Genomic DNA, 57083 nt, shown 5'->3' with positions numbered 1-57083 from the left:
CCAGGTGACCATTTCGGGATAGAGCGCCAATGCCACCAGCCCGAGCACCTGAATCACGATGAACGGGACCGCCCCCCGATAGATCTGGGTGGTGTCGACCTCATCGGGCGCTACCCCACGGAGGTAGAAGAGCGCGAACCCGAAGGGCGGCGTCAGAAACGAGGTCTGCAGGTTCATCCCCACCATTACGCCAAACCAGACGAGCGCGGCGTCCGCCGTCGCCCCAAACTCCGGCGGCAGCAGCCGGGCGGCCGGCGCCTGTAGCAGCGGAATGATGATGAACGCAATCTCGAAGAAGTCGATAAAGAACCCGAGCAGAAAGATAACCAGGTTGGCCACAATCAGGAAGCCGATCACCCCACCCGGGAGGTTCGTCAGCAGCCCCTCCACCCAGAAGTCGCCCCCCAGCCCCCGAAACACGAGCGAGAAGGCTGTGGAGCCCACGAGCAAAAACATGACCATGGAGGTCAGCCGCATGGTCTCGTCCATGGTCTCATGGAGGGCGTCCATCGACAGGCGCCCGTTGGCCGCGGCGAGGGCCATGGCCCCCACCGCCCCGAGCGCTCCGGCCTCGGTAGGGGTCGCCACCCCGGCGAAGATACTGCCCAGAACGAGCAGAATGAGGACGAGCGGCGGCAGCATCACGAGAAGCACGCGTTTGGCGAGCCGTCCCGGTGAAATGTCACGGGTGTCCGCAGGCAGGGCCGGCGCCACGTCGGGCCAGAGGAGCGCCACCCCGCCCGCGTACAGGGCGTAGAGGCTCGCCAGGGCGACGCCCGGCACGAGCGCCCCGATGAAGAGGTCCCCCACGCTGATGCCGAGCTGATCGGCCAGCACGATCAGCACAATGCTCGGCGGGATGATCTGGCCGAGGGTTCCCGCCGCCGTGATGACGCCGGAGGACAGCTCTTTGGAGTATCCGTACCGCAGCATGACGGGCATCGAGATAAGCCCCATCGCCACCACCGACGCCCCCACCACGCCCGTGGCCGCGGCCAGCAACGCCCCCACGAACACGACGGCGATCGCGAGGCCGCCGCGTACCACCCCGAACAGCTGCCCGATCGTCGTAAGCAGGTCCTCGGCTAGGCGCGATTTCTCCAACATGGTACCCATGAAGATGAAGAAGGGCACCGCCAGGAGGATGAAGTTCGACATCACCCCGAAGATCCGGGACGGCATCGCCTGGAGAAGGCCCCAGCTGAGAAGCCCCGCCTGCTCGCCGATGAACATGAAGGCGAGCGCCGTGCCCCCGAGGGAAAACGCAACGGGGTACCCGGAGAAGATCAGCAAGAGGGCCCCCGCAAACATCAGCGGGGCGAGAAGATCGGCACCCATGGAAACTTGCGTCGTGTCAGCGTCTCAGAACGGTGTGTCGGATCGGGGATCGGCCCGTCGCCGCGAGGCGAAATTCGGAAAACGGCCTCCACAACGTAGACGGCCCGTCGACGGTCGCCTCGTCCCAGTCCGTAGGCATCACGTCTCGTTCGCGACTCTCTTTCAGGAGCAGTAGACGAAACCGGGAAACAGTGTCCGGCTTGCGTTTGAGAGCCGTGGGGTCCCTCACCCTGCGCGGGGCTGAGACTCGCGGTCCACCGGGTTCGTGACCTCGTATCCACGGAGCACGGCCACCTTCCGGATCACGAGGGCCACGCCCTGCGCCATCACCAGCAGGAGCGCCAGCGGGATGACGGTTTTGATCGGGTAGCGGGGCAGGCCGCCAGGATCGGGCGACCCCTCCAGGATGGCCCAGGAATTGCTCACGAACGGGATCGACATCCACAGCACCAGCCCACAGAACGGCAGGAGAAAACACAGCGTGCCCAAGATGTCGACCCACGCCCGGCCCCTGCGTGAGAGCCGACTGTACAGCACGTCGACCCGCACGTGGTCGTCGTACTCCAGCGTGTAGGCCGCCCCCAGCAGAAAGACGAGGCTGAAGAGGTACCACTGCATCTCAATCCACATGTTGGAGCTCAGCCCGAGCCCCGTGTACTTGTCGAGGTAGCGGGCCAAAGCGTTGAACGCGCCGACCCCCACCATCGCCAGGGTCAGCCAGTAGAGCAGGCGGCCGATCCGGTCGTTCAGGCGATCGATGCGGCGGGCCCACCGGAGCCAGCGGTCCATAAGCCGGGTGGCGTTGGTCGTTCGTGGAGTGCGTTGGGCACAGCAAGGGTACCGGTTGGGCGCCGCATCCTCAAGCGGGAGGCCTCCTTTCTGCCCCCAACACAAAAAGGCCGCCCCGATCCTCCACGGATCGGAGCGGCCCACAGCGGTTCTCAGAAAAGGGACGCAGGCGTCCTACGCCGCCACAGGGTCGGCCCCTGTCTCGATGGGCACGCCCACGAGGCTGCCCCACTCGGTCCACGAGCCGTCGTAGTTCCGGACGCGCGGGTGCCCGAGCAGCTGCGAGAGAACGAACCAGCTATGGCTCGACCGCTCGCCGATGCGGCAGTAGGCGATGGTCTCCTTGTCGGGCGTGATGCCGCGCTCTTCGTAGATCTCCCTGAGCTCCTCGGCGCTCTTGAAGGTGCCGTCCTCGTTCACGGCCTCGCTCCAGCTGATGTTGTGGGCGCCGGGAATGTGACCGCCGCGCTGCGCACCCTCGTTCAGGCCGTCTGGGCCCAGCTTTTCGCCGCTAAACTCTTCTGGAGAGCGGACGTCGACCAACTCCACGTCGTCGCGGTCGAGCGTCTGCTGAACGTACCCGGAGAAGGCGCGAATGGAATTGTCGGGGGCCGAGGCGGTCCAGTTGCCGTCCTCATAGTCCGGCGCCTCGGTGCTCAGGGGGTAGTCCTCGGCGAGCCACTTTTTGCGGCCGCCGTCCAAGACTTTCGTGTCCTCGTGGCCGTAGTACGTGAGCTCCCAGAAGGCCCAGGCGGCAAACCAGTTGTCGTTGTCGCCATAGAGAACAATCGTCGTGTCGTCGTCGATGCCCGAACTGCGCAGGAGCGACTGGAAGTCTTCTTTCGACGCCAGATCGCGCGTCTGCGTGTCGGCCAACTGTGTTTCCCAGTTCCATCCGACGGCGCCGGGGACGTGGCCCTCCTCGTAGGCGGAGGTGTCGACGTCCACCTCGACAAACTGCACGTCGGGGTCATCGAGGCGATCGGCAGCCCAGTCGGTGGAGACGAGAACATCGGGATTCGCGTAGGTACTCATGGTTAGGGGGAGTGTTGGGTTGTTGAGCAAAAACAAAGGGGTGTTCGGAAGCCGGGATAAACACGGGGCCGCGGAGACGCACAGGGCACTTCGTCCCTTGGGACACAACCGTGGGGGGCCATGGGCAATCTCCCTGCCCAGGTGGGACGCAGGAGCACTGCACTCTCTCTGCCTCAACCTCACAGGTCAGTCCACGTGAGACACAGCCCAGCTCTCCTAAAAAGGGGATGCCCGGTGCGAAGCACTCGCATCAGGACCGGAAAAAGGGTCTCCGGCGAGCCGGCGTTATCCGCGACAGGACGCAATCATGCCACACAAACACGAACAGAGACACACCGGCGCAGTGAGGGTCCAGACAGAGGACGAGAGATGAGAACTGCGCACGTCGGCGTGACGCATGTGCATGAGCGCGGGTGGTTCAAAAGACGACCAGCACCGCCGCTCTGGGCGACTGGCTACTGGTTTCAGGTCCCATAATTCAAATCTGCATGATGGGTTCCCACCATCTCCGACCCGCTCAGGGCGTTCCCGTCGGCTCCACGAAGACGTTACGCTTCGTCGTCGGCGTACTGGTGCGCTCGTTTCACCACGTCCTCGTCGAAGTCCCGCTCCCGCCACTGCTCCAGCCGTTCAGCGATGGCCTCCTCGTAGCCCTGCTCGCTGGGATCGTAGAAGTAAGTCCCCTGCATCTCATTGGGGAGATACTGCTGTGGGGTGTAGTGCTCGCGGTAGGCGTGGGGGTACTTGTAGCCCTCGCCGTGCCCCAGGCCGTCTTTGTCGCGGCTCGGGTCCTTCAGGTGCTGCGGGATGTCGTCGGTCTGCTCCTCGCGGACATGATCGAGCGCGTCGAAGTAGGCGAACGTGCTGTTGCTTTTCGGCGCGGTGGCGAGGTAGAGGCAGCACTCCGCCAGGAGAAACTGTCCCTCCGGCATGCCCACGTACTCGAACCCCTCGGCGGCACTCTGGGCAACCTGCAAGGCCCGCGGGTCGGCCAGGCCCACGTCTTCAGCGGCGAAAATGACCAGGCGGCGGAGGATGAAGCGGGGCCCCTCCCCAGCGTAGAGCATGCGGGCGAGCCAGTAGAGCGCCGCGTCCGGGTCCGAGCCGCGCAGGCTTTTGATGAAGGCACTGATGGTGTCGAAGTGGGCATCGCCCTCCTTGTCGTACAGCACCGCCCGCTGCTGAATCGAGTCCTCCGCCACGTCGAGGTCAATGTAGACGGTCCCTTCAGCGTCCGGCGCGGTGGTTTCGACGGCCAGTTCCAGGGCGTTGAGAACCGAGCGGGCGTCGCCGTTGGCCGTGCCGATCAGGTGATCGAGTGCCGCCTCCGTGACCTCCACGTCGCGGCCGCCGTAGCCGCGCTCCTCGTCGGTGAGCGTCATGGCCGCCACCTGCCGCAGGTGCTCTTCCGCCAGCGGCTCCAGCTCAAAGACGCGTGAGCGGCTCACCAGCGCGTCGTTCACCTCGAAGTACGGATTCTCGGTCGTAGCGCCGATCAGGGTCACCGTGCCGTTCTCCACGTGCGGCAGAAGCGCGTCCTGCTGCGCTGTGTTAAAGCGATGGACCTCGTCGACGAAGAGAATGGTCCGCGTCTGGTGGTGCTTCAGGCGGTTTTTGGCCTTCTGAATGGCCTCGCGGAGGTCGTTGACACCACTCAGCACCGCGTTGAGGGAGGTGAAGTGCGCCTCGGTCGTGCGGGCGACGATGCGGGCGAGGGTCGTCTTGCCCGTGCCGGGGGGGCCACAAAAGAGGACGGACGTCACCCGATCCGCCTCGATGGCACGACGCAGCAGCTTGCCCTCGCCAATGAAGTGCTCCTGGCCCACGAACTCATCGAGCGTGCGGGGGCGCATGCGGTCGGCCAAGGGGGCACGCTCCTGGCGGGCCTTCTCCGCCTGCTCGTCGAAAAGATCAGGCATGGGCGATCGACGGGGGTACGTTCTGACACGAGCAACGCAGGGACATGCTCAACCCACTGAGCCGGACTGAGTTTTCCAGTGGCTCACTGGTAGTCCTCCCGGACGGGGCTGAACACATCGATGATCCTGCAAGCGGTGACGGCCCGACCCGAGTGGGGCATGTCAGGCGGAATGACAGCAACGCGCCCCGGCGTCAAAGTTTCGGGCGTGCCGTCGATCGTGAGCTCGAACTCGCCCTCCACGACGATCGAGATCTGCTCGTGTGGGTGGTCGTGCTCGGGAAACGACGCCCCCGCCTCCACCTCCCAGTTCGTGACGGTCATGTTGTCCCCGTGCAGAAACGCCCCCAGGTATCCGGGCATCTTTTCGGAGCGGTCGAGGGCATCAAACGAATGGACAGGCATGGAGAGGCGGCAAGAATGAGCAGCATGAGTTGGACTTTCCTTCAACCCGCCGCCTGCTCAATCGTTGCGCGCGATCGGCACGTTGAGGACTGGACGGTGCCTAAATCGATCTCAGCCGCTTTAGAGACCGCCTCTCGGAGGACATCTGGGCACCATTGGCTGCGGTAAAAGCCCCTCCGGACGGCTCCTCCCCCGACGGATTTCTGCAGCTACTGCCCCCTGGGGAAGGCACCCTGCCCTGAAGAAATTTTGGGCACGACCTCAGGAGAAGACCGTGGACACTGCCGCTTCGTGCAGGCGACCAGTGGAGACGTGTCCCCGAAGCCGTTTGCCGAGTGGGTGGTCGGGATTGTGCTCCTCATCGCGAAGAGATGGTTTTAGTTCGACGTGTATCGACGTTTCCACTGTCCCCCGATCCGAAGACTACTCTTTTCAACTCGCTTCGTCCTTTGTCTTTGAGACTCCGGGTTCAGTGAGGAGCCCCCCACCGAAAGAGCTACGCTCCACATGTTTATTCCGGCACGTTACAGCGAGAGGGATGGCGTCGCCGGACGAGGAATGGTACCACGATTTTCCGCTCGCGCCCCGATCACACGTTCCTGGACGATCCAACGCGAAATATTGCTCGCGGTCATCATCTCGGTGGTGACGAAAGGAGAGAGGCACATGGCTCAGACAATCCCCGTGCTGTCATTGCGACGCACACCCGGCCATCTGCTCGCCCCCTCTTCCATGACACCGCATAGCGACGCAAAAACCCGTCGAAACGCCGTATCTGTTATTTCGGAGCACCCGCTGGTTCCATAGGTTGGATTGTGTCATTGAGATTTCTCAGCCACCCCGCTCTCATGAAGGATTACCTCCGAACGCAGATCCGCCATGTGCTCGACGCCCTGGGCGACGTGCCGGACGACTTCGACATTGAGCTTGAGGAACCGGACCGCCCGGAGCACGGCGACCTTGCCACGAACACGGCCCTCCGCCTCGCGAGTGTGCTTGGGGACAGCCCTCGGTCCATCGCCGAGACCCTGGCCGAACGGCTGCGAGGGCGCGTCGACCCGGATCGCATCAAGGGTGTGGAGGTGGCCGGGCCCGGCTTCGTCAATTTCCGATTCGCCCAAGACTACCTCTTCGACGGGCTCGCCGATCTCTTGGCGCAGGGCGACACGTTCGGCCAGACGGACGTGGGGGCTGGACAGCGCGCACTGGTCGAGTACGTGAGCGCCAATCCCACCGGTCCCCTCAACGTGGGACACGGCCGCAATGCCGTGCTCGGGGACACGATCGCTAACCTGTTGACCTGGACTGGATACGACGTCGCGCGCGAGTATTACTACAACGACGCCGGGCGCCAGATGCGCGTGCTCGCCCAGTCGGTGCGGGCCCGCTACGAGGAGCTGACGGGAGACGTCCCCACCACGACCCTCACGCTCGACGACGACACGACCGTGGAGGTGCCTGAGACCTTCCCCGAGGACGGCTACCTGGGGGCCTACATCGTAGAGATCGCTCGGGCCCTGTACGACGAGCACGGGGACGCCCTCCGCTCTAACGACGACCTAGCGCCGTTCCGGGCGGCCGCGGAGGACGCTATTTTCGGCGACATCGAGGCCACCCTCCGTGACCTCAACATTGACATGGACGGCTACGCCAACGAGCAGGCCCTCCACGACGAGGGGCGGGTGGAAACGGTGCTCGACGGCCTCGCCGACGCCGGCTACACCTACGAGGAGGAAGGGGCGCTCTGGTTCAAAACCACCGAGTTCGGCAAGGAGGACGACACGGTGCTCGTAAAGCAGACCGGTGAGCCTACGTACCGCACCCCCGACATCGCCTACCACGCCGCCAAGTTCGAGCGCGGCTTCGACCTCATGGTCGACGTTTTCGGGGCCGACCACCACGCCGCCTACCCAGACGTGCTGAGCGCCCTGGACGTGCTCGGGTACGAGACGGACCGGGTCGACGTGGTTCTCTATCAGTTCGTCACGCTCGTGCGGGGCGACGAGCCCGTCAAGATGAGCACACGCCGCGCCAACTACGTCACACTCGACGACCTCATCGAGCAGGTGGGGGCGGACGTGACGCGCTTCTTCTTCCTCATGCGCTCTCCCGACACGCACCTAAACTTTGATCTGGAGCTGGCGGAGGAGGAAAGCGAGAAGAACCCCGTCTTCTACCTTCAGTACGCCCACGCCCGCATCTGCTCCGTGCTTGACAAGGCCGAGGAGGTCGGCTTCTCCCACGACGAGGACGCCGACCTCTCACAACTGACTCATGAGGACGAGATTGCCCTCATCAAGGAACTACTCCGCTTCCCTAGAGAGCTGCAAAACGCCGCGGATGCGCGGGCGCCGCACTTCGTCCCCAACTACCTTCGGGACGTGGCGACTGCCTTCTCGCAGTTCTATGACAACTGCCGCATCATCGGCGAAGAGGACAGGTTGGCGTCGGCTCGCATGCGACTTGCACTGGCCGCGAAGACAGTCCTCAAAAACGGCCTGACCGTGCTCGGCATTTCCGCCCCTCGTCAAATGTGAGCAGGGCAGGCGACAAAGAGAATTGAACCAACCGTGGCACTCCGGCGCAGACTCCTCCTACGCCACGACCGGTCGGGTAACAGACGCGTCGTCCAGAATGGTGTCAAGTTCGAGCATCGTCACTGCTCCGTCGAGCAGCGCGTCGAGCCGAAGCACCTCGTCGGAGTCGAGCACGACCGTCGGGTGCCCATCCACGCGAAGCTGCCATCGACAGTCGCGCTCACAGTGATACACCTCGCTCGCCAGCGACCGCGTGGTGGCGCGCAGGGTTGGCACGTCCGACGACGCCAGAATCCAGCTCGTACCGCCGAACCGCAGGCGGACGCGGCCCTGTGTTGTGCGTTCCACGGAGCCGTGATCGGTCGCAAAAAGAACGGACGTGTCCGACGGGACGGAAGAAGCCATAACGAGTAGATTGAGGGTGCTGAGGATACTACCGGCTATTTAGATCGAATCTAAATCATCGAGGTTTCTGAATCCAGCGCGAGTGCGTGTAAAGGTTAGACGAAGCCCTGAACGCGACGGGGCGGAATCGCTTGGTACAGTGTCAATTTTTTCACTTCCCCCGCCGCCCGCATGCTCCTGCAGATCCACTGGGACGTCGACCCGACGATCTTTCGTTGGGGTGTTCTCGCCCCGCGCTGGTACGGCCTTCTGTTCGCACTGGGCTTCCTGATCGGCTTCTACCTCATGCGGCATGTCTTCGAGCGGGAGGGCAAGCCGGAAGCAGACCTCGACTACCTGCTGTTTTATCTGCTGGGGGGGACGATCCTCGGGGCCCGCCTCGGACACATTCTGTTCTATGCACCAGGTTATTACTTCAGCAATCCGCTCGAAATCCCCATGATCCAGCGGGGGGGGCTTGCAAGCCATGGGGGGCTCATCGGCGTCGTGCTGGCCATATGGCTCTACTGCCGCCGCCGCGAGGACCAGCCGTTCCTGTGGCTGCTCGACCGCCTCGCCGCCCCGGTCGCACTCACCGGAAGCCTTATCCGTCTCGGCAACTTCTTCAACTCCGAAATCTTGGGCGTGCCCACCGACCTGCCCTGGGGCGTGGTCTTCGAGCGTGCGGCCCGGGTGCGGCGGGGCATCGAGGCCATTCCCCTCCATCCCGTGCAGCTCTACGAGTCGATCTGTTACTTTCTCGTCTTCGTCCTCCTGTGGCGGCTGTACCAGCGGCACGGGGCCGACACGCCACGCGGCCAGCTGGTGGGGCTGTTCTTCACACTGATCTTCGGCGTCCGCATCGTGCTGGAGTTCTTTAAGATGCGACAGATCCACTTCGAGGCAGCACTGCCGATGGGACTCAGCATGGGCCAGTTGCTCAGCGTCCCCGCCGTGGCGATCGGCCTCTGGCTGTGGCAGCGGGCCTCCACGCCGTCTTCGTCTCCCGCCCACCCTTAGTAGCTACTGCTGGCCCTCTTCCCCGGTCGCGCCCCCTCGTGTTGTGTCGGCCCGCTCGCGAAGCTCTTCGCTGCTAATTGAGTCTCCGGCGGCCTCCGTTAGAGACCGTCCCTGTTCCGTGGCGACGGTTCGCACCTCCGACACGCGCTCGACGAACGACGAGCGGCGGGGGGGGAGTGCCTCGGCCTGCTGCACGGCCCACCGCACACCGTCCCACACCTCCATGCCCACGTACGTATCGGCGAGGAGGGCGTACAGGGCATAGCTCTCATCGTTGAGCGGCTCACAGCGCCCGCGAAGCACCTTTCGCGCCTCGGTGAGGCGTCCCCTTTCCAGCAGGGCTCGTGCCTTTGGCAGATACAGCAGCCAGTACGACTGCTCCTGCACAAGGGAGTCGGCCCGGGCCAGGGCCCGCTCGTGCTTCTCCCGAGCAAGAAGTTGTCGCAGGACGCTCACTTCCGGCGGGGCGTAGTCAGGGGCCATCGCTCGCGCCCGCTGAAAGTCCTGCCGCGCCGCCGACGTATCCCCCCGAGCCTGCCTCAGCTGACCAAGTTCGTAGTACAGTGGCGCGTACGGCTCGGCCAGGCGGGCGGCCAGTTGGAGCCGGGCCTCGGCGGCCCCAAGCTCTCCGGCCCGACGATAGGAGCGGGCCTCTTCCGCGAGTCCCAGGGCGCGCTCCGGGACGGAATCGGGGGAGACTTCGCTGGCCAGCCGCCACCGTTGCAGATCATTCAGGAGGGAAGCACGGGCCACCGTCTTGAAGACGAAAGCCGATGTGTCTTGCGCCGGCGTGGTGTTCGGGAGAACTTGTTTATCGTCAAGCTGGAATGTCCAGTCTTCCGACGGCCGGACGGCGTAGCAGACCCGGTCCGAATCCCCCCCCGTGTCCGGAGGCACCGCACCCTCTGCGTCCGCGTGGGCAACATCGACGTACCGCTCCCCGTCTCTCCTCCCTCATCATACAGGCGCTTTCCCAGACCCGATAGCGTGCCCGTACGTGCTTCGTGTCCGGCAGCCCACTTACATCTCGTATCCCCCGCACAGGAATAGTCTTCGGACCAGAACTCTGCCGTCACCCGTGGTCTCGTCGGCACAATGCCGTGCGATAGAGGATGTTTTGCCCTCTTTGCCCGGGCAGGGATGCACCCCTCGATCCTCCGCGCATGTCGTCGATCGGCCCATGCCCTTCGCAGTTGACCCTCTCCGCACGCTGTGGCAGATTGTGGACGGATTTATCGCAGCCTCTCCATGATCCCCCTGCCCTGTGTTTTCTTCTCCCCTGGTCTCCGAGCCGATGGCGATCATCGCGCTCTTCAGTGCCATCCTCGGCGGTGTCTTCTGGCTGGATTCGTTCGAGGTCTTCGAGCCCCTCTTCAAGTACCTCCCGCCGGTCATCTGGGCGTACTTCGTGCCCATGCTGTGCACCACCGTTGGCCTTACGCCTGCCGAAAGCCCGGTGTACGACTGGATGTCGGCCTACCTGCTGCCCTTCTCGCTCTTTCTCCTTATGATCACGGTCGACCTAAAGGCCATCCTCCGTCTGGGCCCGATGGCGCTGTTCATGATGTGCGCGGGTACGCTCGGCATCATCGTGGGCGGGCCGGTCGTGTTTGCGCTGTTTGGTCCATTCTTTGAGGATCCGGTGGCCTGGAAAGGGTTCGCCGCGCTCTCGGGAAGCTGGATCGGGGGCACGGCCAACATGGTGGCGATGAAGCAGAGCTTCGGCACTCCGGACAGCACGCTCGGCCCGCTCCTGGTGGTGGACGTGGTGGCCGGCTACGGCTGGATGGGCGTGCTCATCTTCCTGAGCGCATACCAGGCCCACTTCGACGGCTGGATGGAGGCGGACACGTCCGCGATGGACCGCCTGAACGAAAAGATGAAAAACATGGAGGACCAGTTGCGGCCCGTCACCCTCCGCGACCTCGCGTTGATGATCGGCCTCGCTCTCGCCGCTACTGTGGCGGCTAAGACCGTCGGGGCCACAATGCCGGAGATCGGTACCGCAGACGCCACCGTCATCAGTACAGACACCTGGGCAATTCTGCTCGTGGTAACGGGAGGGCTCCTGCTCTCCTTTACCTCCCTACAGGAGATGGAGAACGCGGGGGCGTCCCGGCTCGGCTACTTCGCGCTGTACCTGCTCCTCACGTCCATCGGCGCCAAGGCCGACCTCGCTGCCGTACTGGATGTCCCTCTGTATCTGCTGGCGGGGGTCCTGTGGATCCTCATCCACATCGCCTTCCTGCTGGCCGCCGCCCGGATGGTGAAGGCCCCGCTCTTCTTCGTAGCCACCGGCAGTATGGCCAACGTCGGTGGGGCCGCCAGCGCCCCCATCGTGGCGGGCGTCTATCTGCCGGCGATGGCGCCCGTGGGCCTGCTCATGGGCGTCGCCGGCTACATCCTGGGCATCTACGCGGCACTCGGCTGCGGCTGGCTGATCGGACTCGTGGCGGTGTAGCCCTTCCACCCCTGTCGCTCAGGCACTCGAGGCCTGCGACGGGCTGCCCGCAGGGATCGACGGCCTCCCCCCTGGGAGACTCCGGAATGATCCATCGTGCTCTTGCCTTGTTTCGCAAAGCACCCGCATCGGCGACACGGTGCGCGCGGTCCGCAATGTGTACGACCGCCACCTCCGCGAACAGGTACACCATCGGGGGGAGGGCCAGAGGGGGATGGCCCTGAAGCGCGCATTCTCGTTCACCTGCCGTTTTCCCTCATGCTTCTCGGCTACGACATCGGCAGCTCGGCGATCAAGGCCGCCCTACTGGACCCCGACACCGGCAACGCGGTGGCCTCCGCCCGCGCCCCATCGGACCACGAGATGAGCATGGAGGCCCGGCACCCGGGTTGGGCCGAGCAGCCGCCCGGACGCTGGTGGCGTCACGTACAGGCCGCCACGGACACGCTCCGCTCAATGCCCAGCGCCGACCTTCAGGCCGTGCGGGCCATCGGCCTCACCTACCAGATGCACGGTCTCGTGCTGGTGAACAAGGCACATGAGGTGCTGCGCCCGTCCATCATCTGGTGTGACAGTCGGGCCGTGGATATTGGCCGGGAGGCCTTCGAGGCGCTCGGGCGGGAGTGGTGTCTCTCCCACCTCCTCAACAGCCCCGGCAACTTCACGGCCGCCAAGTTGGCCTGGGTGAAGCGGAACGAGCCCGAGGTCTACGGCCGAGTCCACAAGGCCATGCTGCCCGGCGACTACCTCGCCCTCAAGCTCACCGGGACCGTCCGCACGACCCCGTCGGGCCTTTCCGAAGGAACACTCTGGGACGTACAGCGGCAGGACGTGGCCGTCAACCTGCTCGACTACTTCGACCTCGACCCAAGCCTCTGGCCGGAGACGGTGCCGACCTTTTCCGAGCAGGGCACCGTCACCGCATCCGCCGCCTCGACCCTGGGCGTGCCGAGCGGCGTGCCTGTAGCCTACCGGGCGGGGGACCAGCCCAACAATGCGTTCTCGCTCAACGTGCTGGAGCCGGGGGAGGTGGCCGCCACCGCCGGCACGTCCGGCGTCATTTACGGCGTCGGCGACACGCCCGGCTACGACCGGCAGTCCCGCGTCAACACCTTCCTCCACGTCAATCACGAGCCCGGGGAGCGCCTCCGCTACGGCACCCTCATGTGCGTAAACGGCACCGGCATCCTGAACCGGTGGCTGCGCGGCATCCTTGCTGGCGCCAACGGTCTCTCCTACGAAGAGATGAACGAGGAGGCCGCCCAGGCCCCCATCGGGGCCGCGGGCCTGACGGTGCTCCCCTTCGGCAACGGGGCGGAGCGCACCCTGGGCGACCGCGACCTTGGGGCGTCGGTGCATGGACTCAACTTCAACGTCCACGGCCGGCCGCATCTGCTCCGCGCCGCGCAGGAGGGCATCGTCTTCGCCCTGCGCTACGGCCTCGATATCATGCAGGCGATGGGGCTCTCTGCCGAGACGGTCCGTGCCGGCCACGCGAACATGTTTCTGAGTCCCCTTTTCGCCACCACTTTCGCCACCCTCACGGACACGACCGTCGAGCTACTCCGCACCGACGGGTCCGAAGGGGCCGCCCGGGGCGCCGGGGTCGGTGCTGGCCTCTACTCCACCCCGAGCGACGCCTTTGAGGGCCTGGAGCCCGTGAAGACTGTATCTCCGAATCCCACACACGCCTCGGCCTACGCGGAAGCGTACGATCGCTGGACCCACACGCTCGCTCATCAACTCAACCGCACGACGTGACCATGTCCGACCCTTCCCTGCATAGCCTCTGCCGATGGACCTTCCACGAGGGCACAGGACGGTTCGTCCCGAGCGGCGTCCGCCCGGACTGGGCCCCCGACCACTTCGACACCGTCGATTTCGTGCGTCTCGTGCAGGACGAGACTGTCCCGCGCCTGCCGGACCACGTCGAACTGGGCGTGGAGCTGCACTACGACAACGAGTATGACGAGGAGAATGCCACGGACATTGCCGATGCTCTGGACGCGACTGACCTGAGCCTAGCGATGGTGACACCGGGCGCGCACCTGCACCACGCCTACGGGGGCATCGCGTCGCTCGACCCCGACGAGCGGGCCGAGGCCCAGGACTTCTGCGAGCGCTGCCTCGAGGTGGCCTACGGCCCCCTCCGCCCCGGCTGGAGCGACGACCCGGGCAAGGCCCCCTCGCTGGTAATCTGGAACGGCTCCTTCGGGTACGACCTCGCCACACCCGAGCTGCGCCGCATGTACCAGAACCTCAAAGAAAGCCTGGCGAAGCTCTGCCGGTTCGAAGCAGAGCAGGGTGGGGAGCTCTTCGTCACCCTGGAGCCGAAGCCCAACGAGGGACATCCGGCCATGCTCCTTCCCACCGTGGCCAGCGCCATCGTGATGTGGTACCGCATCGCGGAGGAGTTCGACGTGCCTTTAAGCCGGAAGGGCGTCAACAAGGAGATCGGCCACTCCGAGATGGTAGGCCTCGACCCGGTGCACGATACGATCGAGGAGCTGGACAACGGGATGATGCACCACACCCACCTCAACAGTCAGGGCTACAACGACGGCATCTCGATGGGCGGCTCCGGGCGATTCGACATCGACCAGGCCACCCGCATCAACGGGATGAACATCGCCATGGCCCGCCTCATGCAGGACGCCGGCTTCGACCGCTGGAAGGGCCACGACGTGCAGGCCCGCCCGTACGACGACACCGATCAGGCCCTGGGCCGGGTCCTGCGCTCCGTTTTGAGCTGGGAGGCCTGCGAGCACGCCGCCGCCAAGCTGGATGGCGAGGCGCTCCACGCTCACCTCGCCAGTCGGGACACGGCTAAGGCCGAAGACCTGATGCGCGGGGCCGTCGCGACGGCCCAGAGCTGGTTCGACGACCACTTTGAGCCGGTGGCATAGCCCGGGGCCTCCGACAAACCCGATCCACATTGCAGTTTATTCCTCTCCGCAGGCATGGGTGCCCCGAGCGCTTGCGGGGTTTTCGTGCCCCGCACTTGCCCCCCTTGCCCTATGCCCAGCATCCCCCTCAGCCCTCTTCTTAGGCGCAAAGGGACGGCGACGAATCTCGGTGGGAAAACGACGGGAATCCATTGATTCCCGAATAGGCATCAGTTTAGTTGGGCACTGGATCTGAAGCCTCTCCGTTCCGGAACCATTCCCCTGACGTCTCGCGCTCGTATGCCCAATTTTTCCCACCTCCACTGCCACACGCAGTACTCCCTGCTCGACGGCGCCGCCGACATCGACAACCTCATCGAAAGCGCTGAGCGCCGCGACATTCCGGCCGTCGCCATTACCGACCACGGCAATCTCTACGGCGTCCCGGAGTTCTACACCCGGGCTCAGAAGTCCGACGTCCAGCCGATCATCGGCTGCGAGTTCTACCTGACGCCGAGTGGCATTCAGGACCAGTCCGACCCCACCCGCTACCACCAGGTTCTCCTGGCGAAGGACCAGACGGGGTACAAGAACCTGATGCAACTCTCCTCTACCTCCTTCCTGGAGGGCTTCTACTACAAGCCGCGTATCGACCTTGGCCTCCTGCGCGAGCACCACGAGGGCCTCGTGGCCACCACCTGCTGCCTGCAGGGCCAGGTGCCGCAGATGATTCTGAACCAGGGCGAGGCGGCGGCGCGGGAGAAGTTTGAAGAGTACCTGGACATCTTCGGGGACGACTACTACATCGAGATCCAGGACCACGACATCGACGATCAGCACACCGTCAACGAGGTGCTGCTGCAGTGGGCCCGAGAGTACGACGTAGAGGTACTGGCCACCAACGACGTTCATTACGTCAATCAGCAGGACCACGAGGCCCAGGACATCCTGCTCTGCCTCCAGACGGGGGACGACTACAACGACCCCAACCGGATGCGCTTCAGCAACGATCAGTTTTACATGAAGGACTCGGAGGGCATGATGGAGGCCCTCACGGGCATCCCGGAGGAGTTTCAGCGTGAGGCGCTCGTCAACACCAACAAGGTGGCCGACAAGTGCGCGTTCGACCTCCCGATGGGGGATCTTCTGATGCCTCACTACCCCATTCCGGAGGGGTTCGAGGACATGGACGAGTACCTGCGCCACCTCACCTTCGAACGGGCGAAGGAGCGCTACGGGGAGCCGCTGCCCCAAAAGGTTGTCAATCGGCTCAACCACGAGCTCGGCATTATTGCCGACGAGGACTATTCCGGCTATTTCCTCATCGTTCAGGACTTTACGGACGCGGCCCGCGAACTTGACGTGCGCGTGGGGCCGGGGCGGGGCTCCGCCGCCGGGAGCTGCGTGAGCTACTGCCTCGGCATCACCAACGTGGACCCGCTCGAGTACGATCTCCTCTTCGAGCGCTTCCTCAATCCGGAGCGCGTGTCGATGCCCGACATCGACATCGACTTCGACGACCGGGGCCGCGAAAAGGTCATCGACTACGTGGTGGAGAAGTACGGGCAGGAGAATGTATGCCAGATCATCACCTTCGGCACCATGGGCGCGAAGACGGTGGTGCGCGACGTCTCGCGCGTGCTCGACATTCCGCTCGACCGCGCCGACGAGATTGCCAAGATGATCCCCGACGGCCCGGGCGTGGACCTCGAACAGGCCTTCGACGAGAACCCCGACTTCCGCGCGCTGAAGGACGCGAACAACCCGGAGGTCAGCAAAATGATGCAGTACGCGGACGTGCTGGAAGGATCGGTGCGGCACACCGGCGTCCACGCCGCCGGGGTCATTATCGCGCCCGGCGAGGTGAGCGACTACGTGCCCGTCTCCGTCGCCAAGAGCAAGGGCGAAAAGGTCGTCACGACTCAGTACGACGGCGACTGGGTGGAGGAGTTTGGGCTGCTGAAGATGGACTTCCTCGGTCTCAAGACGCTCACGCTCATCGAAGACGCCGTCGAGCTCGTCGAGGACACCCGCGACGTGGACCTCAACATCGACGACATTCCGCTCGACGACGAGGACACGTTCGAGCTTTTCCAGCGCGGCGATACGGTCTCGATCTTCCAGTTCGAGTCGACCGGCATGCGGGAGCACCTCCGCAAGCTGAAGCCGACGGAGATCGGCGACCTGATCGCCATGAACGCGCTCTACCGGCCGGGGCCGATGGAAAACATTCCCACCTACGTGGCCCGCAAGCACGGGCGGGAAGAGGTGGAATACCCCCATCCGCTGCTGGAGGACATCCTGGAGCCGACCTACGGCATCGCCGTGTTTCAGGAGCAGGTGATGCAGATGGCCCGCGAGCTGGCCGGCTTCTCCCTCGGCGAGGCAGACATCCTGCGCCGCGCGATGGGCAAGAAGAAGGCAAAGCTCATGCGCAAGCAGCGGGAGAAGTTCATCGAGGGGTGTAAGGAGGAGAATGACATTCCGGAAGACGAGGCGGACGAGCTCTTCGACATCATCAACGAGTTCGCCGGGTACGGCTTCAACAAGTCCCACTCGGCCGCCTACTCGCTGGTCGCCTACCGCACGGCCTACCTGAAGGCCCACTACCCGCCGGAGTTTATGGCGGCGGCGATGACCAACGAGATGGACGACACCGATAAGCTGTCAAAGGTGTTGGAGGAGGCTCGGAGCATGGGCCTGGAGGTGCTCCCTCCCTCTATCAACCGCAGCCAGTCGCGCTTTACGGTGGAGCAGGGCACGGACGGCACGTATCGCGTGCGCTTCGGCCTCGCGGCTATTAAGAACGCGGGCGAGAAGGCAATCGACGCGCTGATCGAGGCCCGGGAAGAGCACGGCCCCTTCGACTCCATCTTCGACCTCACGAAGAACGTGGACTTCGGCACGGTCAACAAGCGCACCCTGGAAGCACTCGCTCAGGCCGGGGCCCTCGACGACCTGGAGGGCCACCGCGCACAGCTCATGGAGATTATGGACAAGGCCGTGCGCTACGGCCAGAAGGTGCAGCACGACCGCATGGCCGGCCAGAACTCGCTCTTCGGCAACGGCGACGCGGGCACCGAGGCGATGCAGCCGGGCCTACCGGACGTGGAGACCTGGGCCAAGTCACAGCGCCTGAAGGAGGAGCACGAGGTGCTGGGCTTCTACGTCTCCGGCCACCCGCTCGACGAATACCGGGCCGAGGCCGACGCTTTTGCGACCGCCCACTTCGGCGAGCCGGACCAGCTTGAGCGGGTCATCGAACAGGCCGCCGGGGGGGACGGCCGCAACCGAGGGCCCGTCCGCACCTTTTGTGGGATCATCACCGAGGTGGACCGCAATACCACGAAGTCCGGCAAGCCGATCGCGTTCGCCACGATCGAGGACTTTACCGGCCAGGGCGAGATGGTCCTCTTTTCCAGCATCCTCGACCGCATTCAGCCCTATCTGGAGGTCGACAACGTCGTCCTCGCGAAGGGCAACGTGGAGGTGCGCGGCGGCACTGTGAAGGTGCTCGCGAAGGACCTCACTCCGATGTGGAAGGTCCGCGAGCAGATGGTGAGCGAAGTGATTCTCACGGTGGATCTCGACCAGGTGATGCCCGATGAGCTCCGGACATTCCGACAGCTCTGCGAGCAGACCGAGGGCAACTGCACGCTCTACTTCGACGTGGACGCCCCTGAACTTCGGGGCCAGGAGCGCCTCCGTAGCCGCGCCTATGTCGTGGAACCAACCGCCGAGTTCATGCGGGGGGCCCAGCGCATCTTTGGTTCCGACAACATCGCCTTGAAGGGGAACTGAACGCTCTCTTCCCGTGGCGTTCCTCTGAAGAGCAGGCTGGTGTCGGCGGTGCAGAACACGTCCGCCGTACCGGTCGCGACCCCGCTCCCTGAGCCAAAAGATGCGAAACGCCGAACCGAAGACGCACGAATCTCCAGGGCTGTACCCCACCGGACTGGATGGGCGGAGTACGGATCGGCGTTCAATCCCTTCGGCTGCGGACAGCCCTGCCAGTGGGGGCGTCGAACGCAGGGTTACTCGATCAGAGTGACCGTCGTCGGGGTCGGCTGATCTCCAGTCTCCACGACCTCGACACGCACCTTTCGGTTGGTATCCAGGGAGTCGAAAGGCACCTCTAGAAAGTTTTTCAGCACCTGCGTCGTGTCTGTGAAGGCGAACTCCATGGTCCCTTCGTCCGGCACTTCGACGTGGACCTTGCGCTCTTCGGCGTTTATCTCAGCAATCGTTCCGTTGTAGGCGTTGGTGTCCATCGGCGAGTCTTCCGCACTTCCACATCCTACGACGAGAAACAGGACGAGTACAACCCATACCTTCGATAGTGACATAACATTGGGCACTTTTGTTTGGAGAGGAAAACTGCCATTATTATGGCACGTCGTAGGGAGAAATTCAACTTTCACGTCCATTCGGAGCTATTCTCCTCTCAATCTGTGCTGTGTAGGTCCAACTCAGGGCCTCTGTGCCGTAGAGGGGGCCGTGCGGTCGACCCCGACCACCCGGCGACGCAATCGTCCGCCCGGCGACGCTTGCCCCTGCTCGGTCTGACGCACGAAGACATGAGTCGTCCCCGCTCGGGGCGTCACCAGAGAGGCGCGAAGGTGGGACGGGGAGTAGTTGGGAAGCGGCACCGCCTCCTGGCTTGAAGTCGTGCGAGCCAAAACGGAGCTTACTTCATCCGCGCGGTTGTCGTACGCCCGCCACTTGACGGTGCGCTGCAGGGTATCGGGCGCTTGCCCATGGGCGGCCCGCAGGTCCTTGAAGGCAAGACGCCCGGACCGGACCGCAAACCGATCCAGGCCACCTCCCCAGTCCAGAAAGGCCTGTCCGATGGCGTCCCGTCGGGCGAGGAGGGTCCGGACCATGTGGTCGGCCACCTCCGCCGACGAGTAATCCGCCGTGGAGACGATGGCGCGCAGGTCCTGGCAGGAGAAATTCCGGATCTTCTTCGCGGCCCAGAACGCGTCGGCGGGGGTGGTGCGCTGGAACGCGAGGTTGGGCCACTCGGGGCGCCACGCCCGTGGATCGAATCCGCCAGTGCCGAAGCGGCCGACGGCCGGGTTGTTGGGTGGCTCAATTTCCGCCCAGTCTCCGCCGCTGAGCCCGAGCGTTCCGATGCGTTCAAAGACGCGGCCCAGCTCAAGCACGTGCTCGTGTCCCGACCACTCCGACTTCGGCGCCGCACCTGCACTGCCAAGTGTGAGGTGTAGATCCGTCAGGTAGTGTCGCACAAACCGGCGTCCCTCCACCCGCATTCCCACATCAAGCGTGTGGCGGGGACGAATCTTGCTGTGATGAATCCACGCCGCGATGACCCGAAGCCCCCGCAGTTCCCGTCGGTCCTCGTGGGGAAACACGTCGTTCCCGTCGTCCGCCCGGGTTCCCTTAAACTGAAACGGTCCGATGCGACGCTCAACACTAGAAATTCGGGTGGCGAGCACCCGGTACGTGCTGTCCGGACGCTGGGCGGCCGACGTGAGGAGGCTGTCCACACGAGACTGCGTGACGCCGCTTTCCGGCTCCGGTACCAACCGCTCCACTCGAACGCGACGCAGCCAATGCTGGGGCACGTTGTAGCCGAGCGCGTGCAGCAGACGACTGCTGATCATGGCGGCGCCGGTCGCCATCTCCGGATGAGCGGGCGCATCAAAGAGAATCCGAAATGCCCGGCCCGTAGTGTCCCGGATGGTCGCACGTGGGAGCTCTCCGTTTCCCCCCAAATCTACCACGCGCCACCTGGACCGGGAAGACGGCCCCGGCTCTTGGTTGGGGCCCCGGCGGAGTGCCGCCCGCGACATGGAGGATCGGTAGTGCCGGTTGGTGTACCAGGACGAATTGGGGACACCTCCGACCGTATTGACATTCGTCGCCGGGACGGCGTAGTCGCCCCGCACGCCGAAGCTGCGCTCGAAAAACTCCAGGGGCCCAATCCCGTGGTCCGACGGGGTGGGCTCCGGAAAGGGCATGTCCATGCGATCAGGGTCGTGCCACAGCGGGTCGTCGGTGAGAAACCGCTGCGCGACTGCGGACGAAGGGCTCCCGCCCAGAAGAAGCAACAGGCACAGCACCCCTCCAGCGTACCGGACCCGCACCTCACGAGTCAACCCGAGAAACGCAACGCACATGGTAGCTAAAAGAGAGAGCCTAGGTCAAGGTGCAGCTCCCATCCTCCCCGTCCCCGGGCTACGTCGACGCGCCCCAACGTTTTCCCCTCGTTCTTGACCCGAAAACCCAGGCCGTATCCGACGCGTGGGTCCGCAACGTCAACGTCCCCGATGTTGCGAAACACATGCCCCGCGTCGGCGAAGACCGCCATGTCGATCCAGTGCCAGATCTGGCATCGAACCTCCGCGTTCGCCAGAAGCACGTTTCGATCCCGAAATCGCCCCGATGGGTACCCTCGGAGGGATCGTGCCCCCCCTACGGACTGCAACCGATAGAACGGAACGCGCCCGTCCCCCGAGTGGGTCACCGACGCAAACTGGCGGAAGGAAAAGCCGTGGAGCAGCTCCTTCCCAATCGGCATAAACTCCCGCACGTCGAGGGTGAGGCGGGTGAAGTCGACATCCTGCCCCCGCATGCTGAAGTTGTGTGTCACCTCGGAGGCGAGATAGAACCCACGGGACGCGTCGAGCGATACCCCTCGCAGTCGGGGTTCCGTCGGGGCGAACCGGTGTCCAAAGGCACGGGTGTACGGTGTATCCCGGACGTCAAGCTCAAAGAAGGCGCCGAGCATTAGGTAGTCCACGTTGGTCTTCACACCGGGAAGGGTCGCCCCGAACTGATCCGCCACCGTCGGGCGGTCTCCTTGCCCTGTCCCGTACCGATTTGCCTGGTACGAGACATGTCCGCCGAGGAGCGCACTGGGCTTTGGCGACCATCCCAGAAGCCCCCCCACAACTCCCTGATCCAATCGAAAGCCGGCCTCCGTGTCCACCTGGCTGTCGGCCCCGACCCCGTAAAAGCTCTCGCGGGGACGGTGCTGATACCGAGCGTACGCGTACCCCACATAGGGCTCGAAGACGCCCCCGAAGCGTGCCCCCGTCCCGTAATATTCACGGAGGCTGCCAAGAAGCTCCGCCTCGGCGAGGCGCTGCTCCTCCTTCCAAAACGTCGGCTCGTAGAGCACCCCCGCCGTCGTTCCCGCATTTCCGTCGAGCCCCCCAAAAACCGGGTGGAAGTCGGCAACCTCCAACTGGGGCACATCGAGAATCAGACGGTGGGGCACAACGGCGCCGCCGAAGCTGCCCACGAACGACGCGGCCCGCTCCATGAAGGTCGGTCTGTGTTCTTCCATCGACTGGGCCTTCTGGCGACGTACACTACGCCACCGAGCCGCCCGGCTGGTATCATACACAGCCCTTCGGTCCAATGAAGAGTCGGCGATCGCCCCTGACCCCGTTGGTTGCGATGTCGGCTGGGCGTGCGCTTCTTTTGCTGTTGGCAAAGCCCAAAGGACCAGGATGGTCGCACATGCAGCCCCGAAGGCAGCGACGCGACCAATGGACCTGCGGCCTGGACCGGTCATTGGAGCAGAGGACGGTGAGGATCGTGAACGCAGCGGCTTCGAGATCGCAGGGACTAGCACGAGAGACTCTATAAAAAGTTTTCACGATCGACCAGGACGAGACGCCGACATTTTGGTCCGGCACTCGCTCCGGGCCCCACTTCCCGCAGGGGGCGCAGGGTACACATTCGTCCGTGCAGGGTAACTGTTCGGGCCTCCTGGTGTAGACGCTACGGATGAGACGGCCCGCCGTCAAGCCCCCACCCGACGGTATATCCCTCGTCCCCCGGCGGCCGGAACGCACTTCGGTCTTGGCGGTGGTCTACGTGAGAATCCGTTGAACGAACGCGCTTTCCACAATGCACCTTGCCCTCATCGACGCGTCCCTTGGCACCCCGCATGCCCAGCGCAACTTCAAGCGGGAAGTCGACGCCTCTTTGAGCGTCTATAATGCCAACGAGGGAGAGATGCCCCCGCCCATCGGCAAGCCCCCTTCCGTTCAAACGGGAGGCGAGACCTCCCGGTCATTTGACGGAGCCATAATTAGTGGCTCACAGTCGTCCGTCTACGACAGTCAACGGGCCTGGATACAGGAGCTGAGCCAGTGGGTGGAAGGGGCCATTTCCGACGGCCTGCCCATCCTCGGCGTCTGTTGGGGACACCAGCTTCTCGCCCAGATTCTGGGAGGGACCGTTCGCGGAGGCAACTATGAGTTGGGCTACGTCAAGGTTCAGCAGGAAGCGGACGATCCGATCTGGAACGGGCTCTCGGATCCCTTCACCGTCTTCGCCACACATTCCGACCACGTGGTGAAGATGCCGCCTGACGCCCACCTCTTGGCCTCCAACGAGACGGGGGTGCAGGCACTCCGCTACGAGCAGGTGTACGGCGTGCAGTTCCACCCCGAGTATGACCTGAAGACTGCTGAGGCCATGATTCACTCCAAAGACCTGTCCGAGCGCAAGATCCAGGGTGCCCTAGATACTTGTACGGACGCCAACGTAAACGCGGCCGGGACCGCTACCCGCATTTTCGAGAACTTTCTCGACCACGTGGCCGCCTCTGAGGCCCCCTCGTCCACCCTGAATGCTTAGTCGTTCTCTTTCAGTCCGTCATGAACACTCTTCCCCTCACCATAGACCAGCTTCGGAAGCACACCGCGGGCGGGTCTTTTGAACGCGGCCGGCAATACCTTCAGGACGGGGCCGTGCAGTCCGTAGAACGGACCCACGATCACACCTTGAAGGCCAAGGTGCAGGGAAGCGACGTGCACCCGTACTTGGTGACCGTCCAGTTCGACGCCGACCACATCACGGCCGTTGAGTGCACGTGTCCGTATTATGAGGGCTCTTGGTGCAAGCATGTCGTCGCTACCATACTGAAGGTGCTCGACAACGACGAGGTGCCTAAATCGGACCCCGCCGCGGTCGCCGATCTCGTGGCAGACATGGATCGGGACGAGCTGGCCACCCTCATCGAGCGGCTTGTGAAGCACGACCCACGTCTCTTGGATCAGATCGAACGGGAGCAGGCCCGTCTGACTGGAGAGTCCGCACCCTCCGACGGCTCTGTGTAGCCGCCTTCCTGTGCTCGTTGCGCTACGGGCCTGTTTATCGGACTCCGGCCGGGATTTATCCTCCCTCAACGCTTCCCACCCGTAGTGCGCACCGTCGCGATCGTCAGTCCAACGGCCGGGAGTGGGGGCCGACGCGCATGGTTTCGTACGCTCTCTCAACGCCCAGCCACAACCCCCTCGCACTCGGTGCACGACGACCAGGCTCGGGGCCGCGATGGACTGAGCCTACCTCATCTCTGCTATGCTCATCGGTTTTGCGAGAGCACACCCCCACTTCTCGGCGGCGTGGAAACGCACTGGGGGCGCCACCTTACCATCATCCGCCCTGATGATCAGCATCAGATCTGGACGGAGGCGGACGGTGAAATCTTGGGACATCTCCTGATGACTGCTGGGATGCCTCTTCAGGTGCTCCATACGCAATACCGAGGTTCCTCCTCTCCCTCGATAGATGGAATTTCGGGCCGGGCTCCTTCCCCGAATCTCTTCTCGGCCTGTAGGGTACCACACACGCACTGAATTTGCTTCCCGCCCCAAGGCTCATGGCGACGCCTACGCTCGACGACGACGGTTCCACGGTGACCCTCGACCTGCACGGCCTGTCGGTCGACGAGGCGCTCGATGTGACCTACAGCACGCTTCGTCTTGCCGAGACTCGCGGGCGGAGCCAACTGAAAGTGATCCACGGATCCTCCACCACGCAGGGCCAGCGTCGCACCATCAAGAGCGCCCTACATGATCAGCTCGATCGCGGGTCCTTGGGCTCCCACGCGACAAATATCATTCGGTCCCGCGACACCCTAACCCTGGCCCTCGACCTGACGGCAACCTCCGACCCCACGCCCATTACACTGCGCGACGTGCGCCCCTAGGGGCCATTTCAACGCGTCTCACATGCGGTCCGCCGTTCGGATGGCATGCGATTTGACCTCACTTTCCGCCCGTCTTTCTGCACTGCCGACCCTCAGTGGATTATGCCCGCCCACATTGGCATTACGACCTCCCACGCGGACGGGACGCAACGCCTGGATCGCCGGTACACGACGGCCATTGAGGACGCCGGCGGGGTCCCCGTACTACTTCCCATCACCGAGTCCAATCGAACGGTCGAAGAGACGCTGGGCCACATCGATGGGCTGGTGGTGCCGGGGGGACCAGCCGTCACCGATGGGCTCACCGGTCCGCTCCCTGAAGAACTCGACGCCCTCGACCCGCGGCGGGCCGAATCGGACCGCCGCTGGATTGAAGCCTGCTGGCAGACCGGGCGGCCCATCCTCGGGATTTGCTACGGCATGCAACGCCTCAACGCCCTGTCGGGCGGCACGATCTACGGGGACGTGGAGGCCGAGCACGACGGTGCGCAGACGCACAGCCAGAAACGCGGAGCCATAACGCATCCGGTAACCCTGCGGTCCTCTTCTCGTCTGCACCGATGGGTCAACACCGAGACCTTGGCCGTCAACACGCGTCACCTCCAGGCCATCGCAACGGTCGGGGACGGATTTTCGGTGGCGGCCACGGCCCCGGATGGGGTGATCGAGGCGATCGAACACGAGAGTGGGCGCCTGTTCGGCGTCCAGTTTCACCCCGAACGCATGGGGGACGTCACCCGGCCGCTCTTCCAGGCATTCTTGGAGCAGGCCCGAACGAGGTCCGTCCCCGCCTCTCTCTGAGGTCTCACGCCCTCGCTGCTCGTCGGTTTTCACGATTGCACTGTCATGCGCCTCCCTTTCTGGTCCAACCGACCCGACGACGGCATCGACTCGTCTTCCCCAGGGGCCGACCAACTCATTCGTCGTCTCTCGGCCGTCATGCTCAGCGGTGTGACGTTGCTCATCGTCCTGAGTGCGGTCGCCCCGTTCTCTCCGGGACAGTCTCAAGTTCTCTCCGACCTTCCATTTTTCACCCCTGCCCTGCTGCAGGGCCCTTCCCCTTCGGAGGCGAGCACAGCTCCCGCCCTGGCGGACCGGTCGTCGCATCCGTCGACGAAGCTTGAGCCCTACTTCACCCCGTCTGCCTCCCTCGCGGCGACCCGCAACCCGGACATCCTCCGGCAGTTTCACGACCTGCTGGACCAGTACGTCCACCGGCAGGCCCACGACGACAACTTTACCATCCGGGTCATCGACCGCCGGACGAACGAGGTGCTGGAACTGTTTGAGCTTACGGACCTCCGGGCGTCGTACGAAGACGGAGCCCCCATAGACTGGGACACGGTGGACGAGCGGCGTCACGAGGCCATGGACCGGCTCGTGGACAAGTACGAGCGGCGCGGCGTCCCGCTCGACGACATCATCGTCCGCTGGGGGCGGGCCGATCAGGTGCAGACCGCCCACGAGCGCGACCGGGCCTACCGGGCCTACGAGCGCCAGCTCGCCGAGCACCTCGGGCTGAGCCTGCTTGCCACAGAGATTGGGACCGTCGAGACGTTCAATCAGGATCATCTCGTGTCGACGGCGGGCGCCGTGAGCCGCTACCAGATGCTGCCCTGGATCCTACGCCGAGGCGGCGTGACCGAGTACACGCTTCCAACTGCGGCCGAGTCCTGGGTGCGGGTCCGGGAGGAGCGCAATCCCCTTCTCGTGTTGGAGCCTGCCTTCCTGCTGTTGCGTGGCTACGTCAACGCCGTGGGGCACGAGCTTCCGGGCCTGTCGGCCTACCACGCCGGGCCCGGCAACATCTTTAAGCTGTATCGCAGGTTCTACACCTCGGACCGCTTCACCCCCTCCTCAACCGTGGCGGACGCCTACGCCTGGGCGGTTACGGAGGGCTTCGACACGGTGAGCGACGGGTCCTCCTTCGGCGGCGACTCCCGCGGCTACGTCCCCGCCACGTACGGCGCCCTCACGGCCCGCGACGACGGCCCGTTGGACGCGGCCCCTCCGCTCCAGGCTGTCCAGCTGCAGGTGGCACCGGGAAACTCAGTTGCGCTGCGGGAGCTTCTCGCTCCCCTCAGCACCACGGCGCAATCGTTCGACTGGGGGCCGGCCGCCGACACCGCCCGGACGATATACGACCGCTTCCGCGCACTGAATCCCCACATCGAGCTGCCGTCTTCCCCCGACGGCGCCATCCCGGAAGCTGGCAACGTGCGGTTCGTCTCTGCCATCGACGGCAAAGCCGTGCGCTTTTTCCTTCCCCTCGGGACCCCTGATGTGCTTCGCGCCGCAGGCGTCCGTGCCCTCGATTCGTCCGCCACCGTCCGCTACGACGCCTCCACCTACGCAGGGCCCGAGCCGAGCCAGGTGACCCGATGGGACCAGCAGTACGACACCCTCGTCGACGACATCGCACACTTCGGCTTCACCGAGGCCAACCGCGAGCGCCTGCTTCAGCTCCACGACCGCTTCGAGACCCTCGCCGAGCAGCGGCCGTCCCAGTACCGGCACCGCCAGCTTCGAATTATCAGCACGCACCGGCGGCTCTGGATGTCCAATCCCTGGCAGGAGCTGGCCGACGCGACGACCCGGGCCACGGGCCAGATGACGATTGAAGGCCGCCCTCTCGATCTCTCGTCGACGGTCCCCACGGTCCCCGACACGCTCCGGCGGCGGCCGTAGTCTCTCGGCGCGCCGACGCCGCAGCGACCCTCAGTCCTCCAGGAACTCGCCGCGCTTGATGCCCTTCCGGAGCTCCTGCAGCGACATCATCTTCTGCTGCAGGCGCTGAACCTCGTCGTCGGCCCCCTGCTGGCTGGCCTGGTACATCCGCTCGCGAACCGCCTCGATGGCCTCGTCGACGCGGTCCATCTTCAAGAACTTCATCGCGCTTCGGGCCGCCTCGTAGGGACGGTCGTTAAGGTGGGGCACCGGGATGTCTTCCTTCTGGGCCCAGTGCTCGGAGGCCTCGTGCTCGTCCATCATCACCGATGCGCCGAGTTGCTGAAGCGCCTCTCCATGCTCACCGTTCAGAATCTGCTGGGGCTGCACGCGGCCGTCTTCGTACATCTCGGCGAGGGCCTGGGCGAACGCGCGCGGCGGTCCCTCCGAAAACTCATCCAGCGCCATGTGCCCCAGCACAAGGCTCACCATGCGATGCCCGTTCTCCAGCATGAGGCGGAACAGCACCCGCTCTTCCGGGAGCAGCACGGGACCGGACGCCGTCTTCCCGTTTGCGGAGGTGGAAGGCGGGGACAACGCACCGTTCTGGGTGGGCGAGGCGGTCTCCTCCTCGGCCGGGGGCGCAGTCTCTTCCGCCTGCCTCTGCTGACGCTTTTGCTCTCGCTTTCGTTGCCGCTGGGCTCGGCGCTCCATCTGCTCTCGTTCCTCCTCCAGCATGCGGAACAGATCCGAGTCCGGCACGCCGGTCACCTCACTCGTATGGGATACGTACTCGCGGCGCAGGTTCGGGTCCGGGATCCGGGCAACCGACTCGATGATCTCGCGCTGGACCTCGACCCGGTCTTCGGGGGTCTCGAGGACCCCGTTGCGGCGGGCCCGCTGGTAGGCGAACGACGGAAGGTCCTGCCGGTGCTCCTGAACGTAATCGGAAAAGGCATCCCCCCCATGCTCCTGAACGTACTCGTCCGGGTCGTTGCCCGAGGGGAGCTCTACGGCGTAGGCCCCCAGCCCCGCCTCTAACACACGCTCCATTCCCCGCAGGGCCGCCCGCTCTCCCGCCTCGTCGGCATCGTAGAGCATCACCGCTCGCTTCGCGTACCGGTCGAGCGCGCTGATCTGCTGCTCGGTGAGCGCCGTGCCACTGGAGGCAACGACGTTTTCCACCCCGGCCTGCGACAGGCTGATCACGTCCGTGTACCCCTCCACGAGCAGGACTTCATCGACGTTGCGGATGGACTGTTTGGCCTGGTGCAGGCCGTAGAGCACCTCTTTCTTGTGGTAGACCTCCGTCTCCGGAGAGTTGATGTACTTCGGCTGATCGCGCTCGTCATCGGGATCGAGGATGCGTCCGGCGAAGGCCAACACCTTGCCGATGTGAGAGAAGATGGGAAAGATGATGCGCCCCCGATAGCGGTCGTAGTACCCGCTTCCGTCGTTGCGCTCGATGATGAGCCCCGCCTTTTCGAGGGTCTCCAGGTCGATCTGCTCCTCGTCCGCGGCCGTCAACAGGGCGTCCCACTCGTCGGGGGCGTAGCCGAGCCCAAACTGCTTGATGGTCTGCGGGGTGAAGCCGCGCCGACGGAGGTAGTCGAGCGCGGGGCGTCCCCGGTTGGACTGCGTGAGCTGGCGGTAGAAGAATCGGGCCGCAAAGCGCAGGGCGTGCAGGACAGCCTCGCGCTCGTTGGCCGCGTCGGGGTCGGTCTCCTCCTCCGGCAGCGGAACGCCGTACCGCTCCGCCAGCATCCGCACGCTTTCCAGAAAGCCGACGCCTTCGATCTCCTGGACGAACTTGAAGGCGTCCCCGCCCTTCTGGCAACCGAAGCAGTAGTAGAGGTTCTGATCCGGGTCGACACTAAAGGAGGGCGTGTCCTCGTTGTGGAATGGACAGAGCCCCATGTACCGCGACCCGCTTTGCTTCAGCTGGACGTAGTCCTCCGCCACCTCCACGAGATCAACCGCGGCGCGGACCTCCTCAACTTTTTCGTCCGGAATCGGCATGACTGGGAAAGCGCCTTGCAGCAAACATGGCGCACATGTGTGTTGGATGCGTGGCCGGGGTCTTTTCTATGCGATCCGGCCCCGGTCACCTGTGATCTCGGTCTGGATCCGATGGGCCTGCTCCTCCTCACCCTCTACCGGCCCCACGTCGGGCTGGTTGGAGCACTGGCACGAGGTGAGACTGGCACAGAGAAGAAGGGCCGCAAATACGAGCGATCGTTTCATGGGCAATGGGCAAATTGGGGAGACACGAGCACACAGCCCCCGCCACCGGGGGATAGAGGGCATTTTGCATAGAAAATGCTACGGGGCCCGGGTTTACAATGTGTCTATCACTTCGGAGCTTCATGGTGAATGCGCGCAACGAGGACTGCTCGTTCTCACCGTCTGTCTACACACTGGTTTCCGACGCATGACCGACTTACAAGATCGAATCGAATCGCTGGTGGCTCAGTCCAAAGAGTCCTCGGGTGTCGACCGGGGCGCCGCCGGCGACGCCGTGGCCGACCTCGTGCAGGCCCTCAACGCCGGCGAGGTGCGTGCCGCCACCCCCGCCGACGACGGTGCCTGGCACGCCAACGAATGGGTCAAGGAAGGCATTCTCTTGGGCTTTCAGATCGGCCGCACCGTCGACTACTCAACCGACCGGTTCCCATTCTACGACAAGAACACGTTTCCAGTCAAGCCGCTCCGCAAGGCCGACAACGTGCGGCTCGTGCCGGGCGGCTCGGCAATCCGGACCGGGGCGTATATAGCGCCTGGGGTGGTCTGCATGCCCCCGATGTACGTGAACGTGGGGGCGTACGTCGACGCGGAGACCATGATCGACTCTCACGCCCTGGTGGGAAGCTGCGCACAGATCGGCAGGCGGGTGCATCTCTCTGCCTCCGCCCAGGTTGGCGGCGTGCTGGAGCCCGTGCACGCTACGCCGGTGATCGTGGAGGATGATGTCTTCGTGGGGGGCAACGCGGGGCTCTACGAGGGCTGCATCGTGCGGACCGGGGCCGTGCTGGCCGCAGGGGTCACCCTTACCTCGTCCACTCGACTGTACGACCTCGTGGAGGAGACGGTGCACACGGCCTCCGACGACGAGCCGCTGGTTGTGCCCGAGAATGCCGTGGTCGTGCCAGGCGCACGGTCCGTCGACTCGGCGTTTGGGGAGGAGCACGGCCTCTCCCTCTCGACCCCCGTCATCGTCAAGTACCGCGACGCCGATACCGACGCCGCCACGGTCTTGGAGGATGCGCTCCGGTAGCTGGGGGCCTTGCCCCCGCTCGCCCACCGGGGGCGTCAATTGGACACTCTCAATTCGGCACTCGGCGTTTAGCAGGGAGCCCTCTCCTCAACAGATGCACTCACTGACTGGGGACGCTCCGCCTCTGCTCAAATACCGCCTCGTCCGTATTGGAGGAGCATGAGGACCTGCCTCGCGAGAACTACTCGCGCGCGAGCGAAAACCCGGCGTGGGTCAATACTTCGCCCAGCTTCGCCTCTAGCTTGTCGCTTTCCACGATCGTGAGCTCGGTGCCCCGCCGCACCTTTGAAAGCAACGTGTGCTTATTGATGCCCTCAATCTCGTCGGCCAGCGCCGAGATCTTCAGGTACGGCTTCAAAGACTGCAGTTCGTTGATAGTCATATCGGGTGGAGCAGTCGAGCGATTTTACACTCAAAATGGAGATTCTATAGTCATTTGAGTTTTGCTTGTTTCGATTCAGTTATAAGAAGGGCACTGGGGACTTCAGCGTTCGATGAGGAACATTAATTACCCTATCGGATAAATTATTACGCGAACGGACACCTAATACGTCAACTCAACACCGATAGGCGCCCTTTATGAAAAACTTTTCTCCTCTCTTTCGGTCTTCTTTTCGGCGCGACACGGACTCGCAGCGTTCCAATCCGCCCGTCCACAGGCACCATGTGCACGACATGGAAGCGGCCCTCGGCGCATCGATCGGACGCAACTTTGATTTCCTGAGTCGCCGGTTCCGAGACGTACGGTCCGCCCCTGCTCCCCAGTCGTCCGCAAGGCAGGTCCGAAAGTAGAATCGTGCCCGCGGACGAACGCCCGCAGACTCTCGGCCGTGAGCAGCCGGACGGCCCGCTGAGCAGAGACAGGACTGGGTTTCAAGCAGGTTGACGGGTTGGGGCGTACGCTATCTGTACTCCAGATCTACGCTGGAGTCCTCAATGATTGGTATGCGGGCACATGTACCCGCCCGGCCCACGACGTACGTCACGACGGCGTGCACCTGGGACGACGGCGAGAGTACAGAGGGTCTGTGTCGGTACTTGAAGCGGAGCGGAGTTCCTCTGCGTCGTGCGATCGAGGCGCGAACCAGTGCCACCACTCATCCTCCACGGAGCACTCATGTTCGCCCCGGTCAACCGGGGATCATGCCGCCACAAACGGATCGGTACGTGGGAGAGGGTCAAGAGCGATCAGTGGAGGAACCGCACTTCTCACGGATCAGACACTGAGAATAGTCGGGGGGTACCCGCCACCAATGACGCCTGACAGTTGGGGACCATCAGGTGCGCATGTCCACAGGGCCCGTCCGCCGGAGAAGATGGCGATGAGTTCGAGACGATTTAGGTGGTTTGCCCTACGTTCCACAAGACATTTGGCCCGGCACTGCCTGACGGACCCCACAAACAAAAATGCCCCTGAGCAGGACGCTCAGGGGCATTCGAGTGGATCGGGCCGAGTTTACCACTCGGGCTCGGTGAGGGCGTCAATGTTAACGGCGTTCAGTCCCTTCTCCGTCTCTTCGATTTCGAACTCGAGACGATCGCCTTCTTCCAGGTCTTCGTCGGGCACCTCACTGTGGTGGAGGAAAACGTCGTCCTCTCCATTGTCGGGCTCAACGAATCCATATCCTTCGGCAGGGCTAAACCACTTAACGGTTCCTGTCTCCATAATTCAGTTGGGATCTTCTCATGTTCGCGTTCAGCGGACCTCCGACTCCCTCTCCGCAGAGGAAAAGGACCCGGAATTTTAATTACATCGGTCTTTTATGCGACCTCCTCGTACTTGTTCTGCGGCCATGTGGAACGCTTTTGGAACGCCCTCCGTCTCGATTCCGGCGTCAGCCGACCCGAAATCAGGCCACCTAGAGGCTTTGTCTGACCTTCACGGCTCGCCCCCCTAGATTTTTGCTGGCCCTCCATCTTTTCTAAGCTTTTTCGGTCTATGCACTGTCCCTCGTCTTCCCCTCGTATCGTCGTTTTGTGCGCACTCATCGGGGTCTTGGGATTGGGGGTCGCCTGTTCATCCTCACAGCCGCCCGTCTCCGCGACCGAGACGGACGAACCAGCCGCCTCCTCTGGTCCGTCCCTCTTTCTGCTGTACACGGCCTCAACCGGCGGCCTCATGCTCCATGATGCACGCGAGGACAAGAGTCAGACCCTCGTCGGGGGCGCCACGGCCAAGCAGGCCCGGGCGGTGTCGCCGTCCGGTCGTCACCTTGCGTTCAGCTACGCCACGGCGGACTCGTCCCACCTCGCACTGCTGGATCTGACGACACAGAAGACACGCCGTGTGCACGCCATGGCCGGGACGGAGGTCACCTACTCGCTGGCCTGGCACCCCGACCAGGATCGCCTCGCCGTCGGTCACTACCGCCCCACCGACGACGGCGGGCGTGGGCCCGGGGGGCTCCAGGTCGTGACGCCCGACGGCACGACCCGGGACGTGGGATGCAGCAGCGTCCGCGAGGTCCTGCACTGGCTGGAAGACGGTTCGCTTGCCGCCCGCACCGACGACAACCTGTACGTAGTGGACGCAGGGGACTGTACCACCCAGGCCTCACTCGACATCCGCCGCATGCACTACATTCGCTATGCTCCTACCGGCCAGCAGATGGCCTATATCTACCGGGAGCTCGAATACAACCGGGACCGCGGCGAGTACGTGCCCGACTCGTCCTTCGTCCTGAGCGGCCCCGACGGCACCAATACCGAGACCCTGTTCGAAGACGAGCGCCGTGCCCGCCATCACCGGTGGGCCCCGCAGACAAAGGAGGTAGCCCTCGATGTACAGGTTGAGGCGTCCGGCCACCGGCAGGTGGTGGTCTACGACGGCTCGCGCCCCACTTTCCTCGTCTCCCCCGACCAAGCCACCGCCGACCAGGTGCATCCCCGGTGGTCGCCTTCAGGCACCCGCCTCGCCTTCACCCTGCGGAGCGACGCGTCCCCGCAGGCCGCCGTGCGGGTGAAAGGACAGACCCGCCGCCTTGGCCGAGTGGAGGGGGCGGTCTGGGGTTGGCTCGATGATCGCTCGGTGGTGGTGCCCGGCCCGGATTCTGTACGGGTGAAGTCCTTGAGCGGAACGACCCGCTACACGCACTCTGCCCCCCAGACCCTCCTTCACGTGTGGCGTCGGCCCGCTTCGTAGGCCCTGCCGGGAGGGCCTCCTACCCCTGAATTTCCGTCACGAGCTGGATTTCCTTCAGCACACTCTGGACCTCGAAGCACTCCTCAAAAGTGCCCTCGTAGACGGTCGCCTTGCCCTCGTTGTGAACCGTCCAGGCCATGTCTTCGGCCTCACCACGGCTACAGCCCGTGGCCTTCACCAGCTGCCCGATGACCTCCTCGAAGGTGTGCACTTCGTCGTTGAAGAGGACGACGAACCAGGGCTCGTCGGTGCCCCTGTCTTCCTCTTCTTGTTCGGCCTCTTCCACCTCCGGCGGCGCCGGTTTGACGTCCGGCTCAGCCGGTGCCCCAAGCATGCGTTGCGGAAAACCCTCAGTCATAGCAAGCAAACGAATGGAATTCGTGAACGGATTGTCGCAGGCAAACGCATCGAGTACCCAATGGGGTGAGGACGGTTGCGTCGTCAGGCCGTTCCCTCCTCGGCCGCCTCGCGGGACGCAGATTCGATCTGGATGTCGAAGTTTTCGGTGACAGGGTTTGCGAGTAGCTTTTCGCAGGCCTCCGTGGCCACCTCACGGGCCTCGGCTTCGCTGGCCGCGTCGATCCACACCTCCGCCTGCTTGCCCATGCGTACCTGGTCCACCGCGTCGTACCCGAGGTTGGTCAGGGCGTGCTGGATGGTCTTGCCCTCGGGATCGAGGATGGACGGGCGGAGGGTGATCGAGATCGTAGCTTTGTACATGGGTGCAGTCGGATGCAGAAAACGGCAGAGAATGTTGAGATGGTCGGCGTCTTCAGGAGCCCGGCGGCCCGTCCGGCACCGGAGCAATGAGCGCCCGCCCGAGCTTGTAGAGAGCCCGTCCCACGCCGTGCAACAGGTAGGCAGTCAGGACGATCAGAAGCCCCCGCTCTTGGAGCCCCACGATCAGCAGTCCCGCGAGCCCGTACGCGGCAACTTTTCGGGGATGCGTGCGCACGGTCTCCAGGGAGGGCATGGGGATGGCGTCGAACCGGATGCTCGATACCATCAGCCCGGACAACACGATAACGACGGGCAGCACGACGCGGAGGCTGTCGAGGGCAAAGCGGCCGTCCCAGGGCGAGTTCTCGGCAGCCAGGATGAGCGCCACGACGGCAATGGCCTGTCCCGGAATGGGAAGGCCCTCGAAGCCTTCTTTGTCGCTCTCGTCCGCGGTCATGTTGTAACGGGCCAGCCGCACCGCCCCGCAGAGTGCCGGCAGGGCAGCAACGATCATCCCGACCGGGTTGAGGGCGTTCAGCACGTATCCGTAGAGCAGAAATGACGGTGCCACCCCGAACGACACGATGTCGCTGAGGGAATCGAGCTGGACGCCAAATGGGCTGTCGGCGCCCGCGAGGCGTGCCATCACGCCGTCGAGCAGATCGAAGAAGCCGGCCAGCACAATGAGCCAGCAGGCCATGACGAACGCTGCGTTCGCCACCTGCGTGAGGGCCATGAACCCGCACAGCAGGTTCATCAGCGTGAAGAAGGACGGCACCGCCACCCGGGGCGGCGGTCGGTCGCCCCGCTGCTCACGGCGCGCACTCCGATAAGCACGGAGACGACGCCGAACGCTCGCCGGCCGGGAGGAGCGGTCGTCCGCCCGGGCCGTACTGCCCGCACGGTCGGCCCCAAAGAGGTCGATCATCCCATTCGGTCAGCAATCAAGAAGCAGACGAGCGGCGTGCGGACGAGGCGGCCGGCGCGGCGGTTGCCTCCGAGGACGAGGACTGGCCGGAGTCGGGCGTCGGGATGCGTCCCAGAACCGTCGTCCCCGCCCGCACCACCTGTCCCTCTTCTGCGTGAAGCTCTACCGATGGCGGCACGAGCAGGTCCATCCGGGACCCAAACTTGACGATGCCGAAGCGCGCCCCGGTTTCCACCGTATCCCCCTCATGGAGATCGTATTCGATGCGGCGTGCCACCGCCCCCGCGATTTGCTTAAACAGGAGTTTCGTGCCACTGGGGTGTCGCAGGCCGAACTCGGACCGCTCGTTCTTTTCACTGGCCTTCGGATGCCACGCCACGAGGTAGTCACCCGGACGGTACTCGGCGTGCTCGATGACGCCCCGTGCCGGCACCCGGTTCACGTGCACGTCCAACGGCGAGAGAAAGATGGAGATGCGCCGGGCCGGGCCGTCGAGATACAGGGGCTCCTCCTCTTCCGCGATCTCCACGACCCGGCCGTCGGCCGGGGCCACGATGCCAGTCTCCAGGGCGTCCGGCGGCGGCGTCCGCTCCGGGTCCCGGAAGAAGTAGAGAGTAAACGCGAGGCCCCCAATCGCAAGAGCGAGCATCAGCCCCCGCCACAGCCACGCGTCGACCCAAAACGCCCCTGCCGTCAGCACGAGCGCTAGGCTCGCAGCGACGGCGATAATTGTGTATCCTTCGCGTGCAATCACGACCAGGTCGACGTTCGGAAAGAAGCCGGGTCCGCATACTGAGGGACGGTGCGATTCACCGACAACTCGCTTTACCTTCAGAGCACAGAAAAGTTCACCCGTCCCCGTGAACGTTGTCCGGAAACCCTCATGGCCCTAGCGGTAGAGGCTCGCCGTGATGAGGGGCACACGCGCAGCAACGGGGACATCATTTCGGAGTGTGGGACGAATCGTGATGTCTGGCACGCCGACGGACCACGTCCCTCCTCGAAAAGAGAGCGCCCCGCGCCCGTTTGGAGCTGATAGTGTCGCTCCGAGGGCGGCCCCAATGGCCGCTCCCACACCCGCCCCAACGCCTGCTCCCACCTGCTGTCCCGGAGTTCCACTTCCGATGAGGGCCGCTCCCCCAATGCCCACCAGGGCTCCCATTGCACCGACGGTGAGCTCCCCAAGCCCCGCAGCGAAGAGGGCCTCTCCGGGCAGCCCGTCGTCCGCAAGCCCGGCCCCGAGCACCGCTCCAATCGGCGCACTCCCAACGATCAACAGCAAGGCGGCCCCTTGGGCCCGTAGCTCCTCGTTGTCCCCGTACCGGCCCTGATCGTGGCGGCCGGTCAGGTCGGCGTCGGACAAGAGAAGGAGCGTCCCTACACTGACTGTCACCCCGGCTGCACTGCCCAGAAGGGCGCGACGGAACCGAGACGAGCCGTCCAGGGCGGGCAGAAGCGGGGCGGGCGGACGTCCACGCAGCCGAGAGCGCATCTTCCCGCCCTCCGTGGTGGCAAGCATGCTCGGGCGTGCTCCACTCCGCTCCACGGCACGCCGGGCGAGCTCGTCCACGGACGGGACATCGACGGACTGGGGCGCGCGCACCGCCTGGCCCGAAGCCGGAGCCGTCGCCCCCGCCCAGACAGCGAGCAAAAGAACGACCGCACGCGCCAGGGGGGCGAGTGCCCGCGACCAGCACTCTCGGTGGCACGTGAGACTGGCAAGATCGAAAGACATGACCTGTGGGGCTTGAGATCCGATGACCGTGGGACCTCGTACGCCGCACGCCCCCGCCCATCGGTAACAGAACGCACAGGTGCCGACCGTCCGGGATACTCCGCCTCAACGGCCTACTATCGGGATAGGTACAGGTCCTTCATCTCGTAGGGCTGCTCAAACTGCTCGGCGTCGAGGGACTCCACGAACGCAATCGACTCGCCCGTCGACTTCATCTCCGGCCCGAGTTCCTTCGGCACCTCCGGGAATTTGTCCCACGAGAAGACAGGCTCCTTGATTGCGTACTCCTCCAGGTCCGACTGCAGATCGCCCCGCTCGCGGAAGGTCTCGAGCTTCTCACCGAGCATGACCTTCGTGGCGATGGCGGGGATCGGAATGTCGGCCGCCTTGGCGATGAAGGGGACCGTGCGGGAGGCCCGCGGATTGGCCTCGATGACGTACACCGTTCCATCCTTGACAATGAGCTGCACGTTTACGAGGCCGAGGACATCCAGCTCAAAGGCAAGGGCCCGCACATACTCCCGAATGGTGTCCAGCACCGCGTCGGAGAGGCTGAACGGCGGCAGGACGGCGGTCGAGTCGCCGGAGTGGACCCCCGCCGGCTCGATGTGCTGCATCATGCCCGCAATCCAGACCTCATCGCCGTCACAGATGGCGTCCACGTCCAGCTCAACCGCGTCTTCGAGGAAGCGGTCGAGCAGGATCTCGTTGTCGGGGTACGTCTCCAGGACGTTGCCCACGTACTCGGCCACCTCGTCCTCATTGATGGCGATGCGCATGCCTTCGCCCCCGAGCACGTAGCTGGGCCGGATCAGGGTCGGATACCCGAGACGGTCGGCGGTCTCGAGGGCCTCTTCCCTCGAGTGGGCCACGCCGTAGGGCGGGAACGGAATGTCCAGCTTCTGGAGAATGGACGTGAACTTGCCACGGTCCTCCACGAGGTCCATCTTCGAGTACGAGGTTCCCAGGATCTGGATGCCATCCTCCTCGAACCGCTCGCCGAGCTTGATGGCCGTTTGGCCGCCGAGCTGGAGGATCACCCCCTCCGGCTGCTCCAGGTCGATGACGTCCTGCACCCGCTCCCAGAAGACCGGCTCAAAGTAGAGCTTGTCGGCCACGTCGAAGTCCGTGGACACCGTTTCGGGGTTGCAGTTCAGCATGAGGGCCTCGTAGCCCATCTCCTGGGCGGCCTTCACGCCGTGGACGCAGCAGTAGTCAAACTCGATGCCCTGCCCAATGCGATTGGGGCCGGAACCGAGAATTAGCACCTTCGGCTGGTCCGTGACCGTGCTCTCGTTGACGGTCTCGTAGCTGGAATAGTAATAGGGCGTCTCCGCCGGGAACTCGCCGGCACAGGTGTCGACGAGCTGATAGGCCGGGGTGACGTCTTCGTCCTTCCGGTGGGCGCGCACCTCGCGGTCGGACACGTCCTCGGGGACGAGAAAGGCAATCTGCTCGTCGGAGAAGCCCGCGCGCTTGGCCTCTTGAAGGAAGCGGGCGTCCATCTCGCGGAGGGAAGTGGAGCGGATTGCCTCCTCAAGGGCGACGAGATCCTTGATCTGATAGAGAAACCACTTGTCAATCTGGGTAATGTCGTGTACCTCTTCCACGCTCGCCCCGTAGCGGAAGGCGTGGCGGACGTGCAGCAGGTTGTCCCAGCGTGGGGCCGTCAGCCGCTCACGCACCGTTTCACGGTCGGCGTCCGGGCGGTCGGCCCCGAGGCCCGCGTACCCGATTTCGAGGCTCTGCCAGGCCTTCTGCAGGCTTTCGTTGAACGTGCGGCCGATCGACATGACCTCGCCGACGGCCTTCATCTGCGTGGTGAGCTCCTCGTCGACCCCCTCGAACTTGTCGAAGTTGAAGCGCGGAATCTTGGTGACCACGTAGTCGAGCGAGGGCTCGAAGCAGGCACTCGTGTCGCCGGTGACCTCGTTCGGCAGCTCGTCGAGCGTGTAGCCAACCGCCAGCTTCGACGCCACCTTCGCGATGGGGTACCCGGTCGCCTTCGAGGCGAGGGCCGAGGAGCGGCTCACCCGCGGGTTGATCTCGATCACAATCATGCGCCCGGTGCCCGGCTCGAAGGCAAACTGGATGTTGCACCCGCCCGCAAAGGTGCCAATCGAGTTCATCGCCTTGATCGCCGCGTCGCGCATCCGCTGAAACTGCTTGTCCGTCAACGTCTGCTGGGGCGCCACAGTCACCGAGTCGCCGGTGTGCACGCCCATCGGCGTCACGTTCTCGATGGAGGCGATGATGATCACGTTGTCGTTGGGGTCGCGGAGCAGCTCCAGCTCGTACTCCTTCCACCCAAAGAGGCACTCGTCGATCAACACCTGATGGGTCGGAGAGAGCTCCAGCCCCCGAGTGATCATCGCTTCGAATTGCTCCTCCTTCCACACGATCCCCCCGCCCGAGCCCCCGAGCGTATACGACGGCCGGATGACGACCGGCAGTCCCCCGAGCTCCTGAGTGATTTCCTTGGCCTCCAACAGGCTCTTGGCCGTGTCACTGCGGGACTGGTCGAGCCCAATATCGTCCATCAGCGTCCGAAATTCCTGGCGATCCTCCGTGATCTGGACCGTATCGATGTCGACCCCGATCACTTCGATGCCCTCCTCGTGCCAGAATCCATCTTTCTTCAGGTCCTGCGCCACATTGAGGCCGGTCTGGCCGCCCATCGTGGGCAGCACGGCGTCCGGCTCCTCCTCGCGGGCAATCTGCGCAATGGACGACGGGGTGAGCGGCCGGAGGTACACCTCGTCGGCCATCAGCGGGTCGGTCATGATGGTGGCCGGATTGGAGTTCACCAGAACCACCCGGTAGCCCTCGTCCATCAGGGCACGGGCCGACTGGCTGCCGCTGTAGTCAAACTCGCAGGCCTGCCCGATCACGATGGGGCCGGACCCGATGAGAAGAACGGTCTCGATGTCGGTGCGCTTGGGCATTGGGAACGTGCGTGGGTGCGTGGTGCGTGATGGATGAACACCGTCGGGGCCTCCCGACGTCAATGGTTCTCGGGCGTCTGCCTTCGCCTTGCTGCCGTTGCCCGTCAATCTTCGGTCGTCTACGCCGTCGCGACGGCCGGCTCGGTGGCTGCCTCCGGCAGTGTCACATCGCGTTCCTCCGCCACCAGCTCCATGAAGCGGTTGAAGTGATAGTGGCTGTCGTGCGGGCCGGGAGACGCCTCCGGGTGATACTGCAGCGACATGCCGGCGAAGGTCTTGAACTCGAGCCCCTCGATCGTATCGTCGTTCAAATTGACATGCGTCACGCGGGCCGTCTCCGGGGCAATCGACTCCGGATCGACCGCGAAGCCGTGATTCTGGGTCGTCACTTCCACCTGCCCGGTGTCGAGGTTTTTGACCGGATGGTTCGCCCCGCGGTGGCCCACGTGCATTTTGTAGACCTCAATTCCCTCTGCCAGGGCCATCAGCTGGTGGCCCAGGCAGATGCCGAAGATCGGGAGGCCCGTGTCGATGGCCTCGCTCACGGTCTCGATCGCATCGGCCATCGGGCGCGGGTCGCCGGGGCCGTTCGAGAAGAACAGGCCGTCGGGGTCCCAGCCGAGCACGTCGCCGAGGTCCGTGTCGCCCGGCACCACCTTTACCGTGCACCCCCGCCGGCGAAACGAGCGCAGGATGTTCTGCTTGACCCCGAAGTCGTACACCGCGATGCGCGGCCCGGGCCCTTCACAGAAGGTGTAGGGGCCATCGGTGCTCACCTCCGAGGCCAGCTTGCGGCCCGCCATGCTGGGCCAGTCGCGTGCCTTTTGCAGGAGCGTCTCCTCCTCCAGGTCCTCGGACGAGATGACGGCGTTCATGACCCCCTTGTCCCGCACATGCCGAACGAGCGCCCGGGTGTCCACCCCCGCGATGCCCACGAGATCGTGGTGCTGCATGAAGGCCTCAAGCGTCTCGTCGGCCTGGGTGTTGGAGTGACGACGCGGGTAGTCGCGGACGATGAAGCCCGCCACCATCGGCGTGTCGGCTTCCATGTCTTCGGCCGAGGCGCCGTAGTTGCCAATGTGGGGCTGGGTCATCATCATGAGCTGGCCATAGTAGGACGGATCCGTCATGATCTCCTGGTATCCCGTCATGCTCGTGTTGAAGCACAGCTCGCCGCCGGTGAGCCCTCGCTGGCCGAGCGCAACGCCACGGGCGACGGTGCCGTCGGACAGGACCAGCTTGGCGGGATCGCGGGTGGAGGAGGAAGAAGCGTGGGTCATGGTGTGGAGGGAGGGTCAGTGACAGACGGCGGCACCGCGGCCCATAAAAAAACCTCCCCAAATGGGGAGGGCAGGGAAACTAATCCAATGGGGTGGGTGCCGGTGAGCAGGGCCCAGGTTCGGGGGGTATGTCGGGAGACATAACACTCAGTATTGGCGGTTCTCGTAAAATCTGCGGATGAAAGTGCAAGCAGGCCGAAAAGTTTCGCGATCGAGCTTCTTGATCGACGTCTCACTTCCGGGGCTTTCAGAACAGCGCCCGCGTCTGGACTACGAACCGAGCGTGCCCACCGCCTAGAAACAGATGGCACCCCCCTTTTTTAAAGATACGCTATTGATTCCTATTGCTGTCCGTCCGATGCGCCGCTCCACCGCCTTCACGTCCGACCACGCGTACCGGCGACGCCTTCTCGGGGCGCTGGCCGTCGTGCTGGCGCTCGGCGTTGCCCTCGTGCGCTGGTGGCCGGCACCGTCCCCGCAGGCCCCGGACGGTCCATTCGGAGAGCGGGGCCCGGACCGCATCCAGGTCAACGAGGTGCAGCCGACGGCCCAGGCCCGCGAGCAGACGCCGCCCCCACCGGCACCGGTGCCCCCAAGGGTCGTTCCCAACAACGTCGTAATCGAGGAAGAGATTGAGTTTGGCACGTCCGCCCTGGCCGTCGACGCCCCCGAGGACGACGATCAACTGCGGGAGGGGACGACCGGCCCCCCGGGCGCAACCCGCACGCCCGACACCAACGCCCGCCTGTTCCGGGCCGTACAGCCCGACTATCCGACCGCTGCCCGCAAGGAGAACGTGCAGGCCCGGATCCGCATCGCCGTGCAGGTCTCCGAGACGGGGCAGGTCACCGGGGCGACCGTCCTGAAGCGCTGGCAGCTCGCAGACGGGAGACGTGCCCGCGCCGTCGCACACCTCAATTACGGCCTCGAGGAGGCGGCCCTCGTTGCCGCCCGCCGGTCTCGCTTCCGCCCTGCCCAGCAGAACGGCCAGCCGGTTGCCAGCCAGACGACGCTCACCTTCGAGTTTGGCACATCGGAGTGACGCTGGCGGGGCATTATCGGGACGGGCTTCACGGGTTCGCCTCCCCGTTGAGGTCCTGCCAGCGTGCGTCCTCTACGTCTTTTCCCCAAAATGTCGGCGCATTGCGCGCCGTTCCTGTTCGCTGGCGGGGCGAGGGGCCCTCCCACTCGGTTTGACGGGACGGAGACTCGTGCGCCGGTCCTTGCTGGGACGATGTCCGTTCCTCTCCCCCCATCAGACGGACGAGGTTGCCGGACGTCCGCAGGATAAAGTACAGAATGATGCCGAGAGCGAGGTACTCCATCGTGCGCGTCTGCAAACGGCCGTGCTATCGGTGTCGGAACGAGCCCCGCTGCTACGACGGGTGGACGTAGCGGGTGCGCTCCTCAGACGGGGCGACAATGTGCTGCACCAGTGTTTGGAAATCCGCCGGGTGCTCTACGAAGTCCATTTCCGCGACGTTCACCACGAGGAGGGGGGTGCGCTCGTACTGGCGAAAGTACTGGTCGTAGGCCTCATGGAGGTCCGCAATGTAGTCCGGGTCCATGTCGCGCTCGTACAGCCGGTCACGCATCTCGATGTTCTGCAAGAGCCGCTCGGGGGAGGAGCGTAGGTACACCACGAGGTCGGGCGACGGGACGGTCGGCTCCATGAGGCGAAAAAGCGACTCGTAGAGCTGCAGTTCGTCGCCGCTCAGCGTCTGCCGGGCGAAGATGCGGTCCTTGTCGAACGTGTAGTCGCTCACCGCGAAGTCGCGGAAGAGGTCGCGCTCGGACAGCTCTTTTTGCTGCCGAAACCGGCTTGCTAGGAAGGCGAGCTGCGTCTGGAAGGCCCACCGCTTCCGGTCCTCATAGAAGCGCTCCAGGAACGGATTTTCTTCGAACCGTTCGAGCACGGGATCGGCCTCGAAGCGGTCGGCCAGGAGCTCGGTGAGCGTGGTGGTACCGGCCCCAATTGCGCCTTCGATGGCCACATAGTCGAGGGCGTCCGGCGGGGTCAAGGGCATCGGGCGCGGCAACGTCGGGAGGGATGGCGAGGTGCACGTTCGGGGTAGATTCGTCGGCTCAGCCCCCACCGGACTGTTTGGAGACTTGCGTGCCGGGGGCTTCTGGGGACGCCGTCTCGTCTCCAATCGTGTAGTCCGTCTGCTGAATGGAGGCCGGGTCCCCGCACTCATCGAACAGTGACCGAATAGACTGATCGAACGGCGGCGGGACGACGAAGTTTGGCGCGAGGTCGGCCCAGGGCCGGAGCACGAACCGGCGCTCCGCGAGACGAGGATGAGGGAGCGTGAGGGCCTCAGTGTTTCGCGTGAGGGATCCGACTGCCAGCAGGTCGACGTCCAGGGGGCGAGGCCCCCACCGCTGCTCGGCGGCCCGGATGCGCCCCTCCGCCCGCTCCACCTCGTGCGCTACTCGAAGGAGGGCGTCCGGATCGACCTCGACGGCCAGTCGCGTCACGGCGTTCAAAAACGAAGGCTGGGTCTCGTCCGGCGAGGTCGTGTGGGCTTCGGTCTCGTAGACGGGGGACACGCTCACCACGTCGATGGCGTCGCGCTGTTGCAACCGCTCGACCGCCCGGTGCAGGTGCTCCAAGCGGTCGCCTTTGTTGGATCCAAGCCCCAGGTAAGTAGAAGACATTGGACTCGATGGGTTTCCGGGAAAAGGTGGATCGGATTTTAAACTCCAGCCTTCACGATGGTCCACGCCAGGACCTACGTTTCATACCCATCAAGTCCACGCAACTCGTACATTTCGTCTTGCCCATGCGCACCCTCCCCCCGCTTCTTCTCATACTCTGCCTCCTCCCCGCCTGCGGACCGGACGCTTCGTCTCCCTCCCCCACGACCGGAATGGCCCTTCCGTCGGACTACGACTTTCCGGACGATGATACCGTCCGGGTCGCAACCTGGAACCTAGAGCACTTCGTGGACGGGCACGACAACCCATACATCGATGCCGGCACCGAAAACACGCCCGCATCGGACCTGACGGATCGGAAGCGACGCGTTGCCCGGGCGCTGCGCCGGCTCGACGCGGACCTCGTGGTGCTGCAGGAGGCCGAGAGTGAAGCCTTTCTCGATTCCTTCGTCGAGAACCGCCTCGGGGACACGAGCTATCGCTTTGCGACCTCCGTGGAGAGCCCCACCTGGTACATGAACGTGGTGCTCTTGAGCCGATATCCGCTCGGCGTGGTGCGAAACTACGCGGACGTGGTGACCCCCATCGTGGGCCAGGACGCCGACAACGGAGCGCCCGCGGCGCAGTCGCTCACCAACCACCGCCTGTGGACGGCCGACGTGCGGGTGGCCCCGGATCGGGTGTGGACGCTGGCCGGCGCCCACCTAAAAGCCGGCCGCAGCGCAGAAGACCGAGGCTGGCGCATCGGCCAAATCCGCTTTCTGCACGCGGAACTGTCTCGTCTCCACAGCGCCCGACCGGCGGCCAAGATGCTGGTGGCGGGCGACCTGAACTCACTCTCCGACAGCCCCGAACTGCGCCTCCTGCTCAACGACCCCGGTCGGCCGGCGCCGGATTCGGTCCGGCCCGGGCGCATCCCGGGACGCGTCCAGCTTACCGACCCACTGTCCAACCGCCCCACGCCCACCCATCCCTCGGACGATCCCGTCCGCCAGCTCGACTATCTTCTGCCCAACTCTGCCCTCTCTGATCGTCTCGTGGACGGCTCGGCGCACGTGGCGCGCCCCCTCCCGGCCGACTCGATGGCCGCCACCAGCGATCACCTGCCCGTCGCTGCCTCGTTCCTACGGAACACAGAATAGACCGGTGCCCCCCCACGGATCGTCGCGCAGGGTCGTCAACACGCCCCGTTCCCGTACGTCTCGATAGGGCGTTTTCAGTAACGTACATATGCACCCATCGGCGTGAGTACTTTCTCCATCCTCTCCGTAATACGTCCGTCACATCGTGCCCTCGGCATCCCGGAATACTCTTTGCGGACATTCAAAGAGCCAAACACCACTGCGCTTGTTCCTCGTCGATGCCCCAAAGTGCCATGTACACCATTGCCGTCATCAACCAGAAAGGCGGGGTTGGGAAAACCGTCACGAGTGTCAACCTGGCTACGGCCCTCAAACACAAGGGCCACGATCCCCTGGTCATCGACTACGACCCCCAAATGAACGCCACCGACTGGCTCATGGGGCGGGAGGCGACCGACGATGACGCGACCGTTTTCGACTCCCTCGCCACCTGGGACGGCGAGGCCTCCGACGAGTGGTCGTTCGCCAGCGTTCTCCGCACGTCCGAGTCCGTCGGGGTCGACTTCATCCCCTCCGACCGGCGCATGGCGGCGGCAAGCTTCGACTCGGTGGTCGGCCGGAGCCCCGTCTTTCCTCAACAGTTCCGGTGCCGCGTTCAGGAGTTTCGCACGGCCGAGGTGCAGCGCAATTCCAGCTCGACCATGAAGCACGACTACTGCCTCGTGGACTGCCCCCCGTCGCTCGGGCGTAGCATTGCGACGGCCCTGGCCGGGGCCGACGGCATCATCGTCCCCATCCACGCCGACCGGTTCAGCATGCGGGGCGTCAGCCAGCTCCAGGACACCATCAAGCAAATCCGAAAGGTGCACAACGACAGCCTGCGGATCCTGGGCCTGCTGCCCAACGACCTCGACCTGCGCTCCAGCCTGGTTAGCGACATGCAGGAAAAGTTCGAGGACGTGTACTCCGACATCCTTTTCAAGACCGCCATCCCGTGGCGCTCAAAGGTCAACGAGGTGGCCACCCACGGCATGAACATCATGGAGTACGACGGGGCCTCCGACGCAGCCTCGTACTACCTCAGCCTCGCCGACGAAGTCGTAGAACGCTCCCGCGTTGCGACTGCCGCATGATTCCCGCCTGATTCCGATGCTCCCATGAGCACCTCGACCAATTCCTTCAACGGCGACGGCACGGTCCCCGGCTGGATGAAGGCCGTGGACCAGGACATGGCGTACGACGCCCCCCGCCCCGACGCCACCGAGCAAGCCACGCAACCCCCGCCGCCCTCGACTGAGATCCAGAAGGACCGGCCCCGCGAGGCAGAGCCGCACGCCGAAGCGTCGTCCCTGGACCAGAAGCTGGCCCTCTCTATGGCGGCCCCGTCGGAGCTTCCCGAGCCGGACCCGTCCCTTCAACCGGTCTCCGTGGGATCCGTGCGGGCGGACCTCTCCCGCCAGCTCGAAAAGGCCGTGTCGGTTCTCGGCTCCCGGTACGCCACCACCGTGTCGCGGAGCCTCCTTCTGGAGTTTGCACTCCAGCGGATCCTCTTGGAGCTGCGCACCGAGGGCGCCGAGAGTGCGCTCGTGCAGTGGCTCGACTCGGTGCTTCCTCAGCACTGACGTTCCCGTCCAGGAGACGGCGATCTTTCGCACGAGCCGTGCATACAGGGGCACGTTGATTGTCCCTCAAACCCATCGTCGTCCCTGCTCGTGCTCCATCTCGAACGCCCCCTCGTCTTCTTCGACCTTGAAGCCACCGGCACGGACCCCCAGACGGCCCGCATCATCCAGATCGGGATGCAGCGATTCGTGCCGAGCGAGAGCGGGGCCGCGCTAAACGAGACCATCGATGTGCTCGTGGACCCGCAAGAGGAGATTCCGGCGGCCGTCACGGACCTGACGGGCCTCTCGCCCGACGCGGTCCGGCAGGCGCCCCCGCTGGAGGCCCACCTCGACCGCATCGCCCCTCTTCTCGCCGACGCCGACCTGGCCGGGTACAACGCCCTTGCGTACGACGTCCCCCTCCTCCACGCCGAATTTGAGCGGCACGGGCGGACGCTCCCCGGCCCCGACGACCGCGTCGTCCTCGACCCGTACCGCCTAGAGCAAGTGCTGCGTCCGCGCACCCTCTCGGCCCTCTACGAACGGTACACCGGCGAGGCGCTCGACGACGCCCACGATGCCCTCCGCGACGTGGAAGCGGCCGGGATGGTCCTCCAACGACAGCTTGCCGACCATGACATCGACGGCACGCCGGCCGACCTCGCCCAGCAGATTCGGGGCGACTATCTCGACGACCAGCGCCGCCTCAAGCAGGAGGGCGACGCAGTGGTGGTGTGCTTCGGCAAGCACGACGGGAAGGCCCTCCGCGACATTCAGAGCGACCACCCCGGCTACTTCGACTGGATGTACGAGACGATCGACGACCTCCGCCCCCACATCGACGAGGCCCTGGACTGACCCTTTGCCCGTCTCTGTGCGGAGGGGTGCTCCCTGGGTCCCCGGCTACTCCTCACGCCCCCAGGACGAACTGCAGAAGGAAGTGGGTGACGAGAATGACGGTGAGGGCGCTGGCCAGCATCACCCCGAACCCGTGCTCGTCCGCACTCGTGCTCGCGTCCGCGTCCTGGTGCACGTGGCAGTACACACTGCCCGCCGCCGCAGAGTTGCTGCACGGGGTTCCGTCCTTGTTGGTGGCCGTACAAGTGCTCATGCATTTGTCGGTAACTAACTGGAACGCGCAGTACCCCTGCGCGGACTCGAACCGCGACTTGCGGCTTAGGAGGCCACCGCTCTCTCCAGTTGAGCTACAGGGGCATACTTGGCCGACCACGCCAGCCCACAAGGGCGTAACCGATGGGACGCGGACGGTTCCGGGTTGAACGTCGGTGCCGAAGCGGCGTTCGAGGACTCAATCTATTTTATCGCCGCCCCGTCTGTCCCGATGTCCGACTCCTCTTCATCCTCCTCGTTTGGGCGCGCCCTGCTCACCACCGGTGCGACCCTGGCCGGCACCTACGCCAGCCTTGCCGCCGCCCGGTGGGCCTACCGACGCACGCTGCCGTCGCCTCTGTCCCTGCCTCCGGCGCTCGACCTGGAGCCGCGTCCGTTCGAGACGCCGGACGGCCGTGCACAGTATTACGTCCGTCCCGGCACCGGGCCACCGATCGTGCTGCTCCACAGTTTCAACGCGGTCGCGTCGAGCCGCGAGATGCAGCCCATCGCCAAGCATCTGGCAACGACCACCGACCGGCCCGTCTATGCGCTCGACTGGCTCGGCTTCGGGCGGTCGGATCGGGAGCCCCGGGCCTACTCCCCGGCGCTGTACGAGCAACAGCTCTACCACTTCCTCGACGAGGTGCCCGAGGCCGCCGCCGACGTCGTCGCGCTGTCGTTGGGAGCGGAATACGCCGCCCAGGTGGCCCTCCAGGCCGCCCCGCTCGTGCGCCGACTCGTGCTCGTTTCCCCGACCGGCCTCGCCCCCACGCAGGGCCCCTCCACGCCCGGTCGCCTGGGGCTCGCCCTGGCCGATCACACCGGCGCGTTCGAGCTGCTCTATCACCGCCTCACCCGGCGCTCGTCGCTCTGGGACTACTACGCGCGGCAGGTTTTCCTGAGCCCCGACGCCATCCCCGACGCGCTGCTCGACTACGCCGAACAGACCGCTCAGGTCCGCGGGGCCTACCGGGCTCCCCTCCGGTTCGTGGACGGTACCCTCTCAATCCCAGACGTCTCAGACGACGTCTACGCCCGCCTCTACCGGCCCACCCTCCTCCTCACCCCCACTACGCCCGGCTCCACCGTACAATCGTTCGACCGACTCCCTACGGTCCTCTCTCAGAACGCACGCGATCTCTCCCACCAGGCGCTTCCCGGGGGCCTGCTCCCCCACTGGGAGGCGCCGGCGCCCTTTTTCGACGCCGTGGACACCTTCCTCGACCTCCACTGAGACACCCGGACACGAGCCTTTCGAGCGTCCTTGACGACGGGCTAAAAGTCTCGTTGAATCGCCCTGGTTCATCGAAAGTTGGCGGAGCAAAAAAATCGGTGCGTGCTTACGAATGAGCAAGTCATGACGGGGCGATAGCCACAGGCTGTCTCCCCTTTCCTCCCGGCTTTTTGCCCCGGGCCGCGCCCTCCCCCTCCCCGCCCCGCGGTCCGGGGCTTTTTTATTTTCTCCCGGGTCGATTGGGGGCGTGCCGCTCCTCACAGAAGATGCTTGCTGCGCCCCCCATCGACAGGGAACGCCACCCCGGTCACGTAGCCGGCACGCGCCCCGGCAAGGAAGGCCACCGTCGCGGCAAACTCGTCCGGCTCGCCAATGCGCGGAAGCGCGTTGTCGTCCGCCCAGCCCGCCTCGATCTCCGTCCGCGACTGGCCCGTTCGCTCCTGAATCTCATCGGCCAGGTCCTCGAGCCGCTGCGTGCGGGTGTAGCCGGGCAGCACGGTGTTGACCGTGATGCCGGTGGGACCCAGGTCATCGGCCAGGCTCTTGGCGTAGCCCTGCACGCCGGCGCGGGCCGTGTTGGACAGCGCAAGGGTGGGAATGGGCTGCTTCGACGACACGCTCGTTACCATAATGACGCGGGCGTGGTCGTCCTCTGCCGCCGCCGTGCGGAGGTGGGGGAGCGCGGCGTCGCAGAGCGAGATGGTGCTCATCAGATTGAGCTCCACCGCGTCGCGGTAGTCGGAGGGGTCCAGCTCCGTGGCCGCTCCGGAGGGGGGGCCGCCGGCATTGGTGACGAGCACGTGGAGACCGCCGAACGTGTTGGCCGTCTGGGCGATGGCGCTCTCCACCTGCTCCGCGTCGGTCACGTCACAGACGAGAGGCAGCACCTCGGCGTCCGTGTCGTCGCGGATGGCCTTCGCCGCCGCTTGAATGCGGTCCCCGTCCCGCGAGCACAGGGCGACGTTGCACCCTTCCTGGGCGAGCTCGTGGGCGGTCGCCCGGCCCAGTCCTTTGCTGGCCCCGGCCACGAAAGCGGTCCGGTTCGAAAGTCCTAAGTCCATGAGTACACGTAGGGAATTGTATAAGAACAATGCGCCCGCAATCTACGAATTGGCACGCCTCGTGTCGACCCCTGCTCACGAGGCCGTCTCCGCGAGGAAGTCGGTCACCACTTCGGCCAGCGCGTCGGGCGCGTCGGCGTGGACCCAGTGCCCCGCCCCGTCGATGGTCACGAGCTCGGCGTTGGGGAAGCGCGCCCGGATGTCCTCGCGGTCCTCGTCGGCCACGTAGTCCGAGGCCCCGCCCCGGACGAAGAGCGCCGGCCCCTCGTAGGTCGACGCGCGCGGCAGGGCGGCCGTGATGTCGTCGTAGTGCGCACGGATGGCGTCCAGGTTCATGCGCCAGGTATAGGTCTCGCCGTCGTAGTCGAGATTTTTGAGCAGAAACTGGCGGACGGGCCAGGACGACACGTCCTCGGCCAGCACGTCGTCGATCTCGTCACGCCCGTCGTACGCCGTCGGGTCAATGCGGGCCAGTGCGTCCAGCAGTTTGGTGTGGTGGGGTGGATACGCCTTCGGGGCCATGTCGACGACGATCAGTCGGTCGACCCGGTCCGGATGCGAGAGGGCAGTCTGCATGGCGGTCTTCCCGCCCATCGAGTGGCCCATCACGGCGGCCGGGGCGAGGGCGTGCCGATCGATAAACCGGCGCAAGTCCGCCGCAAGGGTCGGGTAGTCCATCGCGTCGGCGTGGGGCGACCGTCCGTGGTTGCGCTGATCCACGGCGTACACGCGAGCGACGTTTTGGAACGCCGTCCGGCTGAGGGTGTGCCAGTTGCCGTGCGCGCCAAGAAGGCCGTGGAGAATGATGAACGGAGACCCGGAGTCGCCGTACTGGTTGTAGAAAAGCTCCATTTGGGGTGGGGTTGGGTGAGAAGAAGAATCGCTCGCACGGACTCGGAAGTCCGGGCCGCGTGCCGCCAAGATGGATTCGCCCCTGCCTTACGCGTCGTCACGGACGAAATTGCTCCCGATTTTGCACGCTCGCCTCGCCGTCGTCGCCCTACTTGTCAGCCTCGGGGTCGTTGTCCCTTGTGTAGGGCAGACGACGGACAGCCTCGCCCCCGCCCCCTCCACGAACGCCATCGGCGTGTGGGCCGGCGGTTCGTTCGCGACCGGACGCCTCATCGGAAACATCCGGCGTGCAAGGATGGGGCTGATCGGGCTGCGCTACCATCGCCTCCTCGCCCCATCCTCTCGCACTCCACTTTCCGACGGCCCGACCCTCACGTACACGGCAGACCTGCTTCCCGTTCTCTTCCTGTCGATTCCAGCCGGCGCCCTCTCCCCCCTTCCGTCCGACAGGCCTGCTCCCGAACGGACGTCTTCCCCTTCTCGTCCCCAGGGGCGGACCGCGGTCGGCGTGGGGGTGCGCCCGGCGGGCCTGCGGCTCACCTTCCGGCCCGACGAGCATCTCCAACCGTTCCTGGCGGGGAGCACCGGCCTCGCGTTCTTCAACCGCTCCGTCCCAAATGCGCTGGGGCGGTCGCTGAACTTTATGTTCGACGTGGGGGCGGGCGTCCGTGTGGTCGTGACCTCTGCCCTGATTCTCACTGCCGGCTACCGCTATCACCACCTGTCGAATGGCTTCCGTGGACAAATCAATCCCGGCGTTGATGCAAATCTGTTCCAACTCGGCGTCACCGTATCGCCCTAGGGTCCACCGAACGGTTCTCGCGTCCCTTCTGGTGGGCCTCCTCACGGGCCTCGTTCTCCCCGCAACGGCATCTGCACAGGCTTCCTCGGACGAAGAGCAGCCCATCCAGGCCCGGGACCTGTATCGGATGCGAGAGGTGACGGAGGTCGCGCTTTCTCCCCGCGGGCGCTCCGTGGCCTATACGGTGCGCCGCCTTTCACCCGGCCGGTCCGCCACGCCTCGTGCCCGGCTGTACGTGACGCGGACGAGCGGACGGGACGACCCGCGTCTGCTGTCTCAGAACCGGCACCACGCCCGAGAGCCTGCCTGGCACCCCGACGGCACACACCTTGCCTTCGTGCGCCCTGTAGATGGCACGCCGCAGGTGTTCGTCCTTCCCCTCAATGGGGGCATTCCGTATCAGCTGACCGATACGCCGCACGGCGCTCAGGCCCCCCAGTGGGGCCCCGGTGGGGAGCAACTGCTCTTCGCGAGCCGCGTCCCCGAACCGGCGGTCCATCGACAGACGGACCGTCGACCTCCCACTGAGCGCCCTGGCCGGGCGCCCGCGGACACCGTTCGTGCTCCTGCGCCCGATACCCTCCTCGTCCTCCGACACGACCGGACGCTCAACCCTGTCGACTCCCTTCCGGTGGACGCGGGCGGCCGGCTTCGGACGCCCACGGACACGACTGACACCCTACAAATCCCGCAGCATCCGTCCATCCCGGACACCCTCGCCGCCCCGCCCGTGCATCGCCTCGCGGCGCTCTCCCCCGATAGCGTGCGGGCGGTGTTTGATCAGTTTCGGCTCCGTCCCGACACGACGACGGTCGCCGTGCGGCCCGACACTGCCGCCACCCCGGACGGCAACCTCACGCAAATTCGGCGATGGATGCACCAGAACCGCCGGTCCGGGACGGCCCTCGTCTCGTCCCGGCTCGAGCTGCAGGGCGAGCGGCGGCTCCAGCCCACACCGGCCTACCGCCACCACTACGTTGTGGACGTTCCCCCCGGCATCCGCTCCGGGCGCCCCCCACGCCCCACGCCTCGTCTCGTGACGGGCGGCTACCGCTCGTACGGCCAGGCCGACTGGCTCCCCGGGGGCGGGCAGATCGTCGTAAGCGGGATGCCCTCCACGAATCGATCGCCCGACCGCGTCCGCCGGCGCGCCCTGTTCGTGGCCGACCTTGACCGCCCCCGGCTTCGTCGCCTGCTTCGCATTGAGAACTACGCCCTGACGGACCCCGCCGTCACGACGGACGGCAGCACAGTGGCCTTCCGCCTCGCGTCGCTCTCCCGAACGAGCGACGCGCCCGCAGACGTCGGGATTTTTGACCTGGACGGTCGGTCACAGCCCCGCGTTCTCACGAGCGCCCTCGACCGGGACGTGGCGTCCGTCGAGTGGGCGCCCGACGGCTGGTACCTGTACGCGACGGCCCCCTCAGAGGGCGGCCGTCCCCTCTTCCGCTTCACCCCCTTCGCCCGAGATACGACCGACGCGGATCCGCGGGCCCAGAGCCCGGACATGCCCGCAGACCGGGCCACCTCGCGGAACGAATTCACGCTCGACTCGACCATGGTTCGGCCCGCCGAGGCCGAACAGATGACGGGGGCCGCACGGGCCATACATTCATTCGACGTAACCAACGCGACCGCCGTCTACGCCTCGACGGACCCAGCCACACCCTCCGCCCTCTACGCCAACACCGTCAGCTTCAACAACGAGCGGCCCCTCGCCACGCCCAATGCCGAGTGGCTGGCCCGTCGACAGATCGCGAAGCCCAGCCGCGTGACCATCTCCCGCGACAGCCTCGACGTGACCGGATGGGTGACGCGTCCGGTTGCCTTTCCGGATTCGCTTCGGCATCCCCTGTTCGTGCAGGCGCGAGGCGGGCCTCCAGAGTTGAGTGCCCCCTACACGCCAGAAACGTGGTTCGAGCGACAGTACCTTGCGGGACGCGGACTGGGGCTCGTGGAGGGGTTTCCGCGGGGCTCGGCGGGCTTCGGGACGGCCTTCCGGCGCGCCAACGACCAAAACTGGGGCCCTGGCCCCGCCCGCGACGTCCTCGCCCTTGCGGACTCCGCCGCGACCCTGTCCTGGACCGACTCCACCCAGGTCGCGCTCGGCGGCACGGGGTACGGCGGCACCCTTGCCGCCTGGCTCCTTGGTCAGACGGACCGGTTCGCCGCGGCCGTTGCGCTCAATGGCGTGTACGACCTCCCGGCCCTGCTGGGCGGCGGCCGTGCGTGGCGCCTCGTGCCGGAGGAGTTTGGCGGGTATCCCTGGGAGGGCGTTCCGCCGCTTTCGCTCGGCGACCCTACACTCTCCTTCGGGCTTCTGTCTCCCGACTCGACCGCCCGGACGCCCTGGACCGCCCTTCACCGCAACTCGCCACTCACGTACGCACACCTGATCCGCACGCCGCTCCTGCTGATGCAGGGCGGGACCGACCGGCGCGTGGGGCCGTCTCAGGGTGAGCGTCTGTACAAACGCCTCAAGATCCTGGATCGCCCCGTCGAGTACGTGCGGTATCCTGGGGTGGGGCATGACGTGTCCGCCTCGGCCTCTCCGCGTCAGCGCCTCGACCGTCTCGTGCGGACCCACGAGTTCCTTGCGCGCTTCCTGGACCTGCCTGCGCCGCCTGGCTCCTCCCGGACGACCAATCGCCCCTGACCAGCACTTCGGCTTTGGGGGACGAGAAGAATTCCGTTGCCCCCTGTCTGTCGGCATCGCGTTCGCTGCCCAATTCCTTGTTTCTCATGCTGCACGCACTGGCCGCCCGTCTCCGGACGGAGTGGCGTCGCCTTCGCCGGGCCGCCGTCTCCCTCGACGGGCAGACGACGTTCGTCCTCACAGCCGCGGCGGTGCTCGTCGTTCTCCAGTTCATTCTGGGCGACCGCGGGCTTTTCCGCACTCACCTCGCAACGTTTCTCCCTCGAGACTGGCAGGGACTCGCAAGCTGGGGGTGGTGGTTTGGGATGCAGGGCCTGCTCGGCTTCGTGGTGCCGGCGACGGCCCTCCGAGCATTCTTCGCACCGACCCTCGACGAGATCGGTCTAGGCCTGGGCGAATGGCGATTTGCGAGCGTCGTCGCCGCCCTCTACCTGCCGGTCGTGGCAGCGGGGACGTGGGTGCTCTCCGATGGCGCAGCTTTTCAGGAGCAGTACCCGCACTACCAGCCGGCAACCCGGGACTGGGCCGTGTTCTTCATCTACGAGGCCCTGTTTCTCTTCTACTGGGTGGGGTGGGAGTATCTGTGGCGCGGGTTCGTGCTCTTCGGCACCGCACCGACCTTCGGCCTGTCGGCCATTTTTGTACAGGCGCTTCCCTTCGCCGCCCTCCACGTCACGAAGCCGTGGCCGGAGGCGCTGCTCTCCGTCGTGGGCGGCATCGCCCTGGGCGCCCTCGTCTGGCGCTGCCGCTCCTTCTGGATTGCCGTTCCCATCCACGCCGCCCAGATGATGCTGCTCGACCTGTGGTGTGCCCTCCGCATTCGAACGGGCGTGTCAGGGGTGGGCCTCGACGCCCTGTTCGAGCTTCTGTCCCAGCTTGGGTGAGTGCCATCCCCGACCGACGTCCGCCCTCTGGCCCTCACAGAAAGAGCTCGACGGTCCCGGTATTCACGACGGTCCGGACATAGGGCTCAAGTGTGGCCGCGTAGCTGATGCGGAGGTCGAGGTCCCCAATCGATTGCCGCACGCCGAACCCGGCACTGGGACGAAGGCCGCTCGTGTCGCCCACCCCAAGGCGGTCGACCCCCACCCGAAGGCGAAGACTCTCGAGGGGGCGGTAGGCGGCCCCGACCCGTGCCCGCAGGTCGTGGAGGAGGAACGACTCGGTTCGGGTCTGGGCCCGCGGGCCGCCCGACGTGACGAGGGTCTGTTGAGTCCGTCGGTCCCGTGCGGTATACCGGGACTCTACTTCCGCTAGGAGTTGAAGACGCCTGTCGAGGAGCGCGTAGCCCCCTCCCACCTGCACCCGCACCGGGAACCGGTCCGTGTGGCTGCCCCCGCCCACCGGGGCGGCGTCCCACTCGTACCTGGCCAGCAGATCCTTGACGGCGGCAGCCAGAGAGAGTCGCTCGGTAGGCTGCACACGCACGCCCAGGTCGACGCCGAAGCCTCGGACGGGATCCGCCTCGGGCAGCAGGTCGGACTGGTACAGCGTGAGGGTGGTGCCCACCGCAAGCCAGTCCGCGAAGCGGTTGCCAAATGCAAGCGAGAGCGCAAACTCGTCGGTCGACAGCGTTTCGGTGCGCACGCCGTCGGCGTTGCGGCCGTCGATGTCGTTGACGCCGGCGTGGGTGAGGCTCAGCCCAATCCCCGCGGTCGGGCCGAGGGGCGCCGTAAACTCGAGGAACTGCAGCTCCCGGTCGAACGACATCAGCGCGGCGGACGCCGACACCCGCTGGCCGGAGGCGGCCGGAAGCAGGGCCGGATTGTAGTACGGACTCACGTCCGCGGACGGGTCGGCCACCAGCGCGTTGCCCAGCGCCATGCCGCGGGCCCCAAATCCCAGACGGGAAAACGCCCCGGTTCCCACATCTTGACCACTGGCCGGGACCGACAGTCCTGCCATCAGCCCAATCCCGAGCAGAATACTCAGGCCCGCCTGCCGCCCCAAACGGCCAACTAGCGATGGAAGAGTCCAACTGCGCATGGAAGAGCGGACACGTGAACGAAAGTCAGCGGCGCCGGGCGGAGCGATCAGTTTGAGAGCAGGATTTTCCCTCGTACCGTCGTGCCCCCTACCTCGACCGTGTACAGGTACGTGCCGGTGGGCAGGCGGAGCCCCGAGGCGTCGGTTCCGTCCCAGACGATTTCCTGCTGGCCGTCCGGCTCCTGCTCTTCGAGCGTGCGCACACGGTTCATCCCGAAGTCGTAGATGGACACCTTCACCGTCTGCGGCTCCGGAACGTCATAAACGATCCGTACCGCATCGTCGCGCGACGGGACGAATGGGTTCGGGTAGGCGTACGTCTCGACGTCGGGCACCTGTTCGGTCGGCTCGTCGGGATTGACGGGCACCTCGGTCCGAAACAGCTGCCACTCCGGGGGCCGGGCGTCCGCCTCGCCGGGCAAGAGCTGGGGCTCTTGTTCGCGGTCCAGGCGCAACAGACCCTCCGTCGTCCCCACCCAGAGCGCCGCGGGCGTGACCTCGACGGCGCGGGCCGTCAGCTCTCCCGGGAACGCCTGACTCTCTTCCGCGAGCGATACCTCTTCAACAGTACGCCACGTGCGCCCCTGATTCTCCGA

Annotated in this window: 51 protein-coding genes and 1 tRNA gene (2 of these 52 running past the window's edge); 22 read left to right on the top strand and 30 right to left on the bottom strand. The window is 65.2% G+C overall.

Annotated elements, in window-relative coordinates:
* The 5 genes from OJB03_RS04035 to OJB03_RS04015 all read right to left on the bottom strand — a co-directional run.
* Positions 1-1338: the 5' portion of a TRAP transporter large permease gene (locus OJB03_RS04035; protein ID WP_263785466.1), read on the bottom strand. 9 nt of this gene lie to the left of the window's left edge; 1338 of the gene's 1347 nt are visible here — the first part of the coding sequence; it begins with the start codon at positions 1336-1338; the stop codon falls past the left edge of the window.
* A gap of 225 nt (positions 1339-1563) precedes the next feature.
* The gene (locus OJB03_RS04030; protein ID WP_263785465.1) at positions 1564-2127 is read right to left on the bottom strand and encodes a TRAP transporter small permease subunit; all 564 of its coding nucleotides are present in this window, start codon (positions 2125-2127) and stop codon (positions 1564-1566) included.
* A gap of 174 nt (positions 2128-2301) precedes the next feature.
* Positions 2302-3162, bottom strand: coding sequence for a sulfurtransferase (locus OJB03_RS04025; RefSeq protein WP_263785463.1), 861 nt, complete (start codon positions 3160-3162; stop codon positions 2302-2304).
* Between the two features lie 548 nt (positions 3163-3710).
* Positions 3711-5081, bottom strand: coding sequence for an AAA family ATPase (locus OJB03_RS04020; protein ID WP_263785461.1), 1371 nt, complete (start codon positions 5079-5081; stop codon positions 3711-3713).
* A gap of 83 nt (positions 5082-5164) precedes the next feature.
* A complete protein-coding gene (locus tag OJB03_RS04015; RefSeq protein WP_263785460.1) occupies positions 5165-5485 on the bottom strand; it encodes a cupin domain-containing protein in 321 nt (106 codons plus the stop codon).
* An 848-nt stretch (positions 5486-6333) separates the two neighbouring features.
* On the opposite strand from OJB03_RS04015, the gene argS reads away from it, so the two are divergent.
* Complete coding sequence (argS, locus tag OJB03_RS04010) at positions 6334-8022, top strand: arginine--tRNA ligase (RefSeq protein WP_263785459.1); 1689 nt, start codon at positions 6334-6336, stop codon at positions 8020-8022.
* Between the two features lie 57 nt (positions 8023-8079).
* Here the strand turns inward: argS and OJB03_RS04005 are convergent, their stop codons facing one another.
* Positions 8080-8427 carry a citrate synthase gene (locus tag OJB03_RS04005; RefSeq protein ID WP_263785458.1) on the bottom strand — a complete coding sequence of 116 codons (348 nt, stop codon included), beginning with the start codon at positions 8425-8427 and terminating at the stop codon, positions 8080-8082.
* A gap of 171 nt (positions 8428-8598) precedes the next feature.
* Here OJB03_RS04005 and lgt point away from each other — a divergent pair, with 171 nt between their 5' ends.
* On the top strand, positions 8599-9426 hold the full coding sequence (gene lgt, locus OJB03_RS04000) for a prolipoprotein diacylglyceryl transferase (RefSeq protein WP_263785457.1): 828 nt from the start codon (positions 8599-8601) through the stop codon (positions 9424-9426).
* Between the two features lie 3 nt (positions 9427-9429).
* Here the strand turns inward: lgt and OJB03_RS03995 are convergent, their stop codons facing one another.
* The gene (locus OJB03_RS03995; RefSeq protein ID WP_263785456.1) at positions 9430-10179 is read right to left on the bottom strand and encodes a tetratricopeptide repeat protein; all 750 of its coding nucleotides are present in this window, start codon (positions 10177-10179) and stop codon (positions 9430-9432) included.
* 511 nt (positions 10180-10690) lie between these two features.
* Here OJB03_RS03995 and OJB03_RS03990 point away from each other — a divergent pair.
* From OJB03_RS03990 to dnaE, 4 genes are all read left to right on the top strand, one after another.
* Positions 10691-11887 (top strand): DUF819 family protein, encoded by a 1197-nt coding sequence (locus tag OJB03_RS03990; RefSeq protein WP_263785455.1) that lies wholly within the window; start codon positions 10691-10693, stop codon positions 11885-11887.
* 258 nt (positions 11888-12145) lie between these two features.
* Entirely contained in the window at positions 12146-13648 is a 1503-nt protein-coding gene (locus OJB03_RS03985; protein WP_263785454.1) for a xylulokinase, read from the top strand.
* Between the two features lie 2 nt (positions 13649-13650).
* The gene (locus OJB03_RS03980) at positions 13651-14793 is read left to right on the top strand and encodes a sugar phosphate isomerase/epimerase family protein (protein ID WP_263785453.1); all 1143 of its coding nucleotides are present in this window, start codon (positions 13651-13653) and stop codon (positions 14791-14793) included.
* 279 nt (positions 14794-15072) lie between these two features.
* A complete protein-coding gene (gene dnaE / locus OJB03_RS03975; RefSeq protein WP_263785452.1) occupies positions 15073-18573 on the top strand; it encodes a DNA polymerase III subunit alpha in 3501 nt (1166 codons plus the stop codon).
* A gap of 233 nt (positions 18574-18806) precedes the next feature.
* Here dnaE and OJB03_RS03970 read toward each other — a convergent pair whose 3' ends face one another.
* The 3 genes from OJB03_RS03970 to OJB03_RS03960 form a co-directional block, all read right to left on the bottom strand.
* Entirely contained in the window at positions 18807-19118 is a 312-nt protein-coding gene (locus tag OJB03_RS03970) for a hypothetical protein (protein WP_263785451.1), read from the bottom strand.
* A gap of 123 nt (positions 19119-19241) precedes the next feature.
* Entirely contained in the window at positions 19242-20915 is a 1674-nt protein-coding gene (locus OJB03_RS03965) for a hypothetical protein (protein ID WP_263785450.1), read from the bottom strand.
* A gap of 5 nt (positions 20916-20920) precedes the next feature.
* On the bottom strand, positions 20921-22087 hold the full coding sequence (locus OJB03_RS03960; protein WP_263785449.1) for an outer membrane protein assembly factor: 1167 nt from the start codon (positions 22085-22087) through the stop codon (positions 20921-20923).
* A gap of 569 nt (positions 22088-22656) precedes the next feature.
* Between OJB03_RS03960 and OJB03_RS03955 the strand changes: the two genes are divergently transcribed.
* The 5 genes from OJB03_RS03955 to OJB03_RS03935 all read left to right on the top strand — a co-directional run bounded on the left by OJB03_RS03955 (position 22657) and on the right by OJB03_RS03935 (position 27433).
* On the top strand, positions 22657-23391 hold the full coding sequence (locus OJB03_RS03955; RefSeq protein WP_263785448.1) for a type 1 glutamine amidotransferase: 735 nt from the start codon (positions 22657-22659) through the stop codon (positions 23389-23391).
* A gap of 20 nt (positions 23392-23411) precedes the next feature.
* Positions 23412-23873 (top strand): SWIM zinc finger family protein, encoded by a 462-nt coding sequence (locus OJB03_RS03950; protein WP_263785447.1) that lies wholly within the window; start codon positions 23412-23414, stop codon positions 23871-23873.
* Between the two features lie 542 nt (positions 23874-24415).
* Entirely contained in the window at positions 24416-24745 is a 330-nt protein-coding gene (locus OJB03_RS03945) for a Smr/MutS family protein (RefSeq protein ID WP_263785446.1), read from the top strand.
* Between the two features lie 102 nt (positions 24746-24847).
* A complete protein-coding gene (locus OJB03_RS03940) occupies positions 24848-25546 on the top strand; it encodes a gamma-glutamyl-gamma-aminobutyrate hydrolase family protein (protein ID WP_263785445.1) in 699 nt (232 codons plus the stop codon).
* 45 nt (positions 25547-25591) lie between these two features.
* Positions 25592-27433, top strand: coding sequence for a hypothetical protein (locus tag OJB03_RS03935; protein ID WP_263785443.1), 1842 nt, complete (start codon positions 25592-25594; stop codon positions 27431-27433).
* Positions 27434-27463: 30 nt separating this feature from the next.
* On the opposite strand, the gene dnaG is transcribed toward OJB03_RS03935, so the two are convergent.
* Entirely contained in the window at positions 27464-29431 is a 1968-nt protein-coding gene (gene dnaG / locus OJB03_RS03930; RefSeq protein WP_263785441.1) for a DNA primase, read from the bottom strand.
* Between the two features lie 66 nt (positions 29432-29497).
* The gene (locus OJB03_RS03925; RefSeq protein WP_263785440.1) at positions 29498-29656 is read right to left on the bottom strand and encodes a hypothetical protein; all 159 of its coding nucleotides are present in this window, start codon (positions 29654-29656) and stop codon (positions 29498-29500) included.
* Between the two features lie 187 nt (positions 29657-29843).
* On the opposite strand from OJB03_RS03925, the gene OJB03_RS03920 reads away from it, so the two are divergent.
* Positions 29844-30686 (top strand): 2,3,4,5-tetrahydropyridine-2,6-dicarboxylate N-succinyltransferase, encoded by an 843-nt coding sequence (locus OJB03_RS03920; protein WP_263785439.1) that lies wholly within the window; start codon positions 29844-29846, stop codon positions 30684-30686.
* Between the two features lie 181 nt (positions 30687-30867).
* On the opposite strand, the gene OJB03_RS03915 is transcribed toward OJB03_RS03920, so the two are convergent.
* Positions 30868-31068 (bottom strand): hypothetical protein, encoded by a 201-nt coding sequence (locus OJB03_RS03915; RefSeq protein WP_263785438.1) that lies wholly within the window; start codon positions 31066-31068, stop codon positions 30868-30870.
* Between the two features lie 1074 nt (positions 31069-32142).
* Positions 32143-32352: a cold-shock protein gene (locus OJB03_RS03910; RefSeq protein WP_263785436.1), complete on the bottom strand. Its 210-nt coding sequence runs from the start codon at positions 32350-32352 to the stop codon at positions 32143-32145.
* 453 nt (positions 32353-32805) lie between these two features.
* Between OJB03_RS03910 and OJB03_RS03905 the strand changes: the two genes are divergently transcribed.
* Positions 32806-33828: a TolB-like translocation protein gene (locus OJB03_RS03905; protein WP_263785435.1), complete on the top strand. Its 1023-nt coding sequence runs from the start codon at positions 32806-32808 to the stop codon at positions 33826-33828.
* A gap of 19 nt (positions 33829-33847) precedes the next feature.
* Here OJB03_RS03905 and OJB03_RS03900 read toward each other — a convergent pair whose 3' ends face one another.
* The 7 genes from OJB03_RS03900 to carA form a co-directional block, all read right to left on the bottom strand.
* Positions 33848-34186, bottom strand: coding sequence for an ATP-dependent Clp protease adaptor ClpS (locus tag OJB03_RS03900; protein ID WP_263785434.1), 339 nt, complete (start codon positions 34184-34186; stop codon positions 33848-33850).
* 83 nt (positions 34187-34269) lie between these two features.
* Positions 34270-34548 (bottom strand): phosphoribosylformylglycinamidine synthase subunit PurS, encoded by a 279-nt coding sequence (purS, locus tag OJB03_RS03895; RefSeq protein ID WP_263785433.1) that lies wholly within the window; start codon positions 34546-34548, stop codon positions 34270-34272.
* A 52-nt stretch (positions 34549-34600) separates the two neighbouring features.
* Positions 34601-35476, bottom strand: a complete 876-nt coding sequence (gene pssA, locus OJB03_RS03890; protein WP_263785432.1) for a CDP-diacylglycerol--serine O-phosphatidyltransferase — start codon at positions 35474-35476, stop codon at positions 34601-34603.
* Between the two features lie 16 nt (positions 35477-35492).
* Complete coding sequence (locus OJB03_RS03885) at positions 35493-36230, bottom strand: phosphatidylserine decarboxylase family protein (RefSeq protein ID WP_263785431.1); 738 nt, start codon at positions 36228-36230, stop codon at positions 35493-35495.
* A gap of 135 nt (positions 36231-36365) precedes the next feature.
* Positions 36366-37211, bottom strand: coding sequence for a hypothetical protein (locus tag OJB03_RS03880; RefSeq protein ID WP_263785430.1), 846 nt, complete (start codon positions 37209-37211; stop codon positions 36366-36368).
* 116 nt (positions 37212-37327) lie between these two features.
* The gene (carB, locus tag OJB03_RS03875; RefSeq protein WP_263785429.1) at positions 37328-40156 is read right to left on the bottom strand and encodes a carbamoyl-phosphate synthase large subunit; all 2829 of its coding nucleotides are present in this window, start codon (positions 40154-40156) and stop codon (positions 37328-37330) included.
* A 119-nt stretch (positions 40157-40275) separates the two neighbouring features.
* Positions 40276-41436 (bottom strand): glutamine-hydrolyzing carbamoyl-phosphate synthase small subunit, encoded by a 1161-nt coding sequence (gene carA, locus OJB03_RS03870; protein WP_263785428.1) that lies wholly within the window; start codon positions 41434-41436, stop codon positions 40276-40278.
* A 358-nt stretch (positions 41437-41794) separates the two neighbouring features.
* On the opposite strand from carA, the gene OJB03_RS03865 reads away from it, so the two are divergent.
* Positions 41795-42478, top strand: coding sequence for an energy transducer TonB (locus tag OJB03_RS03865; RefSeq protein WP_263785427.1), 684 nt, complete (start codon positions 41795-41797; stop codon positions 42476-42478).
* A gap of 28 nt (positions 42479-42506) precedes the next feature.
* On the opposite strand, the gene OJB03_RS03860 is transcribed toward OJB03_RS03865, so the two are convergent.
* Genes OJB03_RS03860 through folK form a run of 3 tightly spaced genes read right to left on the bottom strand, consistent with a single transcriptional unit; the run spans position 42507 to position 44097 of the window.
* The gene (locus OJB03_RS03860; protein ID WP_263785426.1) at positions 42507-42761 is read right to left on the bottom strand and encodes a hypothetical protein; all 255 of its coding nucleotides are present in this window, start codon (positions 42759-42761) and stop codon (positions 42507-42509) included.
* A gap of 51 nt (positions 42762-42812) precedes the next feature.
* On the bottom strand, positions 42813-43463 hold the full coding sequence (locus OJB03_RS03855) for a deoxynucleoside kinase (RefSeq protein ID WP_263785425.1): 651 nt from the start codon (positions 43461-43463) through the stop codon (positions 42813-42815).
* 58 nt (positions 43464-43521) lie between these two features.
* On the bottom strand, positions 43522-44097 hold the full coding sequence (folK, locus tag OJB03_RS03850; protein ID WP_263785423.1) for a 2-amino-4-hydroxy-6-hydroxymethyldihydropteridine diphosphokinase: 576 nt from the start codon (positions 44095-44097) through the stop codon (positions 43522-43524).
* A gap of 212 nt (positions 44098-44309) precedes the next feature.
* On the opposite strand from folK, the gene OJB03_RS03845 reads away from it, so the two are divergent.
* The 4 genes from OJB03_RS03845 to OJB03_RS03830 all read left to right on the top strand — a co-directional run bounded on the left by OJB03_RS03845 (position 44310) and on the right by OJB03_RS03830 (position 47641).
* Positions 44310-45239 (top strand): endonuclease/exonuclease/phosphatase family protein, encoded by a 930-nt coding sequence (locus OJB03_RS03845; RefSeq protein ID WP_263785422.1) that lies wholly within the window; start codon positions 44310-44312, stop codon positions 45237-45239.
* A gap of 233 nt (positions 45240-45472) precedes the next feature.
* Complete coding sequence (locus tag OJB03_RS03840) at positions 45473-46312, top strand: ParA family protein (RefSeq protein WP_263785421.1); 840 nt, start codon at positions 45473-45475, stop codon at positions 46310-46312.
* 24 nt (positions 46313-46336) lie between these two features.
* The gene (locus OJB03_RS03835; protein WP_263785420.1) at positions 46337-46801 is read left to right on the top strand and encodes a hypothetical protein; all 465 of its coding nucleotides are present in this window, start codon (positions 46337-46339) and stop codon (positions 46799-46801) included.
* A gap of 90 nt (positions 46802-46891) precedes the next feature.
* Positions 46892-47641, top strand: a complete 750-nt coding sequence (locus OJB03_RS03830) for a 3'-5' exonuclease (protein WP_263785418.1) — start codon at positions 46892-46894, stop codon at positions 47639-47641.
* A gap of 52 nt (positions 47642-47693) precedes the next feature.
* Here OJB03_RS03830 and OJB03_RS03825 read toward each other — a convergent pair whose 3' ends face one another.
* Together OJB03_RS03825 and OJB03_RS03820 are read right to left on the bottom strand one after the other, a co-directional pair.
* Positions 47694-47894, bottom strand: a complete 201-nt coding sequence (locus OJB03_RS03825; protein ID WP_263785417.1) for a hypothetical protein — start codon at positions 47892-47894, stop codon at positions 47694-47696.
* 31 nt (positions 47895-47925) lie between these two features.
* Positions 47926-47998, bottom strand: a tRNA-Arg gene (locus tag OJB03_RS03820).
* 127 nt (positions 47999-48125) lie between these two features.
* Here OJB03_RS03820 and OJB03_RS03815 point away from each other — a divergent pair.
* Positions 48126-49130: an alpha/beta fold hydrolase gene (locus OJB03_RS03815; protein ID WP_263785416.1), complete on the top strand. Its 1005-nt coding sequence runs from the start codon at positions 48126-48128 to the stop codon at positions 49128-49130.
* A 257-nt stretch (positions 49131-49387) separates the two neighbouring features.
* Here the strand turns inward: OJB03_RS03815 and OJB03_RS03810 are convergent, their stop codons facing one another.
* Positions 49388-50191 carry an SDR family oxidoreductase gene (locus OJB03_RS03810; RefSeq protein ID WP_263785415.1) on the bottom strand — a complete coding sequence of 268 codons (804 nt, stop codon included), beginning with the start codon at positions 50189-50191 and terminating at the stop codon, positions 49388-49390.
* A 75-nt stretch (positions 50192-50266) separates the two neighbouring features.
* Positions 50267-51043: an alpha/beta fold hydrolase gene (locus OJB03_RS03805; RefSeq protein ID WP_263785414.1), complete on the bottom strand. Its 777-nt coding sequence runs from the start codon at positions 51041-51043 to the stop codon at positions 50267-50269.
* A gap of 121 nt (positions 51044-51164) precedes the next feature.
* Here OJB03_RS03805 and OJB03_RS03800 point away from each other — a divergent pair, with 121 nt between their 5' ends.
* From OJB03_RS03800 to OJB03_RS03790, 3 genes are all read left to right on the top strand, one after another.
* A complete protein-coding gene (locus OJB03_RS03800; protein ID WP_263785413.1) occupies positions 51165-51845 on the top strand; it encodes an acyloxyacyl hydrolase in 681 nt (226 codons plus the stop codon).
* The gene (locus OJB03_RS03795) at positions 51805-54501 is read left to right on the top strand and encodes a S9 family peptidase (protein WP_263785412.1); all 2697 of its coding nucleotides are present in this window, start codon (positions 51805-51807) and stop codon (positions 54499-54501) included. Before OJB03_RS03800 ends, OJB03_RS03795 begins: the two co-directional genes overlap by 41 nt.
* An 86-nt stretch (positions 54502-54587) precedes the next feature.
* On the top strand, positions 54588-55385 hold the full coding sequence (locus OJB03_RS03790) for a CPBP family intramembrane glutamic endopeptidase (protein WP_263785411.1): 798 nt from the start codon (positions 54588-54590) through the stop codon (positions 55383-55385).
* 34 nt (positions 55386-55419) lie between these two features.
* On the opposite strand, the gene OJB03_RS03785 is transcribed toward OJB03_RS03790, so the two are convergent.
* On the bottom strand, positions 55420-56487 hold the full coding sequence (locus OJB03_RS03785; protein WP_263785410.1) for a PorV/PorQ family protein: 1068 nt from the start codon (positions 56485-56487) through the stop codon (positions 55420-55422).
* Between the two features lie 47 nt (positions 56488-56534).
* Positions 56535-57083, bottom strand: partial view of a FlgD immunoglobulin-like domain containing protein gene (locus OJB03_RS03780; protein ID WP_263785409.1) — the 3' portion only. Its footprint extends 1068 nt past the window's final position; only the last 549 of its 1617 coding nucleotides appear in the window; its start codon lies off the right edge, out of view; it ends in the stop codon at positions 56535-56537.

It is taken from the genome of Salinibacter grassmerensis (assembly GCF_947077765.1).
Lineage (GTDB): Bacteria > Bacteroidota > Rhodothermia > Rhodothermales > Salinibacteraceae > Salinibacter > Salinibacter grassmerensis.
This window is presented reverse-complemented; position numbering and strand designations above follow the sequence as displayed.

Coding starts and splice junctions, on each gene's coding strand:
- OJB03_RS03910 (WP_263785436.1), bottom strand. CDS start 32,352: ATGGAGACAGGAACCGTTAAGTGGTTTAGCCCTGCCGAAGGATATGGA.
- OJB03_RS04025 (WP_263785463.1), bottom strand. CDS start 3,162: ATGAGTACCTACGCGAATCCCGATGTTCTCGTCTCCACCGACTGGGCT.
- OJB03_RS04005 (WP_263785458.1), bottom strand. CDS start 8,427: ATGGCTTCTTCCGTCCCGTCGGACACGTCCGTTCTTTTTGCGACCGAT.
- OJB03_RS03965 (WP_263785450.1), bottom strand. CDS start 20,915: ATGTGCGTTGCGTTTCTCGGGTTGACTCGTGAGGTGCGGGTCCGGTAC.
- OJB03_RS03825 (WP_263785417.1), bottom strand. CDS start 47,894: ATGAGCACTTGTACGGCCACCAACAAGGACGGAACCCCGTGCAGCAAC.
- OJB03_RS04030 (WP_263785465.1), bottom strand. CDS start 2,127: ATGGACCGCTGGCTCCGGTGGGCCCGCCGCATCGATCGCCTGAACGAC.
- OJB03_RS03920 (WP_263785439.1), top strand. CDS start 29,844: ATGACCGACTTACAAGATCGAATCGAATCGCTGGTGGCTCAGTCCAAA.
- folK (WP_263785423.1), bottom strand. CDS start 44,097: ATGTCTTCTACTTACCTGGGGCTTGGATCCAACAAAGGCGACCGCTTG.
- dnaE (WP_263785452.1), top strand. CDS start 15,073: ATGCCCAATTTTTCCCACCTCCACTGCCACACGCAGTACTCCCTGCTC.
- OJB03_RS03940 (WP_263785445.1), top strand. CDS start 24,848: ATGCCCGCCCACATTGGCATTACGACCTCCCACGCGGACGGGACGCAA.
- OJB03_RS03815 (WP_263785416.1), top strand. CDS start 48,126: ATGTCCGACTCCTCTTCATCCTCCTCGTTTGGGCGCGCCCTGCTCACC.
- OJB03_RS03840 (WP_263785421.1), top strand. CDS start 45,473: ATGTACACCATTGCCGTCATCAACCAGAAAGGCGGGGTTGGGAAAACC.
- OJB03_RS04015 (WP_263785460.1), bottom strand. CDS start 5,485: ATGCCTGTCCATTCGTTTGATGCCCTCGACCGCTCCGAAAAGATGCCC.
- OJB03_RS03915 (WP_263785438.1), bottom strand. CDS start 31,068: ATGACTATCAACGAACTGCAGTCTTTGAAGCCGTACCTGAAGATCTCG.
- OJB03_RS03860 (WP_263785426.1), bottom strand. CDS start 42,761: ATGGAGTACCTCGCTCTCGGCATCATTCTGTACTTTATCCTGCGGACG.
- OJB03_RS03950 (WP_263785447.1), top strand. CDS start 23,412: ATGAACACTCTTCCCCTCACCATAGACCAGCTTCGGAAGCACACCGCG.
- OJB03_RS03785 (WP_263785410.1), bottom strand. CDS start 56,487: ATGCGCAGTTGGACTCTTCCATCGCTAGTTGGCCGTTTGGGGCGGCAG.
- carA (WP_263785428.1), bottom strand. CDS start 41,436: ATGACCCACGCTTCTTCCTCCTCCACCCGCGATCCCGCCAAGCTGGTC.
- OJB03_RS03810 (WP_263785415.1), bottom strand. CDS start 50,191: ATGGACTTAGGACTTTCGAACCGGACCGCTTTCGTGGCCGGGGCCAGC.
- OJB03_RS03880 (WP_263785430.1), bottom strand. CDS start 37,211: ATGTCTTTCGATCTTGCCAGTCTCACGTGCCACCGAGAGTGCTGGTCG.
- OJB03_RS03900 (WP_263785434.1), bottom strand. CDS start 34,186: ATGACTGAGGGTTTTCCGCAACGCATGCTTGGGGCACCGGCTGAGCCG.
- OJB03_RS03835 (WP_263785420.1), top strand. CDS start 46,337: ATGAGCACCTCGACCAATTCCTTCAACGGCGACGGCACGGTCCCCGGC.
- pssA (WP_263785432.1), bottom strand. CDS start 35,476: ATGATCGACCTCTTTGGGGCCGACCGTGCGGGCAGTACGGCCCGGGCG.
- OJB03_RS03865 (WP_263785427.1), top strand. CDS start 41,795: ATGCGCCGCTCCACCGCCTTCACGTCCGACCACGCGTACCGGCGACGC.
- OJB03_RS03905 (WP_263785435.1), top strand. CDS start 32,806: ATGCTCCATGATGCACGCGAGGACAAGAGTCAGACCCTCGTCGGGGGC.
- dnaG (WP_263785441.1), bottom strand. CDS start 29,431: ATGCCGATTCCGGACGAAAAAGTTGAGGAGGTCCGCGCCGCGGTTGAT.
- OJB03_RS03790 (WP_263785411.1), top strand. CDS start 54,588: ATGCTGCACGCACTGGCCGCCCGTCTCCGGACGGAGTGGCGTCGCCTT.
- carB (WP_263785429.1), bottom strand. CDS start 40,156: ATGCCCAAGCGCACCGACATCGAGACCGTTCTTCTCATCGGGTCCGGC.
- OJB03_RS03980 (WP_263785453.1), top strand. CDS start 13,651: ATGTCCGACCCTTCCCTGCATAGCCTCTGCCGATGGACCTTCCACGAG.
- OJB03_RS03985 (WP_263785454.1), top strand. CDS start 12,146: ATGCTTCTCGGCTACGACATCGGCAGCTCGGCGATCAAGGCCGCCCTA.
- OJB03_RS03845 (WP_263785422.1), top strand. CDS start 44,310: ATGGCCCTTCCGTCGGACTACGACTTTCCGGACGATGATACCGTCCGG.
- OJB03_RS03935 (WP_263785443.1), top strand. CDS start 25,592: ATGCGCCTCCCTTTCTGGTCCAACCGACCCGACGACGGCATCGACTCG.
- OJB03_RS03970 (WP_263785451.1), bottom strand. CDS start 19,118: ATGTCACTATCGAAGGTATGGGTTGTACTCGTCCTGTTTCTCGTCGTA.
- OJB03_RS04020 (WP_263785461.1), bottom strand. CDS start 5,081: ATGCCTGATCTTTTCGACGAGCAGGCGGAGAAGGCCCGCCAGGAGCGT.
- argS (WP_263785459.1), top strand. CDS start 6,334: ATGAAGGATTACCTCCGAACGCAGATCCGCCATGTGCTCGACGCCCTG.
- OJB03_RS03945 (WP_263785446.1), top strand. CDS start 24,416: ATGGCGACGCCTACGCTCGACGACGACGGTTCCACGGTGACCCTCGAC.
- OJB03_RS03955 (WP_263785448.1), top strand. CDS start 22,657: ATGCACCTTGCCCTCATCGACGCGTCCCTTGGCACCCCGCATGCCCAG.
- OJB03_RS03795 (WP_263785412.1), top strand. CDS start 51,805: ATGCAAATCTGTTCCAACTCGGCGTCACCGTATCGCCCTAGGGTCCAC.
- OJB03_RS03855 (WP_263785425.1), bottom strand. CDS start 43,463: ATGCCCTTGACCCCGCCGGACGCCCTCGACTATGTGGCCATCGAAGGC.
- OJB03_RS03925 (WP_263785440.1), bottom strand. CDS start 29,656: ATGAAACGATCGCTCGTATTTGCGGCCCTTCTTCTCTGTGCCAGTCTC.
- lgt (WP_263785457.1), top strand. CDS start 8,599: ATGCTCCTGCAGATCCACTGGGACGTCGACCCGACGATCTTTCGTTGG.
- OJB03_RS03960 (WP_263785449.1), bottom strand. CDS start 22,087: ATGGAAGAACACAGACCGACCTTCATGGAGCGGGCCGCGTCGTTCGTG.
- purS (WP_263785433.1), bottom strand. CDS start 34,548: ATGTACAAAGCTACGATCTCGATCACCCTCCGCCCGTCCATCCTCGAT.
- OJB03_RS03805 (WP_263785414.1), bottom strand. CDS start 51,043: ATGGAGCTTTTCTACAACCAGTACGGCGACTCCGGGTCTCCGTTCATC.